General features: G+C 60.4%; 56 protein-coding genes (2 of these 56 running past the window's edge). 27 read left to right on the top strand and 29 right to left on the bottom strand.

Features of this window, described 5'->3' with window-relative positions:
- Positions 1-274: the 3' portion of an RBBP9/YdeN family alpha/beta hydrolase gene (locus C5750_RS03520; RefSeq protein WP_105732454.1), read on the top strand. Its footprint begins 275 nt before the window's first position; 274 of the gene's 549 nt are visible here — the last part of the coding sequence; its start codon lies off the left edge, out of view; the stop codon is at positions 272-274.
- Here the strand turns inward: C5750_RS03520 and C5750_RS03515 are convergent.
- Complete coding sequence (locus C5750_RS03515; protein ID WP_105732453.1) at positions 269-1,033, bottom strand: HpcH/HpaI aldolase family protein; 765 nt, start codon at positions 1,031-1,033, stop codon at positions 269-271. The genes C5750_RS03520 and C5750_RS03515 overlap by 6 nt on opposite strands.
- 122 nt (positions 1,034-1,155) lie before the next feature.
- Positions 1,156-1,473 (bottom strand): DUF1476 domain-containing protein, encoded by a 318-nt coding sequence (locus C5750_RS03510; protein WP_105732452.1) that lies wholly within the window; start codon positions 1,471-1,473, stop codon positions 1,156-1,158.
- Positions 1,474-1,785: 312 nt separating this feature from the next.
- Here C5750_RS03510 and purC point away from each other — a divergent pair, with 312 nt between their 5' ends.
- From purC to C5750_RS03485, 5 genes are all read left to right on the top strand, one after another.
- Positions 1,786-2,550: a phosphoribosylaminoimidazolesuccinocarboxamide synthase gene (purC, locus tag C5750_RS03505; RefSeq protein WP_105732451.1), complete on the top strand. Its 765-nt coding sequence runs from the start codon at positions 1,786-1,788 to the stop codon at positions 2,548-2,550.
- Between the two features lie 33 nt (positions 2,551-2,583).
- Positions 2,584-2,823, top strand: coding sequence for a phosphoribosylformylglycinamidine synthase subunit PurS (gene purS, locus C5750_RS03500; protein WP_105732450.1), 240 nt, complete (start codon positions 2,584-2,586; stop codon positions 2,821-2,823).
- A gap of 273 nt (positions 2,824-3,096) precedes the next feature.
- Positions 3,097-3,765: a phosphoribosylformylglycinamidine synthase subunit PurQ gene (purQ, locus tag C5750_RS03495; protein WP_105732449.1), complete on the top strand. Its 669-nt coding sequence runs from the start codon at positions 3,097-3,099 to the stop codon at positions 3,763-3,765.
- Between the two features lie 77 nt (positions 3,766-3,842).
- A complete protein-coding gene (locus tag C5750_RS03490; protein WP_105732448.1) occupies positions 3,843-4,502 on the top strand; it encodes a glutathione S-transferase family protein in 660 nt (219 codons plus the stop codon).
- Between the two features lie 32 nt (positions 4,503-4,534).
- Positions 4,535-4,951, top strand: a complete 417-nt coding sequence (locus C5750_RS03485; RefSeq protein WP_105732447.1) for a hypothetical protein — start codon at positions 4,535-4,537, stop codon at positions 4,949-4,951.
- 45 nt (positions 4,952-4,996) lie between these two features.
- Here the strand turns inward: C5750_RS03485 and C5750_RS03480 are convergent, their stop codons facing one another.
- Positions 4,997-5,218 (bottom strand): DUF1127 domain-containing protein, encoded by a 222-nt coding sequence (locus C5750_RS03480; RefSeq protein WP_105732446.1) that lies wholly within the window; start codon positions 5,216-5,218, stop codon positions 4,997-4,999.
- 522 nt (positions 5,219-5,740) lie between these two features.
- Positions 5,741-5,986, bottom strand: coding sequence for a DUF1127 domain-containing protein (locus tag C5750_RS03475; RefSeq protein ID WP_158531238.1), 246 nt, complete (start codon positions 5,984-5,986; stop codon positions 5,741-5,743).
- Between the two features lie 93 nt (positions 5,987-6,079).
- Here C5750_RS03475 and C5750_RS03470 point away from each other — a divergent pair, with 93 nt between their 5' ends.
- From C5750_RS03470 to C5750_RS03460, 3 genes are all read left to right on the top strand, one after another.
- Positions 6,080-7,501 carry an aminotransferase-like domain-containing protein gene (locus tag C5750_RS03470; protein ID WP_105732444.1) on the top strand — a complete coding sequence of 474 codons (1,422 nt, stop codon included), beginning with the start codon at positions 6,080-6,082 and terminating at the stop codon, positions 7,499-7,501.
- Between the two features lie 149 nt (positions 7,502-7,650).
- A complete protein-coding gene (gene purL / locus C5750_RS03465; protein WP_105732443.1) occupies positions 7,651-9,882 on the top strand; it encodes a phosphoribosylformylglycinamidine synthase subunit PurL in 2,232 nt (743 codons plus the stop codon).
- A gap of 43 nt (positions 9,883-9,925) precedes the next feature.
- Entirely contained in the window at positions 9,926-10,159 is a 234-nt protein-coding gene (locus C5750_RS03460) for a BolA/IbaG family iron-sulfur metabolism protein (RefSeq protein ID WP_091877529.1), read from the top strand.
- 13 nt (positions 10,160-10,172) lie between these two features.
- On the opposite strand, the gene C5750_RS03455 is transcribed toward C5750_RS03460, so the two are convergent.
- Complete coding sequence (locus C5750_RS03455; RefSeq protein WP_245420963.1) at positions 10,173-10,916, bottom strand: phosphodiester glycosidase family protein; 744 nt, start codon at positions 10,914-10,916, stop codon at positions 10,173-10,175.
- Between the two features lie 175 nt (positions 10,917-11,091).
- Here C5750_RS03455 and grxD point away from each other — a divergent pair, with 175 nt between their 5' ends.
- Together grxD and C5750_RS03445 are read left to right on the top strand one after the other, a co-directional pair.
- Complete coding sequence (gene grxD / locus C5750_RS03450; RefSeq protein ID WP_105732441.1) at positions 11,092-11,424, top strand: Grx4 family monothiol glutaredoxin; 333 nt, start codon at positions 11,092-11,094, stop codon at positions 11,422-11,424.
- Between the two features lie 140 nt (positions 11,425-11,564).
- Positions 11,565-12,770 (top strand): multidrug effflux MFS transporter, encoded by a 1,206-nt coding sequence (locus C5750_RS03445; protein ID WP_105733094.1) that lies wholly within the window; start codon positions 11,565-11,567, stop codon positions 12,768-12,770.
- A gap of 9 nt (positions 12,771-12,779) precedes the next feature.
- Here C5750_RS03445 and C5750_RS03440 read toward each other — a convergent pair whose 3' ends face one another.
- From C5750_RS03440 to rpsD, 4 genes are all read right to left on the bottom strand, one after another.
- Positions 12,780-13,607 (bottom strand): inositol monophosphatase family protein, encoded by an 828-nt coding sequence (locus tag C5750_RS03440; RefSeq protein ID WP_105732440.1) that lies wholly within the window; start codon positions 13,605-13,607, stop codon positions 12,780-12,782.
- Positions 13,597-14,460, bottom strand: a complete 864-nt coding sequence (gene ttcA / locus C5750_RS03435; RefSeq protein WP_105732439.1) for a tRNA 2-thiocytidine(32) synthetase TtcA — start codon at positions 14,458-14,460, stop codon at positions 13,597-13,599. Before ttcA ends, C5750_RS03440 begins: the two co-directional genes overlap by 11 nt.
- Positions 14,461-14,695: 235 nt before the next feature.
- The gene (locus tag C5750_RS03425) at positions 14,696-15,625 is read right to left on the bottom strand and encodes a glutaminase (protein ID WP_105732438.1); all 930 of its coding nucleotides are present in this window, start codon (positions 15,623-15,625) and stop codon (positions 14,696-14,698) included.
- A gap of 76 nt (positions 15,626-15,701) precedes the next feature.
- Positions 15,702-16,319, bottom strand: coding sequence for a 30S ribosomal protein S4 (gene rpsD, locus C5750_RS03420; RefSeq protein ID WP_105732437.1), 618 nt, complete (start codon positions 16,317-16,319; stop codon positions 15,702-15,704).
- A 294-nt stretch (positions 16,320-16,613) separates the two neighbouring features.
- Between rpsD and C5750_RS03415 the strand changes: the two genes are divergently transcribed.
- Positions 16,614-17,510, top strand: coding sequence for an extensin-like domain-containing protein (locus tag C5750_RS03415; RefSeq protein ID WP_105732436.1), 897 nt, complete (start codon positions 16,614-16,616; stop codon positions 17,508-17,510).
- 20 nt (positions 17,511-17,530) lie between these two features.
- On the opposite strand, the gene C5750_RS03410 is transcribed toward C5750_RS03415, so the two are convergent.
- A complete protein-coding gene (locus tag C5750_RS03410; RefSeq protein WP_105732435.1) occupies positions 17,531-17,722 on the bottom strand; it encodes a DUF3008 family protein in 192 nt (63 codons plus the stop codon).
- A gap of 66 nt (positions 17,723-17,788) precedes the next feature.
- Positions 17,789-18,205 (bottom strand): winged helix-turn-helix transcriptional regulator, encoded by a 417-nt coding sequence (locus tag C5750_RS03405; protein WP_105732434.1) that lies wholly within the window; start codon positions 18,203-18,205, stop codon positions 17,789-17,791.
- A 150-nt stretch (positions 18,206-18,355) separates the two neighbouring features.
- Here C5750_RS03405 and C5750_RS03400 point away from each other — a divergent pair, with 150 nt between their 5' ends.
- Positions 18,356-18,997, top strand: coding sequence for an NAD(P)-dependent oxidoreductase (locus C5750_RS03400; protein ID WP_105732433.1), 642 nt, complete (start codon positions 18,356-18,358; stop codon positions 18,995-18,997).
- Positions 18,998-19,135: 138 nt separating this feature from the next.
- On the top strand, positions 19,136-20,200 hold the full coding sequence (locus tag C5750_RS03395) for an LLM class flavin-dependent oxidoreductase (RefSeq protein WP_105733093.1): 1,065 nt from the start codon (positions 19,136-19,138) through the stop codon (positions 20,198-20,200).
- Between the two features lie 39 nt (positions 20,201-20,239).
- Here C5750_RS03395 and murI read toward each other — a convergent pair whose 3' ends face one another.
- Positions 20,240-21,040: a glutamate racemase gene (gene murI, locus C5750_RS03390; protein WP_105732432.1), complete on the bottom strand. Its 801-nt coding sequence runs from the start codon at positions 21,038-21,040 to the stop codon at positions 20,240-20,242.
- Positions 21,033-21,902 carry an RNA methyltransferase gene (locus tag C5750_RS03385; protein WP_105733092.1) on the bottom strand — a complete coding sequence of 290 codons (870 nt, stop codon included), beginning with the start codon at positions 21,900-21,902 and terminating at the stop codon, positions 21,033-21,035. The genes murI and C5750_RS03385 overlap by 8 nt, the downstream gene beginning before the upstream one ends.
- Positions 21,903-22,116: 214 nt before the next feature.
- Here C5750_RS03385 and C5750_RS03380 point away from each other — a divergent pair, with 214 nt between their 5' ends.
- Positions 22,117-23,331 carry an NADP-dependent isocitrate dehydrogenase gene (locus C5750_RS03380; RefSeq protein ID WP_105732431.1) on the top strand — a complete coding sequence of 405 codons (1,215 nt, stop codon included), beginning with the start codon at positions 22,117-22,119 and terminating at the stop codon, positions 23,329-23,331.
- A 165-nt stretch (positions 23,332-23,496) separates the two neighbouring features.
- Here C5750_RS03380 and C5750_RS03375 read toward each other — a convergent pair whose 3' ends face one another.
- From C5750_RS03375 to recA, 3 genes are all read right to left on the bottom strand, one after another.
- Positions 23,497-24,051 carry a hypothetical protein gene (locus tag C5750_RS03375; RefSeq protein ID WP_105732430.1) on the bottom strand — a complete coding sequence of 185 codons (555 nt, stop codon included), beginning with the start codon at positions 24,049-24,051 and terminating at the stop codon, positions 23,497-23,499.
- Positions 24,052-24,209: 158 nt separating this feature from the next.
- Entirely contained in the window at positions 24,210-26,867 is a 2,658-nt protein-coding gene (gene alaS, locus C5750_RS03370) for an alanine--tRNA ligase (RefSeq protein ID WP_105733091.1), read from the bottom strand.
- A 351-nt stretch (positions 26,868-27,218) separates the two neighbouring features.
- On the bottom strand, positions 27,219-28,313 hold the full coding sequence (gene recA, locus C5750_RS03365; RefSeq protein ID WP_105732429.1) for a recombinase RecA: 1,095 nt from the start codon (positions 28,311-28,313) through the stop codon (positions 27,219-27,221).
- 318 nt (positions 28,314-28,631) lie between these two features.
- Between recA and C5750_RS03355 the strand changes: the two genes are divergently transcribed.
- Positions 28,632-29,582 carry a carbohydrate kinase family protein gene (locus tag C5750_RS03355; RefSeq protein ID WP_105732427.1) on the top strand — a complete coding sequence of 317 codons (951 nt, stop codon included), beginning with the start codon at positions 28,632-28,634 and terminating at the stop codon, positions 29,580-29,582.
- A gap of 32 nt (positions 29,583-29,614) precedes the next feature.
- The gene (locus tag C5750_RS03350; RefSeq protein ID WP_105732426.1) at positions 29,615-30,544 is read left to right on the top strand and encodes a pseudouridine-5'-phosphate glycosidase; all 930 of its coding nucleotides are present in this window, start codon (positions 29,615-29,617) and stop codon (positions 30,542-30,544) included.
- Here the strand turns inward: C5750_RS03350 and C5750_RS03345 are convergent.
- Entirely contained in the window at positions 30,537-31,196 is a 660-nt protein-coding gene (locus C5750_RS03345; protein ID WP_105732425.1) for a YiaD family glycine zipper/OmpA-like lipoprotein, read from the bottom strand. The two genes, C5750_RS03350 and C5750_RS03345, sit on opposite strands and share 8 nt — an antisense overlap.
- Positions 31,197-31,266: 70 nt before the next feature.
- Positions 31,267-31,791: a GNAT family N-acetyltransferase gene (locus C5750_RS03340; protein WP_245420962.1), complete on the bottom strand. Its 525-nt coding sequence runs from the start codon at positions 31,789-31,791 to the stop codon at positions 31,267-31,269.
- Positions 31,792-32,112: 321 nt separating this feature from the next.
- Here C5750_RS03340 and C5750_RS03335 point away from each other — a divergent pair, with 321 nt between their 5' ends.
- Positions 32,113-32,826, top strand: coding sequence for an SDR family oxidoreductase (locus C5750_RS03335; protein WP_105732423.1), 714 nt, complete (start codon positions 32,113-32,115; stop codon positions 32,824-32,826).
- Between the two features lie 8 nt (positions 32,827-32,834).
- Here C5750_RS03335 and C5750_RS03330 read toward each other — a convergent pair whose 3' ends face one another.
- Positions 32,835-33,530, bottom strand: a complete 696-nt coding sequence (locus tag C5750_RS03330; protein WP_105732422.1) for an ArsR/SmtB family transcription factor — start codon at positions 33,528-33,530, stop codon at positions 32,835-32,837.
- An 86-nt stretch (positions 33,531-33,616) separates the two neighbouring features.
- On the bottom strand, positions 33,617-36,205 hold the full coding sequence (cckA, locus tag C5750_RS03325; protein WP_105732421.1) for a cell cycle histidine kinase CckA: 2,589 nt from the start codon (positions 36,203-36,205) through the stop codon (positions 33,617-33,619).
- Positions 36,206-36,533: 328 nt separating this feature from the next.
- Here cckA and C5750_RS03320 point away from each other — a divergent pair, with 328 nt between their 5' ends.
- Positions 36,534-37,613 carry a flagellar biosynthetic protein FliO gene (locus tag C5750_RS03320; RefSeq protein WP_105732420.1) on the top strand — a complete coding sequence of 360 codons (1,080 nt, stop codon included), beginning with the start codon at positions 36,534-36,536 and terminating at the stop codon, positions 37,611-37,613.
- A gap of 74 nt (positions 37,614-37,687) precedes the next feature.
- Here C5750_RS03320 and dksA read toward each other — a convergent pair whose 3' ends face one another.
- Positions 37,688-38,104, bottom strand: a complete 417-nt coding sequence (gene dksA, locus C5750_RS03315; protein ID WP_105732419.1) for an RNA polymerase-binding protein DksA — start codon at positions 38,102-38,104, stop codon at positions 37,688-37,690.
- Between the two features lie 372 nt (positions 38,105-38,476).
- Between dksA and C5750_RS03310 the strand changes: the two genes are divergently transcribed.
- From C5750_RS03310 to C5750_RS03295, 4 genes are all read left to right on the top strand, one after another.
- Complete coding sequence (locus C5750_RS03310; RefSeq protein WP_105732418.1) at positions 38,477-38,992, top strand: SixA phosphatase family protein; 516 nt, start codon at positions 38,477-38,479, stop codon at positions 38,990-38,992.
- Between the two features lie 113 nt (positions 38,993-39,105).
- Complete coding sequence (locus C5750_RS03305) at positions 39,106-40,569, top strand: YcjX family GTP-binding protein (protein WP_105732417.1); 1,464 nt, start codon at positions 39,106-39,108, stop codon at positions 40,567-40,569.
- On the top strand, positions 40,566-41,651 hold the full coding sequence (locus tag C5750_RS03300; protein WP_105732416.1) for a YcjF family protein: 1,086 nt from the start codon (positions 40,566-40,568) through the stop codon (positions 41,649-41,651). The genes C5750_RS03305 and C5750_RS03300 overlap by 4 nt, the downstream gene beginning before the upstream one ends.
- Positions 41,652-41,757: 106 nt before the next feature.
- Entirely contained in the window at positions 41,758-42,300 is a 543-nt protein-coding gene (locus tag C5750_RS03295) for a hypothetical protein (protein ID WP_105732415.1), read from the top strand.
- On the opposite strand, the gene folK is transcribed toward C5750_RS03295, so the two are convergent.
- Both folK and folP read right to left on the bottom strand, forming a co-directional pair.
- Positions 42,301-42,825 carry a 2-amino-4-hydroxy-6-hydroxymethyldihydropteridine diphosphokinase gene (gene folK / locus C5750_RS03290; RefSeq protein ID WP_105732414.1) on the bottom strand — a complete coding sequence of 175 codons (525 nt, stop codon included), beginning with the start codon at positions 42,823-42,825 and terminating at the stop codon, positions 42,301-42,303. It abuts the gene before it with no gap.
- Positions 42,822-43,661, bottom strand: a complete 840-nt coding sequence (folP, locus tag C5750_RS03285) for a dihydropteroate synthase (RefSeq protein WP_105732413.1) — start codon at positions 43,659-43,661, stop codon at positions 42,822-42,824. The genes folK and folP overlap by 4 nt, the downstream gene beginning before the upstream one ends.
- Before the next feature lie 139 nt (positions 43,662-43,800).
- On the opposite strand from folP, the gene C5750_RS03280 reads away from it, so the two are divergent.
- Positions 43,801-44,421, top strand: coding sequence for a DUF922 domain-containing Zn-dependent protease (locus C5750_RS03280; RefSeq protein ID WP_105732412.1), 621 nt, complete (start codon positions 43,801-43,803; stop codon positions 44,419-44,421).
- Positions 44,422-44,460: 39 nt separating this feature from the next.
- On the opposite strand, the gene C5750_RS03275 is transcribed toward C5750_RS03280, so the two are convergent.
- From C5750_RS03275 to C5750_RS03265, 3 genes are all read right to left on the bottom strand, one after another.
- Entirely contained in the window at positions 44,461-45,486 is a 1,026-nt protein-coding gene (locus C5750_RS03275; RefSeq protein WP_105732411.1) for an NAD(P)/FAD-dependent oxidoreductase, read from the bottom strand.
- A gap of 100 nt (positions 45,487-45,586) precedes the next feature.
- On the bottom strand, positions 45,587-45,907 hold the full coding sequence (locus tag C5750_RS03270; protein ID WP_105733090.1) for a 2Fe-2S iron-sulfur cluster-binding protein: 321 nt from the start codon (positions 45,905-45,907) through the stop codon (positions 45,587-45,589).
- A 107-nt stretch (positions 45,908-46,014) separates the two neighbouring features.
- Entirely contained in the window at positions 46,015-46,389 is a 375-nt protein-coding gene (locus C5750_RS03265) for an Hpt domain-containing protein (RefSeq protein ID WP_245420961.1), read from the bottom strand.
- A gap of 301 nt (positions 46,390-46,690) precedes the next feature.
- Between C5750_RS03265 and C5750_RS03260 the strand changes: the two genes are divergently transcribed.
- Both C5750_RS03260 and C5750_RS03255 read left to right on the top strand, forming a co-directional pair.
- Positions 46,691-51,922: an apolipoprotein A-IV repeat region-like domain-containing protein gene (locus C5750_RS03260; RefSeq protein WP_158531237.1), complete on the top strand. Its 5,232-nt coding sequence runs from the start codon at positions 46,691-46,693 to the stop codon at positions 51,920-51,922.
- A 300-nt stretch (positions 51,923-52,222) separates the two neighbouring features.
- Positions 52,223-53,764: an FAD-dependent monooxygenase gene (locus C5750_RS03255; RefSeq protein ID WP_105732409.1), complete on the top strand. Its 1,542-nt coding sequence runs from the start codon at positions 52,223-52,225 to the stop codon at positions 53,762-53,764.
- A gap of 29 nt (positions 53,765-53,793) precedes the next feature.
- Here C5750_RS03255 and ftrA read toward each other — a convergent pair whose 3' ends face one another.
- Complete coding sequence (gene ftrA, locus C5750_RS03250; RefSeq protein WP_105733088.1) at positions 53,794-54,795, bottom strand: transcriptional regulator FtrA; 1,002 nt, start codon at positions 54,793-54,795, stop codon at positions 53,794-53,796.
- A gap of 85 nt (positions 54,796-54,880) precedes the next feature.
- On the opposite strand from ftrA, the gene C5750_RS03245 reads away from it, so the two are divergent.
- Positions 54,881-55,306, top strand: coding sequence for a rhodanese-like domain-containing protein (locus C5750_RS03245; RefSeq protein ID WP_105732408.1), 426 nt, complete (start codon positions 54,881-54,883; stop codon positions 55,304-55,306).
- A 9-nt stretch (positions 55,307-55,315) separates the two neighbouring features.
- Here C5750_RS03245 and C5750_RS03240 read toward each other — a convergent pair whose 3' ends face one another.
- Complete coding sequence (locus C5750_RS03240; RefSeq protein WP_105732407.1) at positions 55,316-55,915, bottom strand: ABC-type transport auxiliary lipoprotein family protein; 600 nt, start codon at positions 55,913-55,915, stop codon at positions 55,316-55,318.
- 58 nt (positions 55,916-55,973) lie between these two features.
- Positions 55,974-56,271, bottom strand: the 3' end of a protein-coding gene (locus C5750_RS03235; protein WP_105732406.1) for an MlaD family protein. The gene runs 695 nt beyond the window's last position; the window shows 298 of its 993 coding nt (coding positions 696-993); its start codon lies beyond the right edge, outside the window — the gene reads right to left on this strand; it ends in the stop codon at positions 55,974-55,976.

Raw genomic sequence — 56,271 nt, 5'->3', positions numbered from 1 at the left:
GGTCACGCCGCCTGATGTGTCGAACCCGAAAATCCGGCCAAAGCACCTGATGACATTCGGCCCCTACCCGCGTGAGCCGTTCACATTTCCATCCATCGTCGTTGCCAGCCGCAATGATCACTATTGTGAATATGCTGTCGCAGAAGACCTGGCCGCTGCCTGGGGATCCCTGTTCATCGACGCCGGTGAATCGGGCCACCTCAATTCCGAATCCGGCCATGGACCCTGGCCGGAAGGCACGATGGTGTTTGCAAAGTTCCTTTCGCAACTATGATTGAATAGCTGCCAGCAATGTCTGCACACCGAGCTGCAGATAGGCCGTGTCGACGGAAACGGGAACATAGGTGAAACCGAGACCGGTGAACCGCTTTGCAAGCTCCGCATTGGGCGCGTAGATGCCGCAGAGCTTGCCTGCGGCGTGCGCCTTGGCCGCGATTTCCCGCAGCGGTTCGATGATCGCCTGCGTTCCGGCATCCACCTCAGCCCCGTTGCTCCAGCCGATGGAAAAATCCGCGGGGCCGACAAAGACGCCGTCAATGCCGTCGACAGCCAGAATGCCGTCCAGCGCGGTAAAGGCGGCACGGGTCTCGATCATCGCGAAAGCCAGCGTCTTGGCATTGACTTCGGTCAGATACCCGCCGGAACCGCCCGCGCCATAGCTTGCCGGACGGCCGCGCAACTGCCCCCACGACCGCTCGCCAACAGGCGGATATTTCATCGACGCTGCAAACCGCCGCGCATCCTCCACTGAATTGATCATCGGCGCGATAATGCCCTCGGCGCCAAAATCCAGCGCCCGGCTTGCCATGTCGAACCGGTCGACGGGAATGCGCACCACCGTGTGCTTGCCTGCGCTCTGGATGATACCGACGCTCTGCAGAACCGATTGCGTATCGAACGGGCCATGCTGCATGTCGAGCATGAAGGCGGTGAAATCCGTCCGGCACAGGGTTTCCATGACCAGCGTATGAGGCAGGTTGCACCAGGCGGAAAAAACCGTTTCTCCCGCCTTCAGACGTGACGCTAGCGACATGATCTCTCCCGGAAATTGTTGCTGATGGCCGACTCAGCTCTGAGTGAAGCAAAAACGGCCAGGATGCACCAACAAAAAACCGCCCCGGAAGGGCGGTTTTTACGAAGACCGATCAGGACAGATCAGGATCCCTGGATCTGGCGGATGGCTTCTTCCAGCATTTCATCCATGGTCCGGCGGATGCGGTGGTCGGATTTATCGACACCTGCCGCATCGAAATCGGCGCGGATCTTGCGGAAAACGTCGTCGTCACCGGCTTCCTGGAAATCCGCCTTGATGACTTCAAGCGCATAGGCTTCCGCATCTTCGCCGGTCTTGCCCAGCTTTTCCGCTGCCCAAAGGCCAATCAGCTTGTTGCGCCGTGCCTCTGCCCGAAAGCGAACTTCCGCGTCGTGCGCATATTTGCTTTCAAAGGCATTTTCGCGATCTTCCATTGTCATCCTCTCTTGCTCCCGCAAAATGAATTGGTCATTCCGGTGAACGATGCCCCCCGGGTCTTGGCAATTTTAGGGCAAGCCCCTGATTGGCATGGCTTCTTAGGTTCATATAACCATTCTGCACGAAATCGGAAGTCTGAAATGAACCACTTCAGTCAAACATGGGTCACATTGTCGTAAAAAGCCCATATAACCCATAATTCCGGGGACCTACATAAAGTATCATTGTAGAATGCTTGCTTTTACGATAGTTAGCGCGCCAACATGATGGCTGTGACCAAGGCCGACCGATAACTCCAATACCAGAGACCTGCAATGAACCGTCGCCGCCGTGTCTACGAAGGCAAAGCCAAAATCCTTTACGAAGGACCCGAGCCAGGAACACTTGTCCAACATTTCAAAGACGACACCACCGTGCTGCATCCAAAGAAGCACGAAGTCATTGATGGCAAAGGTGTTTTGAACAACCGGATTTCCGAGTACATTTTCACCCAGCTCAACCGCATGGGTATTCCGACGCACTTCATCCGCCGCCTCAACATGCGTGAGCAGCTGATCAAGGAAGTCGAAATCATTCCCCTGCAGGTGGTCGTCCGCAACATTGCGGCGGGTTCGCTGGCAAAACGTCTTGGAATCGAAGAGGGCACGGTTCTGCCGCGCTCGATCATCGAATTTTACTACAAAAACGACGTTCTGGACGATCCGATGGTCTCTGAAGAGCACATCACGGCCTTTGGCTGGGCTGCGCCGCAGGAAATCGATGACATCATGGCGCTGGCCATCCGCGTCAACGACTTCCTCAGCGGCCTGTTCCTCGGCGTCGGTATCCAGCTCGTCGATTTCAAGATCGAATGCGGCCGTTTGTGGGAAGGCGACATGATGCGCATTGTCGTCGCCGACGAGTTTTCCCCTGATTCCGCCCGCCTGTGGGACAGCCAGACCAGCGAAAAACTTGATAAGGACCGTTTCCGCCGCGATATGGGCGGTCTGATCGAGGCCTATCAGGAAGTCGCCCGCCGTCTGGGCATCATGAATGAAAATGAACAGTTGCGGCCGACCGGGCCGGTTCTCGTTAAATAATCGCTGATTGAACAATCTCGGAGAAGACGATCGATGAAGGCACGTGTCACTGTAACCTTGAAGAATGGCGTTCTTGACCCGCAGGGCAAGGCAATTGTCGGCGCGCTGGGCAGTCTTGGTTTCGATGGCGTTGCATCCGTACGCCAGGGCAAGATCTTTGATGTGGAGATCGACACCAAGGACCGCGCCGTTGCCGAAGCCAACGTCAAGGCGATGTGCGAAAAGCTGCTCGCCAATACCGTCATCGAAGATTACGCGGTGGAGCTTGTATAGAGCCCTTTCTGACCATATTGGCCTATTCTGACGGAGGCATGTTGCGACAAGATCAAGCAAAGACAGGAAGACCCGCACTCTGCGTGCGGGCGAGTGGCTTTGCGCAGGAATTGGCGCAACAGGCCCCGTCCCTTCGGGTTTCCGGCTGGCGGACACCCGCTTTGTCAGGCGCCTTCGTCCGATGAACCACATCGGCCTCACCACCTTCCGCGCGGATTGCCGCGCCATCCGAGAAACAGAATACGGCCAATATGGCCAGAAAGGGCTCTATCGATGAAATCAGCTGTCGTTCTTCTCCCGGGCCTCAACCGCGACCGTGACATGATTGCGGCGCTGACGAAAATCTCCGGCCAGGCGCCCCAAACGGTCTGGCAGACGGATACGGAAATCCCCGATGTCGACCTGATCGTCATTCCCGGCGGGTTCTCCTATGGCGACTATCTGCGGTGCGGCGCCATTGCCGCGCGCATGCCCGTCATGCAGGCGATCCGCGAAAAGGCCGACAAGGGCGTCGTGGTCATGGGCGTGTGCAACGGCTTCCAGATCTTGCAGGAAGCGGGCCTCCTGCCCGGTGCCCTGATGCGCAATGCGTCGCTGAAATTTGTCTGCCGCGAAGTGAAGCTGGAAGTGACCAATGCCAATACCGCCTTCACCCGCGGTTATTCGCATGGCCAGATCGTCCGCTGCCCGGTTGCGCACCATGACGGCAATTTCTTCGCTGACGAAACGACTTTGGCCCGCATCGAGGGCGAAGGCCAGGTGGTTTTCCGCTATGCGGAAGGCACAAATCCGAACGGCGCCATGAATGACATCGCCGGTATCATCAGCGAAAAAGGCAATGTTCTCGGTATGATGCCGCATCCGGAGAACCTGATTGAAGCGGCCCATGGCGGCTCGGATGGCCGCGCCCTGTTTGCGGGCATTCTTGGGATTGCCGCCTGAGTAAAATTCTATACGCTTGAGCCATGCTGTTCCGGCCCGCCATGGGCTGGAACAGCACTCAAACGGAGGAATTGAGAATGAAACTGTATTCGCGGCCGCTCTCCCCCTACTCCTCGATTGTTCGTTGCATCGCCTACTACAAGAAGGCCCCCATCAAGGTCGTAGCGCCGCCGCCGGGTTTTCCGATACCCGAAGAGTTCCGCAGCATTTCCCCGTTCAACCGTATTCCGGTGCTGATTACAGGCTCGGGCCTGACCATCATCGAAGCGACGGTGATCTCCGAATATCTCGAAGAGCATTTTCCCGAGCCGGTCCTGTTGCCGGCAGATTCGCGTGACCGCGCCGTGGTGCGCATGGCCGCCCGTATCGCCGAACTGGAAATCCTCGTTCCCGTCATGGAGCTTTTCGAGCTCGTTCACACCAAATCCAAGGACGACGCACGGATCACCAAACTGTTTGCCAAGCTGGAAGCCGGTTTGCGTGAAATCGAACACCGCATGGGAGATGGCCCCTATGCGCTGGGCAAGCAGATGACCATGGCCGATGCCTGGCTGACGCCCATCCGCTTCCTGTTCAACCATTTCCGGGTGATGACGCGCCGCTCGCGCCTGCTCGAACCTTTTCCGAAATTCGACGCCTATGAGCAACTCATTGTTCAGGATCCGGTGCTATCGCTGGTCTGGTTCGAGATGACGGATGCCTTGAAAGTGTTCCTCGGGGAACTTGAGGCAAGCTGATCAACCGCCCTTGTATCATTGGAGATAGCTGGATGAAAAAGCAGACGATTGGCATGGCCATGATGATTTCGCTCGTGGCGCTTGCCGGATGCCAATCACCCAGCAAACCGGGGCCCGGTTCCCTGGCCTTCGGTTCGGACAAGGCTGCCCTCGCCACCATGGAGAGGGTGGCCCTTGCCGCCAACAATTGCTGGTTCAAGTCGAAGGATTCGGCTTTCAAGCCCTATCATCTCGCGCCGGAGCTGAATTCCTATTCCGGCCGGCCGCGCATCCTCGTCGTTCCAGCCGGCAATCCCGGCGGCCGTCCGCTGCTGGTCGTTCATGCGGAAGGCAACCCGGCCAAGGTCGAGGCCTTTGGCCCGCTGATGGGACATTCCATGGGAAATCGCATTGAATCCGACATACGCCGCTGGGCGGCAGGACAACCATCCTGCACCGCGCGCGGCTGAAGAATGACAACGGAAGCCGGTGCGGTATGCACCGGCTTGCAGCCGTCACAGTGACAGATAGCGGTCGAGATCGGCCTCAACATGGTCGCGGGTCAAGGCAAGATCCTTGAGCCCTTCGTCGCTCAGCTTGCCGAGCTGAAGCCGCGTGCGCCGTTTCATCAGGGCGCTTTCCACCCACCCGGCAAATTGTGACAGGAAGTCCGGCTGTGAAGCATAGGTCAGCCCCCGGATAGCGGGACGGTTAGGTTCTACAAAAGTCGTACCCATATGCGCCTCCCTGAAACGATTGAATATGTAATATATATGTAAATTACAAAAAATTCATTCAATTTTACTGAGGGCGGGTATCAGCGGACCTGATCGCGGCGGGCAAGGCCGTTCGCACCGGCCTGCCATTGTCCGCGGCGCTGCCGCTGAGCGCTTCGGTCCTGCCCTAGAGCGGTTTGCGGCCATATTGGATCAGTTCTGTTTCCCGGATGGCGAGACAATCCACGCGGAAGGTAGCGAGGCCAATGTTTACCCATCGGACGAAGCTGCCTGACAAAGTGGGTGTCCGCCAGCCGGAAACCCAGCCGTTGGTTTGCTGCGCAAACCAACAAGCTTTCATACTTGCCGGTCGAATTATCCGCATTTCGGCAGAAATGCGGTTCGACCGGAGGGCCGGGTGAATTTGGCCCAATGCCATCGGGCTTCGGCTTCGCCCGATGGAAAGGCATCGGTCTCGCCAAACCCCTCGACCTTGAACCAAATTCCCTCCGGCAGAACGATTCAATATGGTCGCAAACCGCTCTAATCCCAGAAGAAACGGCGTGACTCACGCAACGCGTCAAACGGCGTCATTCCGATGTCCTTCAGCTGTTCAGCGGAAAGCTCACTCAGATGAATGCGCGTGTTGTGCTTTCGCGCAGCCACGGACAACCATTCCATCATGCGGCGGAACGCCGTCGGATTGTGACCCAATACGCCTGTTGGCACGTCGCGGCGTGCGCGCACTACATCGGAGCATTCTCTTTCAATTGCATCAATTGTACCCATAACATCCATCCTATCGAGCCGAATTGACTCGAATTGCACTGCCAATTGTCTTGGATTGACTCAATTGGAATCGCAATATACATAATTGTCACCATGACAAATTGGCTTCCAGAACTGAAACACGGCAAAGGCCCGCTTTATCTGCAGCTGGCGGAGCGGATTGAATCGGATATTGCGCAAGGCGTGCTTGCACCCGGCACCAAATTGCCTCCGCAGCGCAATCTCGCCTTCGATATCGGGGTGACAATCGGTACGGTCGGCAGGGCGTACAATCTCATCCGCGAGCGCGGGCTTGTCAGCGGCGAAGTGGGCCGCGGCACCTATGTGATTGATCACAAGGAGACGAAGCTGATCGAGCTTCCGCCCGCCCAGCATTCCGAACCCTTCGGCGGCACGCGCAGCGCCATCATTGCGCCCGGCAATATCCGTCTCGACAGCACGGCGGCGATTGATGTCGAGCAATCGGCCATGATGGACCGTTTCCTGCGGGATATCACCCAGTCCTATCCCGGCGAAATTGCCAGCTATTCCCGCACCCTGCCCCCGTCATGGCAATTGGCGGGAAGCCGCTGGCTCGGTTCGGCGGAATGGCGGCCCGACGCCGCCTCGATCGTACCGACGCTCGGCGCCCATTCCGCCATTCTGGCCATTATCGCCGCGGTTACCACGCCGGGCGACCGCATTGCCTTCGAGGATTTGACCTATTGCTCCGCCGCGCGCAGCGTCAATCTGATGGGGCGGCGCAGCATCATCATGAACACCGAGAACGGCAGCGCAACACCGGACGATTTTGAACGGCTCTGCGCCCAGCAGCACCCCAAACTCGTATTTCTGATGCCGTCGCTGCAGAATCCGACGGCGACGACCATGTCCGAGGAACATCGCCGCGCCATTGTCGAGATTGCCCGGCGCTACAATGTCTGGATCATCGAGGACGAGATTTACGGCTCGCTCCTCTGTCTTGACCACGTCAAGTTTGCCGAACTGGCGCCGGAGCGGACCTTCCACATTGGCGGCCTGTCGAAATCCGTCGCTGCCGGCGTGCGCGGCGGCTGGGCCGCCTGCCCGCCGCATCTGGCATCGCGCGTGCTGACGGCCCATAAGATGGTCACCGGCGGCATGCCGTTCCTCATGGCGGAACTCGGCGCGCAACTGGTCAATTCCGGCGAGGCCGACGCCATCCGGGTCAAGGTGCGGGAGGAAACCGCCCGGCGGGAAACACTGGCGCGATCGATCTTTGCCGGTTTCGACCTCAATTCGCATCCCTATTCACCATTCATCTGGGTAAAACTGCCGGAACCATGGCTGTCCGCCACCTTCAAGAGCGCCGCGCTCAATGAGGGCGTCCTCATTGACGACGAGGACGAATTCAAGCCGGGACGGACGGAAAAGACCTTTCACCGGGTGCGGTTCGGCTATTCGGTGCCCGGAACGCTACGTGAAGTGGAAAATGGCCTGTCCATCCTGCGCCGGTTGATGGAAACCGACAATGCGAGCTATGACAGCTATTCCTGAGGAGCAGCAGCACCCATACCGTTTCACCGCTGGACACCACCTGTTGACGAAACGCGGCAAGCGACAATTTTTCCGCGTTAGATGGTGTATTCCCCGTGCAAATTGCTCTAAGAGAACCCAAGAAAAGCGCAATGGAATTGGTATTACCGATGGCTCTCTCCAACACAATCCAGATCACGCCGGAACTCGTTGCTTCGCACGGGCTCAAGCCGGACGAATATCAACGCATTCTCGACCTGATCGGACGTGAACCCAGCTTTACCGAGCTCGGCATCTTCTCGGCCATGTGGAACGAGCATTGCTCCTACAAATCCTCGAAGAAGTGGCTGCGTACCCTGCCGACAACAGGACCGCAGGTCATTCAGGGTCCCGGCGAAAATGCCGGTGTTGTCGATATCGGCGATGGCGACTGCGTTGTCTTCAAGATGGAGAGCCACAACCACCCGTCCTATATCGAGCCCTATCAGGGTGCGGCGACCGGTGTCGGCGGCATTCTGCGCGATGTGTTCACCATGGGCGCCCGGCCGATTGCAGCCATGAATGCACTGCGCTTCGGCGCGCCGTCGCATCCGAAGACGCGCCACCTCGTATCGGGTGTGGTTGAAGGTGTCGGCGGCTACGGCAATTCCTTCGGCGTTCCCACCGTCGGCGGGGAAGTCAATTTCGACGCCCGCTACAATGGCAATATTCTCGTCAATGCTTTTGCCGCCGGCCTTGCCAAGACCAATGCGATCTTCCTGTCCGAAGCCAAGGGCGTCGGCCTTCCCGTTGTCTATCTCGGCGCCAAGACCGGCCGCGATGGCGTCGGCGGCGCCACGATGGCATCGGCTGAATTCGACGAATCGATCGAAGAGAAGCGCCCGACCGTTCAGGTCGGCGATCCCTTCACGGAAAAATGCCTGCTTGAAGCCTCGCTGGAACTGATGGCATCGGGTGCCGTCATCGCCATTCAGGACATGGGCGCCGCAGGCCTCACCTGCTCCGCCGTGGAAATGGGCGCCAAGGGCAATCTCGGCATCCGGCTGAACCTTGATGACGTGCCGGTGCGCGAAGAGCGCATGACCGCCTATGAAATGATGCTGTCGGAAAGCCAGGAGCGCATGCTCATGGTTCTGCGCCCGGAAAAGGAAGCGGAAGCCCAGGCGATCTTCAAGAAATGGGGCCTGGATTTTGCTATCGTCGGTTACACAACCGATGATCTGCGCTTCCGCGTCATCCATCAGGGCGAGGAAGTCGCCAATCTGCCGATCAAGGACCTTGGTGACCAGGCGCCGGAATATGACCGACCGTGGATGGAACCCGGCAAGCATGCACCGCTACCCGCTGCCAGCGTTCCCGATGTCGATGATTACGGCGCCGCACTGCTGAAGCTGATCGGTTCGCCCGATCTGTCGTCGCGCCGCTGGGTCTACGAACAATATGACACGCTGATTCAGGGCAATTCGCTGCAGGTTCCCGGCGGCGATGCCGGTGTCGTGCGTGTCGAAGGCCACCGCAGCAAGGCGCTTGCCTTCTCGTCCGACGTCACGCCGCGCTACTGCGAAGCCGACCCCTATGAGGGCGGCAAGCAGGCTGTTGCCGAATGCTGGCGCAACCTGACGGCTGTGGGCGCAGAACCGCTCGCCGCCACCGACAATCTCAATTTCGGCAATCCGGAGCGTCCTGAAATCATGGGACAGCTGGTGAAGGCCATTGGCGGCATCGGCGATGCCTGCCGCGCGCTTGCCTTCCCCATCGTTTCCGGCAACGTATCGCTCTACAATGAGACCAACGGCCAGGCCATCCTGCCCACACCCACCATTGCCGGTGTCGGCCTCATTCCTGACTGGTCGAAGACAGCCAAGATCGGCGGCATGCATGAGCGTGACGTGCTGATCCTCATCGGCGGTGACGGCACCCATCTCGGCCAGTCGGTCTACTTGCGCGACCTGCATGGCCGTGCCGATGGCCCGCCCCCGCCGGTTGACCTCAACATCGAAAAGCGCAACGGCAATTTTGTCCGCTCGGCCATCCGCAATGGTCAGGTCACCGCCTGCCATGATTTGTCTGACGGCGGCCTTGGCATTGCACTCGCGGAGATGTGCATGGCTGCGGCCAAGGGCGCCAACGTCAATATTGGCGAAGGCCCGGCCCATGCGGTGCTTTTCGGCGAGGATCAGGCGCGTTATCTCATTGCCGTTGCCCCGGATATGGCCAACTTCGTCACGCTCAACGCTGAAGGATCGGGCGTTCCGTTCCGCAAGCTGGGCACTGTCGGCGGCAACACGTTGACGATCGAGGGCCTCGCCTCCATATCAGTAGCAGACCTGACAAAAGCACACGAATCGTGGTTCCCTGACTATATGAGCGGTCAGGACGGCGAAGAAACACAGGCTGCATGATCCTGTCCCGGTAAAGGACAGGCGAAAGTTTGGGAGACAGAACATGGCTATGGACGCGCACGACATCGAGAAAATGATCAAGGACGCCATTCCTGACGCGCAGGTGACCATTCGTGACCTGGCCGGCGATGGTGATCATTATGCCGCGGAAGTCGTCGCCGAGAGTTTTCGCGGCAAGTCGCGCGTTCAGCAGCACCAGATGGTCTATGATGCACTCAAGGGCAATATGGGCGGCGTCCTGCACGCCCTTGCCCTGCAGACCAGCGCCCCAGAGTAATCACTTCCAGTAATCACTTCTTTGCGAACACGGCGAGAATCGGCCCCACGGGGTCGACCCCGCCAATCAGGGTCTTGCGGTTGTTGGCAAGTGCCGAGATCGTCCCGTCGAGAAAGAGCGCGTTGGCGCAATTCAGCCCGTCCCTGAACAGGCGGGCAAAACTTCCCAAGCTCACCGGCTCGATGGATATGGCCAGGACGACCGTATGGGCGTCGCGCACGCCGACGGCATTGCGGATCAGGCGTGATGTTCCGTTCGGCTCGAACCGCGGATGAACCTGGCCGTTGATGACCAGCATTGGCCCCGATTGGGTGGCGATGCGGACGTCGGGCTTGGCAGCATCAAACGCCGCTGTTTCCAGAATCCCGGCGGAACCGTCCTTCCCGATAAAGAAAACCCCATTCGGCTTCATGTAGAAATTGCCTTCGCCGTCATCGGTCTGCAGTTCCGACGTCTCCTTGCCGTCCTCGACATAGAGGCCGACCGGAGAAAGGTCCTTTTCATACATGCCCGCATTCATCGCCAGGATCGGGCGTATGTCCAGGAGCCGGGATTCCATGAACGTCTTCAGCGATCCATAGGGCTCGCCATCCTTGCCCGTACGCACCAGATCGATGCGGTGCGAGCGCAGATCGATCTCGCAGACGATGGAATCGACATCCTCGAATGTCATCTTCCGGCAGACATCGGGCAGATCGCCATCGGAGATGTTGACCGGCGGATTGGGTGCAGGCTTGGGTGGGGGTGCCGGGCGCATGAACCAGAAAATTCCTCCCAAAATTGCCAGAACGACGACGCTGACCGCTATAATGATACGAGATGACACAGTGACCAGCCTTGTTTTGCCAGATTTGAAGCGCTATTTGTTTAAACGAGATCAATTTGGACCATTGATGACGATTCGTTGTCATCTGGTATGAAAGGTTGCCGAAATGAGCGGTATCAATGAATTTATCGACAATGAGGTCAAGAGCAACGACGTCGTCCTTTTCATGAAGGGTACGCCGGGCTTTCCGCAGTGCGGCTTTTCAGGCCAGGTCGTGCAAATTCTTGACTACATCGGCGTCGACTACAAGGGCGTGAATATTCTGACATCCAATGAACTGCGTCAGGGTATCAAGGATTATTCCAACTGGCCGACCATCCCTCAGCTTTATGTGAAGGGCGAATTCGTCGGCGGTTGCGACATCATCCGCGAAATGTTCCAGGCAGGCGAGTTGCAAACCCTGCTCAGCGAAAAGGGCATCGCCACCAAGGCGGCCTGACTACGCAACAGTTTCAATCGGTTCCGGGGCAATCCGGAATCATTTTCTCAAGGCGCTGGCTGTTCCAGCGCCTTTGTCTTTGTTTTGCAGGTCTCACAATGGATACCACCACACAAACGTCCGCACCACGCCTCATGGGCATGGGCAAGGTCGAATTCATCGGCATGATGGCCATGCTCATGGCGATCAACGCGCTTGCCATCGACATCATGCTGCCCGGCTTGCAGCAGATCGGCGCGAGCCTTGGTGTGACGAATGAAAACCACCGGCAATATGTGATTTCAGCCTATCTGCTCGGCTTCTCGGTATCGCAGCTGTTCTATGGCCCGCTTTCCGATCGCTTCGGCCGGCGCAAGCCGCTTCTGTTCGGCCTGGTTGTCTACGTCATCGCCGCAGCCAGCGCAGCCTTCGTGCCAAGCTTTGCCTCCCTGCTCCTCTTCCGCCTGATTCAGGGCATCGGTTCGGCCGCCACCCGCGTCATCACCATTTCCATCGTCCGCGACGTCTATGGCGGGCGGCAGATGGCGGAAGTCATGTCGCTTATCATGATGGTCTTCATGATCGTACCCGTCATCGCACCGGGCACGGGCCAGGCCGTGATGCTGTTCGGCGACTGGCACCTGATCTTCATGTTCATGGCCGTCGTGGCGGCGGCTGTGACCGTCTGGATGTATTTCCGCCTGCCGGAAACCTTCGATCCCGCCGACCGGCGTCCGTTTACGCTGGCATCGGTAGCGCAAGGCTTCAAGATCGTTCTGACCAACCGGGTGGCGCTTTGCTATACGCTGGCCAGCGCCTTCCTGTTTGGATCACTGTTCGGCTTCATCAATTCGGCCCAGCAGATCTATATCGGCATCTATGATCTCGGCATCTGGTTCCCGGTGGCGTTTTCATCCATCGCGATCATGATGGCGTTTTCGTCCTTCGTGAACTCGCGTTTCGTTGGCCGGTTCGGCATGCGCCGCCTGTCGCATGGCGCGCTCATGGGCTTCCTGACGATCAATACGGCCTGGCTGCTCTTGACCATATTCGGTCCGCATCCGACACCGTTCCCGATCTACCTCCTGCTCTTCGCCATGGCGATGTTCCAGTTCGGCTGGATCGGTTCGAACTTCAATGCGCTTGCCATGGAGCCGCTCGGCCATGTCGCCGGCACGGCGTCTTCGGTGCTGGGTTTCATGGGGACGGCGGGCGGCGGCGCCATCGGCGCCATCATCGGCCAGTCCTATGACGGGACGACCCTGCCGCTGGTCATGGGCTTCTTCGTCGTTTCGGTGATCGGACTGATGTTCGTGCTGATTGCCGAGAAGGGCAAGCTCTTCCATCCCCATAATCCGCGGGTTTAAGCCCGCGGATTATTCAGACCAAAGCGTCCGGCGCAAATCCTGCCAGTTCGCCTTATCAGGCGCAATCAGCAGGCCACCGTCCAGATGCCTGGGAAGATAGGCAGAACCATCGAAGCGGGCCGCATGGCCGCCCGCTTCCCGGTGGATGAGAACGCCGGCCAGATGATCCCATGGCATCAGCTTGTTGAAGACGGCGAAGTGCGCATTGCCCGAGGCAATCAGGCGGTATTCATGCGCGGCGCAGCGGAAACCGAACGATGCCTTGCACTTGGCGTGGTTGCGCGCAAGGGTCGAGCGCAGGGGATCGGCCAAAAACTGCCATGAAATCGCCCCCAGCATCTCGCTGACCGCTGCAGGCGGTGCGACAGATACTTTCTGCCTGACGTTGAAGGCCGAGCGGATGTGGCTTCCCGCCCCTTTGACGCCGATGATCCAGTCCTTGCCGACGGGATCGTGAATGATCCCGGCCACCGTCTCGCCATTGACCACGACCGCAAGCATCACGCCGAACAGCGGCACGCCCGTGGCAAAATTATAGGTGCCATCCACCGGGTCGATGATAAAAGCCAGCGGCGCGTCCTTCAGCTTGCCGAGCAGCGATGCATCGAGTTCGCAGGCTTCCTCCCCCAGCACGAATGCATCGGGATAGCGCTCGCGCAGCCGCGCCGTGATCACCCGTTCAGCGCTGGTGTCGGCTTCCGTCACCAGATCGAGCGCCGAGGTCTTCTGCTTGATATCGCCTGTGCCAAGCTGGCGAAAGCGCGGCATGATTTCCTGAACCGCAACGGCAGCAAGCAGATCACTCAACCAATCGATGTCGTTGTCATTAAACTGCACTGGCTTCGGCTCCGTGTGTGACAAGACCGGTGAAATCAAAAATATTCCGGTCGAGAAGATGGCTTGGACGCGTATTGGCAAGCGCGCGGATCATGATTTCCTTGCGGCCCGGCATGCGCTTTTCGATATCGGTCAGCATCGCCTTCATCATGTTGCGCTGCAGCCCGTCCTGACTGCCGCAGAGATCGCAGGGGATGATGGGAAACCGCATCGCGGCGGCAAATTTTTCCAGATCGTCCTCGGCGCAGTAGCTGAGCGGCCGCAGCACCATAACATCCCCCTCATCGTTCAGGAGCTTGGGCGGCATCGCTGCCAGCCTGCCGCCGTGGAACAGGTTCATGAAGAAGGTTTCGAGAATATCCTCGCGGTGATGGCCAAGCACCAGCGCCGAACAGCCCTCTTCCCGCGCCACGCGGTAGAGATGGCCGCGCCGCAGCCGCGAACAAAGCGAGCAATAGGTCTGGTTTTCCTGCACCTTGTCCGTGACGATCGAATAGGTGTCCTTGTATTCGATGCGGTGCTCAATGCCGTTCTTTTTCAGGAAATCCGGCAGGATATGCTTGGGAAAGTTCGGCTGCCCCTGATCAAGATTGCAGGCCAGCAATTCCACCGGCAGCAGGCCGCGCCATTTCAGATCGAGCAGCAGCGCCAGGAGCCCATAGGAGTCCTTGCCGCCGGAAAGCCCGATCAACCAGCGCTCGCCGGGCTTGACCATGGCAAAATCGTCGATGGCCTGCCGCGTATTACGCAACAGGCGCTTGCGCAGCTTGTTGAACTCGACATTGGACGGCACCCCGAGAAACATCGGGTGGCAACCGGCGGCATCGGTCAATTCCTGATCGTGAATGGTCATGGTAACACCTCTGGCGCCTTCATTGCCTTGGCTTGAAAGCGAAGGCAAGGGATGATTGCGACTCAACCACCCCCCTCTGGGTTGCCACCCATCTCCCCCACAAGGGGGAGATCAGCTTTCACAATTGTTTCAGTTAATCTTCAACGCTGAAAATAACGCGATATCCCCAATGCCGATGTGATCTCCCCCCTTGTGGGGGAGATGTCCGGCAGGACAGAGGGGGGTGAAAACCATCCTACTGCCCGAACACCGACCAGCCCGTCCTTTGCGCCAGCAGTTCCAGCGCAGCCGAACCGAGCAGCGAATTGCCGTTTTCGTTCAGACCAGGCGACCAGGCGGCAATAGACGCCTTGCCGGGAGCGATGGCGAGAATACCGCCGCCAACGCCGCTTTTGCCCGGCAGGCCGACACGATAGGCGAAATCGCCCGAGCCATCGTAGTGGCCGCACATCAGCATCAACGCGTTAATGCGCCGTGCCCGGCCGGATGACACCACACTGCCGCCGCTCAGCGGATTGCGGCCCGCCGAGGCCAGATAAAGTCCCGCATGTGCCAGTTGCCGGCAGGACATGGCGATGGCGCAGTGGTGGAAGTAGACGCCAAGCACGTGTTCGGCCGGGTGGTTGAGATTGCCGAAGGAGCGCATGAAATTGGCCAGCGCCACATTGCGATAACCCGTATTGGTCTCCGACCGCGCCACGTCGTGGTCGATGGCGATGGTTTCATCATCGGCGAGATACCGGATGAACTGAACGATTTCGCCGATTGCCTCCTTCGGCAGGTGCCCGGCCAGCACGACATCGGCCACCGCAATCGCTCCGGCATTGATGAACGGGTTACGCGGCTTGCCCTTCTCCTGTTCGAGCTGGACAATGGAATTAAAGGCATTGCCGGAGGGCTCACGGCCAACGCGCTTCCACAACCCGTCGCCGATCTTGCCGAGCGCCAGCGTCAGCGTGAAAACCTTCGAAATGCTCTGGATGGAAAAGGACGTGTCCGCATCGCCTGATGTATGCACCTGTCCATCGACGGTGCACAGGGCGAGCCCGAACTGTTTCGGATCGACCGTGGCCAGCTCAGGGATATAGTCCGCCAGCTTGCCCTCGCCGATGCGGCTGGCTAGATCCTGATAGACACTGTCGACGACATCCTGAAGATCGGTCATGTGCGCTCCGGCAAGGGATAAGACAAAAAAAGCCGCCCGGATTTCTCGGGGCGGCTTTTCCTGTACTCAGAACTGATTAACGCGAATAGAATTCGACAACCAGGTTCGGTTCCATCTGTACGGCGTAAGGCACATCGGAGAAGGCCGGAACGCGGGTGTACTTGGCAACCATCTTGTTGTGATCCACTTCGAGATATTCAGGAACATCGCGCTCAGCAAGCTGAACGGCTTCCAGAACGATCACGAGCTGCTTCGACTTTTCGCGCACTTCAATCACGTCACCTGCCTTGCAGATGTAGGACTGGATGTTGACGCGGCGGCCGTTGACGTTGACGTGGCCATGGTTGACGAACTGGCGCGCAGCAAAGATCGTCGGAACGAACTTGGCGCGGTACACCACTGCATCCAGGCGCGACTCGAGCAGGCCGATCAGCTGTTCGCCGGTATCGCCCTTGCGGCGGGCGGCTTCTTCATAGGTCTTGCGGAACTGCTTTTCCGAGATGTCGCCGTAGAAGCCCTTGAGCTTCTGCTTGGCGCGCAGCTGTACGCCGAAATCGGAAAGCTTGCTCTTGCGGCGCTGACCGTGCTGGCCAGGACCATATTCACGACGGTTCACCGGGGACTTCGGACGGCCCCAGATGTTTTCGCCCATACGGCGATCAATTTTATACTTGGACGATTCGCGCTTGCTCATCGCATTTCCTTTCAACCAAACACAAATCGAAGCTTGCGCCTCGATTCAAGGAAACGCGCCCTCCTCTGCCTCCTGTTTTTGAAGACTGACAGAATGATTCACGCACGCTTTGCGAAATCACTCACGGGACACGTCAAATGAAACGCAGAGCTGTTGAGCCCTGCGCTGGGTGGCTTCTAGTGTGAAGGTTTCGTGATGTCAAGCGAGACGGCGCATTTCACGGGTTCATAAAGTTTGAAACCGATCCGGCGCATCAGGCGTTAGGCTAGACGCTTAACAGGAGTAGAGCCGGAAATGACCCTATCCTTACAGCAGTCGCGCTGCTCGACATTCGTCCTTTTATCCCTCACCGCATGTTTTGCAACAACAGCTTTGCTCGGATCGGCTGACAGTGCCGATGCACGCCAGCGGCGGCATCACAATGCGGCCAGCCGCCCCGCACTTCCAATCACACCGCCCATTCCACTTGCCAAGCCCGATGGTGAAGCTGCACCGGAAACGCCCAAGCCGGAGGAAAAACCCGCGGTGAAACCTGCGGAACAGTTTGGCCCGGATCGTCCAGCGGACGCGAAAACGGATTCAAAGCCGGATGATGAGGACACGGCGGAGAAAGCCGATCCCGCAACATCGCCCAACCGGGTGTACCAGAATGCCTGTCCGGCGCTGATGAACGGCGATGTCCAGGGTGAAATCGTCCCGCCGCTTGCCGAAGGCACCTGCGGCGAACGCTCGCCCCTCAAGATCACTGCGATCGGCAAGGAGAATCCTGTAAAATTTGCCGCGCCCATCACCACCAATTGCACCATGGCCGGAACGCTCGCCGAATGGATCGGCGATGTGGAGAAAGCCGCGCAAAAATCCTTTGGCGCCGGGATCGAAACCATTGCAACGGGATCCGACTATCAGTGCCGCAAGGTCAACAACGGCAATAAGGGCCGCGTATCGGAACACGCTTTTGCCAATGCGCTGGATATCATGTCATTCAAATTCACCAACGGCAAAACCACGCAGCTCGGCTCCGGCTGGAATGGCACGCCGGAAGAACGGGACTTCTGGCGCTCCATTCACAAGACCAGCTGCGAGCGGTTCATGACCGTCATCGGACCGGAGGGCGATGCCGCGCATCAGGGCAATATGCATCTTGATCTTGGCTGCCACGGCAAGGCATGCAAGGCGCGCATCTGCCAGTAATGGCGTGCACGCCTTGCGGTTTACTTCTTTGGCTGGACCTTCTGCGGCAGGCCTTTGCGGTCCGTCTCGGCAAAGTCTTCGAGCTGCTTTTCGCTCATCGATTCATACATGCTCTTCGATGCGCCCTTGAGCTGGCTTTTCCGGGTTTTGCCGCGCTTGGCCGACAAGGCGGCCCCTGCAGCCTTCTGCTGCGCCTGGGATTTTGCAGGCATTGTCTGTCTCCCTGTCAATTTCCTACAGGGAAACAACGCGTGTGATGCGGGAGTGTTCCGGAATGCTCAGCTCTGCTGCGCCTCGTCGAAAACCGTGCGGGCTTGCCGCAAATGATCGCGGTTCTTCACCGCCCACTCGCCCAAGGCACCGATGGGAACGGCAATCGAATGGCCAATCGGGGTCAGCGCATAGGTGACTTCCGGCGGCGATGCCGGCTTGACGGTACGCGATACCAGACCGTCACGCTCCAGCGAACGCAGCGTGACCGTCAGCATGCGCTGCGAAATCCCCTCCACCATGCGGCGCAGCACGTTGAAGCGGCGCGGACCGCCCTGAAGGTTGATGATCACCAGAAGGCTCCAGCTGTCGCCGACAATATCGAGCACTTCCCGCATCGGGCAACTGCCTGCACCGTCAGTGACCATCGCGGCCGAGGTTGACAGCAGCGGCACGTCGCCATCGGGTTTGGCATGTATACTCATCGGATAGATCTCCAGTGTTTCCGGGCCGGTTACCTCAGTGTTCCCTGAAACGGAAAAAGTGCGTTCTTCACAGGACGCCACTTCTAGCATAGATGGTTATTAATAGTAACTAGAAAACAAACCGTGCCCAAGCATATAGGAAATCGAAAAATGAAAATCGCACTGATCGGCGCCACCGGCTTCGTTGGCAAGGAACTTCTGCAGGAAGCCGTCTCACGCGGCCATAGCGTGACAGCTCTCGTTCGCAATCCCGGCAAGGTGGAACAGCGCGAAGGCGTCAAGGCAGTCAAGGCGGATGTGCTCGATGCCGCCGACCTCACTGAAAAGCTGAAAGGTCATGACATTGTACTCTCTGCCTATAATCCGGGCTGGGGCGAACCTGATATTCAGGCCATTCATGTCAAGGCGAGCAAGGCAATCACGGAGGCGGCCAAGCAGGCAGGCGTCAAGCGCCTGATCGTCATTGGCGGCGCCGGCAGCCTGTTGAATCAGGAAGGCAAGCAATTTGTCGATGGCCCTGATTTTCCTGCCGAATATCGCGAAGGTGCCCTCGGCGCCCGTCAGGCGCTCAACGACCTGAAGACGGAAAATAGTCTGGACTGGAGCTTTGTCTCTCCGCCGTTCGCCCTCGTGCCGGGCGCGCGCACCGGCACCTACCGGCTTGGCAAGGACAATCCCATATTCAACGCCGAGGGCCACAGCACCATCAGCGTGGCTGATCTTGCCGTCGCCATTCTTGATGAAGCCGAAGCAGGCAAGCACATCCGGCAGCGCTTCACCGTCGGATACTGATATCCGATGGCCTGACGACACAGCCGCCCCATCCGGGGCGGTTTCCTTTTGGTGCCTCGGCAACCCGAATGTGCGTTCTTCACAAGCCGCCAGCCCGCGCTTACCTAGACAGCAACACAGGACATGAAGGTGAAGATCATGGAACTCGGCATCTACACATTTGCGGGCATGAGCCCAGACCCGGCGAGCGGCGTTGCCATCGACGCGCACCAGCGCATGCAGAACCTTCTGGAAGAGATGGAACTGGCCGATCAGGTTGGCCTCGATGTGTTTGGCATCGGCGAGCATCACCGCCCGGATTTCGTCATTTCCACGCCGGCCGTGGTTCTTGCCGCCGGGGCGGCGCGCACCAAAAACATCCGGCTGACCAGCGCGGTCACGGTTTTGAGCTCGGAGGATCCGGTTCGCGTGTTCCAGGAATATGCGACGCTCGACCTGATTTCCTCGGGCCGTGCGGAAATCATGGCGGGACGCGGCTCATTCATCGAGTCCTTTCCCCTGTTCGGTTATGACCTGAATGATTACGACGCGCTGTTCACCGAAAAGCTCGATCTCCTGTTGAAACTGCGCGCCAGCGAACGCGTGACCTGGAAAGGCAATCTGCGTGCGCCGATCAACAATCTCGGCGTTTATCCGCGGCCGCTGCAGAATCCGCTGCCCGTATGGATTGCCGTCGGCGGCACCCCTGCCTCGGTCATCCGCGCCGGTACGCTCGGCCTGCCGCTCGCTGTAGCCATTATCGGCGGCGAACCGCATCGCTTTGCACCGCTGGTCGATCTTTACCGCGAAGCCGGGGCCAAGGCCGGTCATGCGCCTGAAACGCTGAAAGTCAGCATCAACTCGCATGGCTATGTCGCCGAGACATCGCAGGCCGCAGCGGACGGTTACTGGCCGTCCTATGAGGTGGTGATGAACAAGATCGGCCGTGAGCGCGGCTGGCCGCCAAGCAACCGGGCGCAGTTCGAAGCGGGCCGCACCCCGCGCGGTGCCCTTCTGGTCGGCTCGCCGCAGGAGGTCATCGACAAGATCATGCTGCAGCACAGCTACTTCAAGCATGACCGTTTTCTGCTGCAGATCGATCTGGGCAGCCTGCCGCACAAAAACACGCTGAAAGCCATCGAACTGTTCGGCACAAAGGTTGCCCCGATCATCCGCAAGGAACTTGGCCAGCCCGTGAAGGCGGAAGAAACGGCATTGGCATAGTCACGACGGCGGGGCTTCGGTCCCGCCGGTCACTGAAGATCAAACGGTGGCCAGCCCGAAACCCTGCATCAGGCGCCGGGTGGAAAAGTCGGGATTGCCCGAAGTGAACACGGCAATGTCATCGCCATGTTCCGGCTCGCTGCCCGCTCCGTTGGGCTTGAGCAGCGACAGGGCGCGGCGGGCAATCGCTTCGGCCGGATCGAGCCAGTCCACCGGCCACGGGGCAAGACGGCGGAACACATTGGCCAGAAACGGATAATGCGTGCAGGCCAGAACAACGATATCGGTGCGCTTGCCATCCATTTCGACAAAGCAGGGCGCAATTTCCGCCGCGATCGCCGCATCGTCCAAGTGGTCGCCGCGGATATGCGCTTCCGCCATGCGCGCCAGGTTCTGGCTGCCGACGAGCCGCACATGGCATTTCGTGGCAAAAGACTGGATGAGATCGCGCGTATAGGCACGCTTGACGGTGCCCGGCGTTGCCAAAACGGTGATGAGGCCCGACGACGTGCGCTCTGCCGCCGGTTTGATGGCGGGAACAGTGCCGACAAAGGGCACCGCCGGAAAGGCCCGGCGCAGATCGTCCAGCACCAGCGTCGACGCCGTATTGCAGGGAATAATGACAATCTCCGGATCATATGTGGCAATGAAGCCCTCGAACAGGCCGAGAATGCGGGCGCGCAACGGCTCTTCGTCCCAGTCGCCATAGGGAAAACCGGCATCGTCGGCGATATAGACAAAACGCCGGTCCGGGATGAGGACCCGCGCCTCGCGCAGGACGGTCAAGCCGCCAATGCCGCTGTCAAACGCAATGATCGGCCGGTCCGCTGCGTCATTCATCGCCTGGTATGTCCTCGCGTCCCGCTGGCTTGGCCGCCGTTTTGTCAGGCGCCGGTTTTTCCCGCTTGCGCCCTTCCGGTGCACCGGAGCCGCGCGGCGTCTTCGGGCTGAAATAGTCCAGCGAAACAACCACGCCGCGCAACAGCCTCAGTTCAGAGTCGGAAAAGCCCGCGCGGGTCAGAACGCCGCGCAGATTGTTGACCATGATCTCTTTGCGCGCCATGGGGCGGAAATAGCCGCGCGCCTGCAAGGCATCCTCCAGATGATTGAAAAAGCCCTGCAGCTGTTCCTTCGGCGCGGGTTCCAGTTCGGGACCGCGGAAAGCCGTGTCCGTCTCCTTCTCCAACCCGGACTTCATCCACTCATAGGACATGAGCAAAACCGCCTGTGCGATGTTCAGCGACGAGAATGCCGGATTGACCGGAAATGTCACCAGCTCATCGGCGAGGCTGACTTCGTCATTATTGAGGCCGAAACGCTCGCGGCCGAAAAGAATCCCGGTTTTCTCGCCCCGGTTGAAGCGCTGGCGCAGCGTCTGGCCCGCTTCGACGGGTCCGCGCACCTGCTTGAACGCATCGCGTTCCCGCGCCGTCGTCGCGTAGACGAAATGCAGATCCTCGATAGCCGACGGCAGATCGTCGTAGACCTTTGCCGCATCGATGATGTGATCGGCCCGGCTTGCGGCGGAGCGCGCCTTGTCGTTGGGAAATTCCTCGCGCGGCTTGACGAGGCGCAGTTCCGCCAGCCCGAAATTGGCCATGGCCCGCGCCACCATGCCGATATTCTCCGGCAATTGCGGCTCGACCAGAATGATCGCCGGCCCTTCGGCAATGAGTGTGCGCTGTCTGTCTGTACCTGCCATGATCAATCCATTGTGAATGCCGCCCTCATACAACGCGTTTTTTCAGCGGGCAATCGTGCATCGGGCCTGTGCCCGGTTCATATTCCGCCAAGATTGCGATTAAACACTTAAAGCCAGTCTTTGCGTTCTGGTTTGCGAGTGCTATAGGGGCGCGAACCCTCAATGAAAACCGATGCTGGCATTCCCAGACCAGTAATAAAGAGGCTGATTATTCATGGCAAAGATCAAGGTTGCAAACCCGGTTGTCGAACTTGACGGCGACGAGATGACCCGCATCATCTGGCAGCACATCAAAGACAAGCTGATCCATCCCTATCTCGACATCGACCTGAAATATTACGATCTGGGCATCGAACATCGCGATGCGACCGACGATCAGGTGACCATCGACGCGGCCAATGCAATCAAGCAGTATGGCGTTGGCGTCAAATGCGCGACCATCACCCCGGACGAGCAGCGCGTTGAGGAATTCGGCCTCAAGAAGATGTGGAAGTCGCCCAACGGCACCATCCGCAACATTCTCGGCGGCGTCATCTTCCGCGAACCGATCATTGCCAAGAACGTTCCCCGTCTGGTTCCAGGCTGGACCCAGCCGATCATCGTCGGCCGCCATGCCTTCGGCGACCAGTACCGCGCCACCGATTTCCGCTTCCCCGGCAAGGGCAAACTGTCGATCAAGTTTGTCGGCGAAGACGGCAAGACCATCGAACATGACGTCTATGATGCGCCGAGCGCCGGCGTGGCCATGGCCATGTACAATCTGGATGATTCCATCCGCGACTTTGCCCGCGCCTCGCTCAACTATGCCTATAACCGCGGCGTTCCCTGCTATCTCTCAACCAAGAACACCATCCTCAAGGCCTATGACGGCCGCTTCAAGGACATCTTCCAGGAAGTATTCGACGCCGAATTCAAGGACAAGTTCGCCGAGAAGAAGATCACCTACGAACATCGCCTGATCGACGACATGGTCGCCTCGGCGCTGAAATGGTCCGGCGGCTATGTCTGGGCCTGCAAGAACTATGACGGCGACGTGCAGTCCGATATCGTGGCGCAGGGCTTTGGCTCGCTCGGCCTGATGACCTCTGTGCTGATGACCCCGGATGGCCAGACGGTGGAAGCGGAAGCCGCCCACGGCACGGTGACACGCCACTACCGCCAGCACCAGAAGGGCGAGGAAACCTCGACCAACTCCATCGCCTCGATCTTTGCCTGGACGCGTGGCCTTGCCCATCGCGCCAAGCTGGACGGCAACACCGAACTCGACCGCTTTGCCAACACGCTGGAAAAGGTCTGCGTCGACACGGTCGAAGCCGGTTACATGACCAAGGATCTGGCACTGCTGATCGGTCCCGACCAGCCCTGGCTGTCCACCACGGGTTTCCTCGACAAGATCGACGAAAACCTGAGCAAGGCCATGGGCGCCTGATCAGGGCCACCTGATCGCGGGACTGCCTGATCGGGCATCGCCCCACCGTATAAGACAAGCCCCGGTTCGCCGGGGCTTTTCTTTGACCGGCTGGCTTTCACGCCGGTCCCTCCTCATTGACCCGGCTTATGCTCCGGCGATACCGCAAGCCGGGGTCTGCGGGCACTATTCGTCGTCTGCAATGCCGTCGTCTTCGGCAGGCGCCGGCGCTTTTACCACTGGCGCTTTGTTTGCGGCAGCGGGCGGCAGTTTCATGCTCGATTTGAGATCCAACACCCTGCGAAAGGCATGGGCCGGAATCCTGCCGACAATTTTCCCCGCCTTGCCCGCGAGTTCGAAGTCGAGCCCTTTCGTCGCAGCGGCAACAAAATCCGCCTCATCCATGGCCACCACGCCGGTTTCCTCGCGGGTGGGCAGGCAGGGCCGAAAGAAACAGGCTCCCCGTCTGCTGACCCCCTTTTCGAACTGCATCTGCCGGCCATAGCTCCAGGCCTCGGAAAAATGGCTCTTGCGCGGGCCGGTATAAAACGTCTTGAAACCGTATCCCACGGTGGTCGAATAGTAGGGCTGCGCGTTCAGCGACATGAACAAATCCAGATAGGCCAGGACATCAGGCCCAAAGGCCGTGTCGCTGCGCATATGAACATCCTTGACGACCGTCGAGGTCTGGCAGGAAACAAGCAGCATCGCGGCGAACAGAAGAACCGGTATTGTCTTCACGATAGTTCTCGAAATGAATGACTAAAAACAACTTTTGAAAATGAAAACCAAAACGTAGCAAAAATACCGGAAAATCAATCTCTTGCCCACTCCGCAATTAGTATGAGCAGGCGGCATTTCCGGCCGCATCACCCGCGGCCGGAAATACAATGCTTATCTTAGCCGGCGAGCGCGTCGCGCACGGCTGCCACGGCAGCCTCGGCCCTGGAGCCGTCGGGTCCGCCGGCCTGCGCCATGTCGGGACGGCCGCCGCCACCGGCACCGCCAAGCGCCGCGGAGGCGACCTTGACCAGATCGACGGCGCTGAACCTGCCGACGAGATCATCGGTAACGCCAACGACCGCGCTGGCCTTGCCATCTCCCGAAACGCCAATGAACGTCACGATGCCGGATCCGATGGTTTTTTTGGCATCGTCGGCCAGCGGCTTCAGATCGCGCGGATTGACGCCGGTGACCACCTTGCCGATGAAGCCGACACCATTGACCGTTTCGGACGGTGCTGCGCCATTGCCGGAGCCGCCAAGCGCCAATTGCTTGCGCGCCTCGGTGAGCTCGCGTTCCAGCTTGCGGCGCTCATCCAGCAATGCGGTCACACGCGCCAGCGCGTCGGCAGGCGTGGACTTCAACACGCCGGCAATCGCCTTGACCCGGTCGTCCTGCTCTTCGAGGTAGCGGCGCGCGGCTTCGCCAGTCAGCGCCTCCATGCGGCGCACGCCCGCCGCCACGGCGCTTTCCGACACGATGCGGATCAGGCCGATATCGCCGGTGGCGCGCACATGCGTGCCGCCGCACAATTCCGTCGAATAGCTCTTGCCCGATTTCTCGCCATGCAGCGCCGTGCCCATGGAAACCACGCGCACTTCATCGCCATATTTCTCGCCGAACAACGCCATGGCGCCTTCCGCGATGGCATCGTCGACCGCCATCAGGCGGGTGCTGACCGGTGCGTTCTGCAGGACGATTTCGTTGGCAAGGTCTTCGATGACGGCCAGTTCCTTGTCCGAAATCGGCTTCGGATGGGAAAAATCGAAACGCAGGCGATCCGGCGCAACGAGCGAGCCTTTTTGCGCCACGTGGGTGCCGAGGGTTTCGCGCAGCGCCTCATGCAGCAGGTGCGTCGCCGAGTGGTTGGAGCGGATGCGCGTGCGGCGGGCGCTGTCGACGGTCAGCTCCACCGGCGCGCCGAGCTTCACCGTGCCCTTGAGCACCTTGCCCAGATGCACGAACACGCCGTCATTCTTCTTCTGCGTGTCGGTGACAACAACGGTAAAGCCGTCACCGGAGATGATGCCGGTATCGCCCTGCTGGCCGCCGGACTCGCCATAGAACGGCGTCTGGTTGACCACGAGGGCAACGGCCTCGCCTTCCCCGGCGCTGTCCACCTGCGCACCGTCCCGCACCAGCGCGGTGATGACGCCTTCGGCCTTCTCCGTCTCATAACCGAGGAATTCGGTCGCGCCGACCTTGTCGCGCACCGCAAACCAGACCGTTTCGGTCGCCGCATCGCCGGAGCCGGACCAATGGGCGCGGGCTTCCGCTTTCTGCCGCTCCATGGCCGCGGCAAAGGCATCCGTGTCAACAGCAATCCCGCGCTGGCGCAGCGCATCCTGGGTCAGATCCAGCGGGAAACCGAAGGTGTCATAGAGTTTGAACGCGGTTTCGCCATCGAGACGGTCGCCTTCGCCAAGACCTTCCGTGGCATCGCTGAGCAGGCCAAGGCCGCGATCCAGCGTCTTGCGGAAGCGGGTTTCCTCGAGCTTCAGCGTTTCAGAAATCAGCGATTCCGCCCGGATCAGCTCCGGATAGGCCTGGCCCATCTCGCGGATAAGCGCCGGCAGCAGGCGCCACATCAGCGGCTCCCTGGCACCCAGCAGCTGCGCATGGCGCATGGCGCGGCGCATGATGCGGCGCAGCACATAGCCGCGGCCTTCATTCGACGGCAGCACGCCATCGGCAATGAGGAAACTGGACGAACGCAGGTGATCGGCGATCACCCGGTGGCTGGCGCGGAACTTTCCTTCCGCCTTGACGCCGGTCGCGTCTTCCGACGCGCGGATGAGCGCCCGGAACAGGTCGATATCATAATTGTCATGCTCGCCCTGCAGCACGGCTGCCAGGCGTTCCAGCCCCATGCCCGTATCGATCGACGGGCGCGGCAACTCGATGCGCTCTTCCTTGGTGATCTGCTCGAACTGCATGAAGACGAGGTTCCAGATCTCGATGAAGCGGTCGCCGTCCTCATTGGCGCTGCCGGGAGGGCCGCCCCAGATGTCTTCGCCATGATCGTAGAAAATTTCCGAGCACGGACCGCATGGGCCGGTATCGCCCATCGCCCAGAAATTGTCGCTGGTGGCGATGCGGATGATGCGGTCATCGGACAGACCGGCAATCTTCTTCCAGAATCCGGCAGCCGCATCGTCCGTATGGTAGACGGTGACGAGCAGCTTGTTCTTGTCGAGACCATACTCCTTGGTGATCAGGTTCCAGGCGAGGCTGATCGCCTCCTCCTTGAAATAATCACCGAAGGAGAAATTGCCGAGCATTTCAAAGAAGGTGTGATGGCGTGCGGTATAGCCGACATTGTCGAGGTCATTGTGCTTGCCGCCGGCGCGCACGCATTTCTGCGATGTGGTCGCGCGGCTGTAGGGCCGCTGCTCCAGACCGGTGAAAACGTTCTTGAACTGTACCATGCCGGCATTGGTGAACATCAGCGTCGGGTCGTTGCGCGGCACGAGCGGGCTCGACGCCACGATCTCATGGCCGTTCTTCTTGAAATAGTTCAGAAATGTCGACCGGATTTCGTTGACGCCACTCATGTGCATTGCCTTCTGACTTGTCTCTAACCAAAGCGAAATAGGCCCTTTCTGCAACAAAGGGCGGAACGCAACGCTTGTAGCGATGCGACCGCGGCCTGTCCAGAAAATCCCTGTGATAATGGGCCTTGCTTATGAACAGCACAGCCTTCGAATACGCGCACTCTCCCTCATACCGAGCTTGTCGAAGCACGCAGAGCGGTTGTGCGTGCTTCGACAAGCTCAGCATGAGGGAAGTTAGCCCCAATATGAAAGACGGTCTTACAGCGTGAGAGCATTTTAAAAGAAAAACCCGCATCCGGCAGCCGGATGCGGGTGATGAAGCGCAGACCGGAACGGTCCGCCCTTAGGAGATCAGCCTTCGGCGGCCTCGGGTCCGTCATTGTCCTCGATATCGTCCGGGCCCTTGTCCAGCATCTGCTCGGCAATCAGACCGGCATTCTGGCGCAGAACCAGCTCAATTTCATTGGCGACTTCCGGATTGTCCCTGAGGAACAGTTTCGCGTTGTCGCGGCCCTGCCCCAGACGCTGGGAGTTGTAGGAGAACCACGAACCGGACTTTTCGACGATACCCGCCTTGACGCCCAGATCGACCAGCTCGCCCGTCTTGGAAACGCCTTCGCCATACATGATGTCGAATTCGACCTGCTTGAAGGGCGGCGCCAGCTTGTTCTTGACCACCTTGACGCGGGTCTGGTTACCGACCACCTCGTCACGCTCCTTCAGCGCACCGATGCGGCGGATGTCGAGGCGCACCGAAGCATAGAATTTCAGCGCATTGCCGCCCGTCGTGGTTTCAGGTGAACCGAACATCACGCCGATCTTCATGCGGATCTGGTTGATGAAGATGACCATGCAATTGGAGCGGGAGATGGATGCGGTCAGCTTGCGCAGCGCCTGGCTCATCAAGCGGGCCTGCAGGCCGGGGAGAGAATCGCCCATCTCGCCTTCGATTTCCGCACGCGGGGTCAAGGCAGCAACGGAATCGACCACCAGAACATCGATCGCACCGGACCGGACCAGCGTATCGGTGATCTCCAGCGCCTGTTCGCCGGTATCGGGCTGCGAGATCAGAAGGTTCTCCAGATCCACGCCCAGCTTGCGGGCATAGACCGGGTCCAGCGCATGCTCGGCGTCGACAAAGGCGCAGATGCCGCCCTTCTTCTGGGCTTCGGCAATCGTATGCAGCGCCAGGGTTGTCTTACCGGAGCTTTCCGGCCCGTAAATCTCGACAATACGGCCTTTCGGCAGACCGCCGACGCCGAGGGCTATATCCAGGGAAAGCGAGCCGGTCGACACCGTCTCAATTTCCACCACCTGCTCATTGCGTCCAAGCCGCATGATCGAACCCTTACCAAAGGCTCTCTCGATCTGTGACAATGCCGCATCCAGCGCTTTCGTTTTATCCACCGAATTACCCTCAACTAACCGCAAAGAATTTTGAGCCATGTTACACTACCCCTGTGCTATCCATGAAGCCCGGATGCTCCGGCCTTTGAAGATATTTGTATCTGTTTTGTTCTCATTTGGCAATATGCACAAGCCATTGAAAAGCAACAATAACACAAAAATGTTCTTAAAATGTTCCGGAGTTGACCCGTTTGCGCTTGTCCACATGTTCCTCGTGCCTGGACAGCGGGAACGGGAAAACGGCGGCCGCCGGATTCGAATCGTTGCGGCGATTGCGTCAGGGCCGCAGGCAATCTAGAGAAGAAAAAGACCAAGTGTCTTGCAACCGATCATTTTGTTCAGCAAAAGCCACCAACCATGACTCAGGATTACACACCGCTGCTGTTTGCTGTCGGCGGCGCCCATATGGACCGGCGCGGCCAGAGCAGCGTTCCCTTCATTCCCGGCGCGTCCAACCCCGGCATCATGCGCGAAGAGCCCGGCGGCGGCGTCTTCAATGCACTGCGCCTTGCCGTGCGGCGCGGCGTACGGGCTGAAATGCTGTCGGTGCGCGGCGGCGACCGGGTTGGCGATGTCATCGGCGCGGCCTTTGAGGCCGCCGGAATCACGGACAGTTCCGCCGTGTTCATCGACCGGGCAACGCCGAGCTATACGGCGATTCTCGATGAACAGGGTGACGTGGTTGCGGCCATTGCCGACATGGCGCTGTATGAACTCGCCCTGCCCCGGCAGCTCAGGCGGCGCAAGGTGCGCGATTCGATTGAAGCGGCCGATGCGGTTTTCGGCGATGCCAACCTGCCATCCGAAGCGTTGCAAAAACTGGCGGAGCTGGCTGGCGGCAAGCCGCTCTATGCGCTGGCGATTTCCCCGGCCAAGGCCGTGCGTCTGCGGCCGGTGCTCGGCAATCTCGCCTGCCTGTTCCTCAACCGGCGCGAAGCCTTCGCGCTGACGGGGCTCGGCGCCGATGCCAGCCTGCCCGCTCTGCACCGCGCATTGATGGCGGAGGGGCTGCAGGCGGCCGTTGTCAGCAATGGCGGCCAGGCTGCGCTGGCCTATTCGAGCGCAGGCGCATTTTCCCTTTTGCCGCCCGAACTGAGCGGCATTGCCGACGTCACCGGTGCGGGTGATGCGCTGGCGGGCGGCACCATATCGGCGCTGATGCGCGGCCTGCCCCTCACGGACGCCGTGCGCGAAGGCTTTGCCGCCTCGGCGCTGACGCTGCAAACCCATTCGGCAACGCCGGTCTTCACATCCAGGATTTTCGACGCGGCACTTGCGGCCATACCGGCAGCCATGCCGCTCGCCTGAGCCAACGGCCAGACATGACAAAGGAAAGAACCATGACCACAACAGCCCTCAACCCGTTCACCGACATTGCACCGGAGGTGCAGAAAGCGCTTGCCGCCGGGCAGCCGGTGGTGGCTCTGGAAAGCACGATCATCACCCACGGCATGCCCTATCCGGACAACAGCCGCATGGCCGCCGATGTCGAGACGATCATCCGCGATGGCGGCGCCGTCCCGGCGACCATCGCCATCATCGATGGCCGCCTGAAGATCGGCATTTCGGCTGAAGAACGCGAGGCGCTGGCGCAGGTCAAGGGCGCCATGAAGCTGTCGCGCGCCGATCTGGCGTTTGCGCTGTCGGAAGGCCGCACCGGCGGCACCACCGTTGCCGCCACCATGCTGGCCGCGCACATGGCAGGCATCAAGGTGTTTGCCACGGGTGGCATTGGCGGCGTGCACATGGGCGCGGAGACCAGTTTCGACATATCCGCCGATCTGGAAGAACTGGGCCGCACCCCGGTCATCGTCGTTTCGGCGGGTGCCAAGGCGATTCTGGATATTGAAAAGACGCTGGAAGTGCTTGAAACCAAAGGCGTACCTGTCGTCGTGCATGGGGCGGATATTCTGCCGGCCTTCTGGTCGCGCCAGTCGCATCTCAAGGCCCCCTTGCGCCTCGACACGCCCGAAGCCATTGCCAAATTCCAGGCAACGCGCAGCGCCATCGGCGTCAATGGCGGCATGCTGATCGCCAACCCCATTCCGCTGGAAAGCGAAATTCCGGCCGGCATCATGGGCGGATACATCCGCGAAGCGCTGGCGCGCGCCACAAAAAATGGCATCACGGGCAAGGCCGTGACGCCATATCTTCTGTCGGAAATCCTCGACATTACCAAGGGTGAAAGCCTGAAGGCCAATATCGCCCTGGTGGAAAACAATGCACGCCTTGCGGCGCGCATTGCCGTTGCATTGGCCAATATCAGGTAAGCGGCGAAATCTGCAGTTCGACGCGGCGATTCTGCGACCGGCCGGCTTCCGAATTGTTGGAGGCAATCGGCCGGTCCATGCCGAGGCCGCGAACGGAGAAACGCCGGTTGTCGATGCCCTGCTGCGTCAGATAGTTCGAAACCGACAGCGCGCGGCGCTCGGACAGGAGCTGATTGTATTTTTGGCCGCCGACATTGTCCGTATGGCCATAGACATCGATAATGCTCCGGTCGAACTTGCGCAGCACCACTGCAACTGAATTCAACGTTGCGTAGAACTGCGGCTTCACCGCGTCCTGGTCCGTGGCGAACGTGATGTTCGACGGCATGTTCAGGATGATCTGATCGCCATTGCGCGTCACCGACACGCCCGTTCCCTGCAATTGGGCACGCAGTTCCGCTTCCTGCCGGTCCATGTAATTGCCGGCCATGCCACCGGCCAGCGCGCCGATACCGGCACCGATCAGCGCGGCATTGCGGCCGGATTTGCCGCCGCCGCCAACCGCAAGACCGCCCAGTGCGCCAACCGCTGCACCGATCGCCGCGCCACCTGCTGTATTCGATATTTTTTGCTCGCCCGTGTAAGGATCGGTCGTGGTGCAACCGGCCAAAAACGTCGCGGCAAGACAGCCGATGGCAAACTTCTTGATCATGGAATCAGGTCCCCGTTGGAAATGCTGCGAAATATAGCATCGAATACGGCAAAATATGGAAAAGAACCGGCTAAATCAGCTGTATCCTGGCCATTGTCAGCGCATCGACATACCGCCCGTTCTTGAAGGCATAATCCCGGTGCAGGCCTTCCCGCTCAAAGCCGCATTTTTCGTAGAGACCGATGGCTTTGACATTGTCGGCATGCACCATCAATTCCAGGCGCCGGATGTTGAGCCAGTTGTCCGCCGCATCGATCAGAGCAAGCAGCAGCGCCTTGCCGATGCCGCGCCCGGTGAAATCATCGTGCACGCCGAGCCCGAGATGCGCGCTATGGGCCCGCCTGCCATCGGCGCGATGCAGACCCGCATGGCCGACGACCTGTTGATCGATCTCGGCAACGATGCTTGTCGTCCCCGCACCCAGGTTCTCGAGCCATTTGCGGGTCTGCTCCGCACTCTGAAAGGGCAAGCGCAGCGTACCGGCGCGAAAGCCGGGTAAATTGGTCATTGCGTTGATCTGTTCAAAATCGGCAACGCGCGCCGCCCGGATCGAAAACGCGCCGTCGCGGGATGGTGATAAGGGCTGGTCTTGCATCTGGCTCTCCATTTGTTCGAGGAGAGCGAAGGTCAGACCCTGCTCGCCTCCTGGCAGGGTCTGGTGAAGGATCGCGTCGGCGTCAGCGCAATAGCTCTCCACCACCCCTGAGAAGGAGTGCGGTGTACAGCATCACGATATTCGAACGACGGGTCATGCCGCTATCTTTCACCACGCGATCAGTGATTTCAAGAGAGTTTTTGATTCAAAACCTGACCCTGTTCAAAAATTTTGACCGATATGCCGGGCGGAATTCGTTTGCGCCGCCGGTCTTATTCCAACATGCTCCGTCGCACCCGAACGACACCGACAGGATTTCGCATGACTGAGACCTCACAATCACCCGTAGCAATCATCACCGGCGGCGGACGCGGCATGGGCGCAGGCATCGCCCGCGAGCTGCATGCCAGAGGCTACAAGCTCGGGCTGATGTCACCTTCCGGCAGCGCCATCGAGCTGGCAGCGGAATTGGGCGCGATCGGCATCAAGGGTTCGGCTGGAGAGGCCAAGGACCTGGAAACGCTGGTCGCCAGGACAGCGGAAGCCTATGGGCGCATCGACGCCGTGGTCAACCACACCGGCCACCCGCCGAAGGGGGACCTCATCGACATCACCGACGAGAAGTGGGCGCTCGGCAATGACCTGATGGTCTTGAGTGTTGTGCGCATGGCGCGGCTCGTCACGCCCTATATGCTCAAACAAGGCAAAGGCGCCTGGGTGAATATCACCACCTTTGCCGCCTTCGAGCCAAGTCTCGTCTTTCCGGTGTCCTGCGCCTATCGCGCCGCCGTCGGCGCCTATACAAAACTCTACGCCGATCGCTACGCCGCCGACAATATCCGCATGAATGCGGTGCTGCCAGGCTTTATCGACAGCCTCGATCACAAGCCGGGCACCGAGAGCGGCATCCCGATGAAGCGCCTCGGCACCATGAACGAGATCGCCAAGACAACCGCGTTCCTGCTGTCGGACGATGCGGGCTACATCACCGGGCAGAACATTCGCGTGGATGGCGGGATCACCAAGCACGTCTAGACATTCTTCTACATCAGGTTGACGCCGAGGGACTCACGCAGATGCCTCCGGCCGTTCGGCGTCACGGATACGGCGCGCGTGCCTTCGACGCGCCGGATCCAGCCCTTGTCGAAGCAGTGGCTGCACAATGCGGCGCCGATGGCACCGGCCAGATGCGGGCGCCGTTCGCTCCAGTCAAGGCAGGGGCGGCACAGGACACGGCCCTTCTTCTGGTGGATCGCACCGACATCCATGCCCAGCCTGTCAAAGAGCGACAGGCCGCTATCCGTCAGTTCGCCCGCATCGAGTCCGAGTTCCAGATGCCCGGCCCCGACGAGCGCATCGGTGATCGACACGCCCAGCTTACCCGCCAGATGGTCATAGCAGGTGCGCCCCGCCCTTAATGCCGCGTCGCGCGGCCCGGTGCGCACCGTCTTGCCGCCCGCGGCAGGCGCGGCAATCTGCATGATGCTTTCGATCATCTGCGCAACTGCCGGCGATGCCAGCCGGTGATAGCGGTGCCTGCCCTGCTTTTCCACCTGCAGAAGTCCGGCCTCCGTCATGCGTGTGAGATGGCTGCTGGCCGTCTGGGCCGTAATCCCGGCAAGCTGTGCCAGTTCCCCCGCTGTCAGCGCCCGGCCATCCATCAGGCCGGTCAGCATGCTGGCGCGGCCGGGATCTCCGGCCAGCGCGGCGATTTCAGCAAATCTGGCAGTGTTCGACATGGCGCTCTTCCGTGGCTGTTCAGGGCCGATACTGGCCTATCCGCGGCAAGAATGCTTCGAAAACGCCCGAAGTATCAAGGGCGCTTCTATTCGCTTTCCAGCATGTCCTTGACCGATGTCGCCAACTGCTTCAGCGAGAAGGGTTTTGGCAGGAAGCCGAACTTGGCATCTTCCGGCAGGTTGCGGGCAAAGGCGTCTTCCGCATAGCCGGACACGAAGATGAACTTGATATCCCCGTATTCCTTGCGCAGTTCGCGCAGCAGCGTCGGGCCGTCCATCTCCGGCATGACAACGTCGGACACGATGATATCGACCTTGCCGTCCAGTTCCTTCATCACTTCAAGCGCTTCGACGCCGCTGGAAGCCTCGTGCACCGTGTAGCCGCGCGATTGCAGCGCCCGGACACCGCCCATGCGCACCGCGTCCTCGTCCTCGACGAGGAGAACCGTTGCGGAGCCGGAAAGATCGGTGGCCTTCTCGACCTTCTTTTCCTTCTTCGGCGCTTCAACCGCAACCACTTCGCCCGCCGCGTTGAGGACCGGTGCCTCCACATGGCGCGGCAGGAAGATACGGAATGTGGTGCCCTTGCCAAGCTCGGATTCGCAATGGATCGAACCGCCGGTCTGCTTGATGATGCCATAGACCATGGAGAGACCGAGACCGGTGCCCTTGCCGACTTCCTTGGTGGTGAAGAACGGTTCGAAAATCTTCTCGATGACCTCGGGCGGCATGCCGGTGCCGCTGTCCTGCACCTCGACCAGCACATAGTCGCCCGGCAGGAGATCGCGGTAGTTCAGCGCGGCGCTTTCGCTCTCGCCGATATTGCGGGTGCGGATGGTCAGATCGCCGCCTTCGGGCATGGCATCGCGCGCATTGACGGTGAGATTGACCACCACCTGCTCGAACTGGCCAAGATCGGCGCGCACCGGCCACAGGTCACGGCCGTGCTCGATCTTGAGGTTGACCTGCGTCCCCGCAAGCCGTGTCAGCAGCATGCGCACATCGGCAATGACATCGGTCAGGTCAAGCACTTCCGGCCGCAAAGTCTGGCGGCGCGAGAATGCCAGGAGCTGCCGCACCAGCGATGCCGCGCGGTTGGCGTTCTGCTTGATGTTCATGATGTCGGCAAAGGACGGGTCGGACGCCCGGTGATTGGTGAGCAGAAGGTCGGACGACATGATGATCGCCGTCAGCACATTGTTGAAGTCGTGGGCGATACCACCCGCAAGCTGGCCGACGGCCTGCATCTTCTGGCTCTGCGCCATGGTGGCTTCAAGCGCCTTCTGTTCGGTGGTCTCCACGACGGAAACGATGGCAGCCTCCTCGGCGCCCTCTTCCGAACCGGCATCGAAGACCGGACTGATATAGAAGCGCAGATGGCGCTCCTCATGGCCGGGAATGACCGTATCGACGGGCGAAATCTCCGCCTTGCCGGCAAAGGCTGCGGCCAGCGCCCGGTCGAAAGCTTCCCTGTCGCGCTCGTGCACGACGGTTTCGAGCGGCGCGCGCCGGTCGATGGCATCGCGGTCCACCACGGGCGAAAACAGGCCGAGGAAGCGCGCATTGGTGCGCAGGATCTTGCCTGAAGCATCGACGGCGGCAATCGCCATGGATGCCGAATTGAAAAAGCGGGTGAACCGCACTTCGGCGGCGCGCAGCGCGGCGGAATTGTCTTCGCCCTCGGCGCGGTTGAGCACGATTGTCCGGGTCGGGCCGCGCTTGCCGTCGCGCTGTGCCTGCACGCGGTGATAGAAGCGCACGGCGAGGCTCTGGCCATTCGCCTTGGCCAGATCGAGGTCGATCACCGTGTTGCGGCTGGTGCCCGGCTCTGTCTTCACCGCATTGATCAGCGCCATGCCATTGCCCGCAACGATATCGCGGACGGTCATGGAACCCGGCGTAAACTTGGTCAGGTCAATGCCGAGCCATTCGGCCAGCGTCGCATTGATATAGATGATGCGCCCGTCGGGATCAGCGGAGAAGAAACCCGCCGGAGCATGATCGAGATGATCGATGGCCTCCTGAATATCCTGGAAGTAGCGCTCCTGCTCGGCGCGCTCGGCGGAAATATCGGCGATCTGCCAGGCGAAAACCGGCGCTGTCTGCCCCGGAATACCCGCAACGGCGCGGGCTTTCACGCGGTACCAGGTCGGGATCGGCTCGCGGGCCGGATCGAGCGGGCGTGACAGACGCAGTTCTTCCTGGCCGGAAATCCCGTCCCGCACCGCATTGGCCAGGCGGTAGATCGGGTCGGAAGCGGCGCTTTCGCTGGAAAGGATGTGCTCGATCGCCCGCACATCGCTGGAATTGGTCACGCCCGTCAGCTGGGCATAGGCGCGATTGGCGTAGACAATGCGCCCTTTCTGATCGGCAACAACCGTACCCTCGGGAAACGTATCGACAAAGGCGCGCGTCAGCTCATCGCTGGTGCCACGCGGTGTGAACTGGATGACATTGATGGCTGAACCGAAGAGATAGAACACGCCGGTCATCGCCAGCGTGCCGAGCAATCCCAACAGGAACTGCTGCCCCAGCTGATCGCGGTAGATGAAATAAAGGATGGAAACGCCGACGAGCACAATGCCGAGAATGACAAGACGCAAGGCCGCCCTCGTCGACTTTGTGTTGGCAATGATCGGTTCTGGATAAAGATCGTTGTTCGTCTCTTGAGACATCCGTCTCAAACCCCTTCTTTTCATCGCGGATTCTGCCCGGGCAGGCCACAATATTTTGAACCGGCTGAGGTCCGTATGACCAATGCTGGTTCCGAATCGTTTGGATCATATCTTTGATGCCGTATAAACCCCAAGCGTGCAGAACCAGCCATTATTCCACGGTTTCGCACGGCAATTGCGGCACAAGATCGGCAGGACCAGCCGATAGCCACAGGCCAGACCATGCATCAGGGTTGCAGCAGGCAAAAGCTCGCACTAGTGTCGCATCTCCGGGTTCCATGTCGGGGGACGTGCGTTTTCGCCCGGAGAATGTAAAGGAGAGTTCGTCATGCATAATTGGCTGGTCGCTGTCGTCGGCGAAACCGCTGCCCCGATTGTCGGGTTCATCCTTCTTTTCGCACTGGTCATTGTCCTTCTGCTGCTCGTCTTTGCCGTCCTGCGCCGTGTCACCGGCGGCACCTTCGTCGCGGGCGGGCGCAACCGCCAGGTCCGCCTGTCGGTGACCGATGCTGCCGCTGTCGACAACCGCCGCCGCCTGGTTCTGGTGCGGCGCGACGATGTGGAACATCTGATCCTGATCGGCGGTCCCAGCGATCTGGTGATCGAGCAGAACATCCGGCAGTTTGCCAAGCCGCAGTCGCGCGTCGAACCCGCTGCCACCATCGCTCCGGCCGATACCGAGCCACGGCCGGTCGAGGCACCCCGCCCGCAAACCGTCGCTCCCGCCCGCGTTTCACCGCCCATCACGCCACTCAGCCGGCCCGCCGCTCCGGCGCAGCCTGCAACACCGCCCGTCCAGGTTCGCCCGGCCGCTCCGGTTCAAGCCGCTGCGCCGCAGCGCGAGACGGTGCAGCCCGAACCACAGCGCCCCGTTGCGGCGGCAACCCCGCTGCCACCCATTCCGCCCATGGCACCCATCCCGCCGATTACCAGCACGCCCGATGCCGTTGCCACGCCGCCCGCCGCCGCGCAGCCGCAGGCCGATGCACCCAGTCTCGATGCGCCGCACCGCGACAATGGCTGGCAGCGGACAGCCTCTCCCTCCTTTGGCTCGACCCAGCGCAGTGAACCGCACATAGACGCCCTGCCCCACTTCGAGGACCCGCGCCCTGAAACCAGGGCGCCCGTGGAAACCAGAACCACGACGGCAGCGGCGTTCCCGTTCGCCGTACAGAGTGAAGGCCTAAAACCCGCTCACGAAGAATCCTCTCTGGACATACTCGGGCCAGCCAAGCCAGCCGAAGCGGAGATCAATCTGGCGGATCTTGATTTCGGCGATGCTTTCGAAACCGATCTGGAAGGCGAACTCCACATCACGCCCGATAAGGAAGTGCGCAAGGAGGCCGGCAGCATCGAGGATGAAATGGAGCGCCTGCTCGGCGATCTTTCAAAGCCGGAGAAACGCTGACCCCGCGGTCAATGCACCCTCAAACAAAAAGCCCGGATTGATCCGGGCTTTTTATTGGTTTCATCAAGATCGCATCAATCGTCCTTATAGACTTTCTCGCGGCGCTCGTGACGTTCCTGCGCTTCGATGGAAAGTGTAGCAATCGGCCGTGCGTCCAGACGCTTCAAGCTGATCGGATCACCGGTCTCCTCGCAAAACCCGTATGTTCCGTCATCGATGCGCTGCAAGGCTGCATCGATCTTTGAAATCAGCTTGCGCTGCCGGTCACGCGCACGCAACTCGATCGCACGGTCCGTTTCCGACGATGCACGATCAGCGATATCTGGCAGGTTCGCATTCTCCTGCTGCAGGACTTCAAGCGTTTCACGCGCCTCCCGCAGAATGTCGTTCTTCCAGTTGATTAGTTTTTCACGAAAATAGGATTTCTGCCGATCACTCATGAAAGGCTCGTCATCCGTGGGCTTATAGTCAAGATCGATAAGTTTATTCATCTTTGAATCACCCTGCACCTAAGAGACGCGAGGAGGCCTATATAGGTCGTGTCACAAAGCCGCACAACTGCAAAACGACAGGCCATTCAGGGATTCGAACAAAGCGATTTTGCTTAAATAATCGGCAAACAATCCGTCAAATACCGGCCGGCATTCCACAAAATGCGATATTCCAGCCCAAAAAGCGGCAAAATTTCAATTTTGGCCGCCCGTCCCCACGGAGGCTGTTTATCCAATGCCTCACAGAAATGCAGGCCGCTCATAAATAGGACAGGCCGGTTTTGCACAATTATTTGAGAATTGCGTCATTTGCCGCAGAGGTTTATCCATTCATTGTGTCCTGAAAGAACCAAAACGTGTTGGAGTTTAGATATGAGCCAGGTCTATTTACTCCGCCATGCCAAAGCAGTCTGGCCGTCTCCGGGGCAGAAAGACTTTGACCGGACACTGGATTCCGCCGGGATTCAATCGGCAACCGTTCTGGGCGAGGAGATGAAGCGGTTCGGGCTGCGGCCGGACATCATCCTCTGTTCAACCGCGGTTCGGGCGCGCCAAACGCTGGAGCATATCGCCCTGCAGCCTCCCTTCATTCAGGAAGATCTGGAAAAACTCTATTCCGGCAGCGCCGACAACTATCTCACGGCCATCCGCATGGCGGGTCTTGAGCATGAAAATGCCCATTCCGTCATGCTGGTCGGCCACAACCCGATGATGGAGGATGTGGCCATTGCCCTCGCCGGGCGCGGCGACCCGCCCGCTCACCCCACCTTTGCAGCCGGTTTTCCCACCGCCGGGCTCGCCGTCATTGATTTTGCCGGCCCTCTGGCGGAAATCCGCCATGGAACCGGGACGCTGAGCACGTTCCTCTCGCCTTCCGAGCATCTCTGAAAAAAGCCAACTTCTTGTCATTAGACGTGTCACCCCTATATCCGGGCCTATATCCGGGCCAATATCCGGCTTGATTCAGGCCGTGAACGGGGCGAAAGCGCAGGACGATTGACTTGGGAACACTGACAACACTGACGGACGAAGCAAAGATCGCCCTCGATACCCTGGCGGATCGTACTGCAGGACTGGTCTCGCCCTCGCTCAGGCTCGGGGTGACCGGTCTTTCCCGGGCAGGCAAAACCGTTTTCATCACTGCGCTGGTGCACAACCTCATCCATGGCGGCAGACTGCCGATGTTCGAGGCGCAGAAATCAGGCCGCATCGCCAAGGCCTATCTGGAGGAACAGCCGGACGATGCCGTGCCGCGTTTCCAGTATGAGGATCACCTCAAGGCACTCATCGAGGACCGCATCTGGCCGGATTCCACCCGGGCCATTTCGGAGCTGCGGCTGACCATCGAGTATGAATCCGCGTCCATGTGGAACCGCATGTTTTCCGGCGGCAAGCTTTCCCTCGATATTGTCGACTATCCCGGCGAATGGCTGCTCGATCTGCCGCTCCTCAACAAATCCTATGCCGAGTTCTCCAGCGATTCCTTCGAGCTGGCGCGCCTCGAGAGCCGCCGCGAGCTGGCTGGCGAATGGCTTGCCGCGGCCGATGGCATTGATGCCGATGTGCAGGCCGATGAGGTCACGGCGCAGCGGCTCGCCCGGATTTTCACCGGCTATCTCAGGGCCGGCAAGGCGGATGAACGGGCGCTCTCGACGCTGCCGCCGGGCCGTTTTCTCATGCCCGGCGACCTCGACGGCTCACCCGCCCTCACCTTCGCGCCCCTGCCCAATCTCACATCCGGCAAATTCCGCCCCGGCTCGCTGGCCGCCATGATGGAGCGCCGCTACGAGGCCTACAAGACCCACGTGGTCAAACCGTTTTTCCGCGAGCACATCGCCCGGCTCGACCGGCAGATCGTGCTGGTCGACGCCATGCAGGCGATGAATGCCGGGCCGTCCGCCATTGCCGATCTTGAGCGCGCCCTGACGGAAATCCTCTCCTGCTTTCGTCCCGGCAGCACCAATTTCCTCACCGGCCTCGTCCAGCGGCGCATCAGCCGCATCCTGATTGCCGCAACCAAGGCCGATCACCTGCACCATGAAAGCCATGACCGGCTGCAGGCCATCGTCCGCCGCCTGGTGGATCGCGCGGTGAGCCGCGCCGATTTTTCCGGCGCAAACGTGGACGTCCTAGCCATGGCGGCGGTGCGCACCACGCGCGAGGCAACCGTCACCCAGGGCAAGGAAGTCCTGCCCGTGATCGTCGGAACGCCGCTCAAGGGCGAAACGATCGATGGCGAACGCTTCGACGGCAAGACCGAAACAGCCATATTTCCCGGGGACTTGCCGGCAAAAACGGATTCTATTTTTGAAGGCCCGGAATCAGTTTCTGAGGATCCGGCCATTCGCTTCGTCCGCTTCCGCCCGCCCGCACTCGAAAAGACTGCGGAAGGGTTTACACTCTCGCTGCCGCATATCCGGCTTGACCGTGCGCTTCAGTTCCTGATCGGAGACCGCCTCGCATGACCGACAGCAACCCTCGCAAACCCGCAGCCTTCCGCATGACCCCGCCCGAGACAGCCGTGCGCGCCGGGGCAGAAACGGCGCGCAAATCTGCCGAACCCCGCAGGCCCACGGCAATCAGGGATGCCGCGGTGATCACACCGGCACCGGTTGATGTGTTCGACCTCGATGCTTCAACGGCAGGCGAACTCGACGCCTTGACCCCGCCGCCCGCCCAACCGCGCAAAAAGCGCTTCTCCTTTGCGTCCGTGCTGACCGGCGCCCTCGGCGTACTGGTGTCGCTCGCCATTGGACTATGGGCCGACAATCTCATCCGCACCTTGTTCGAGCGTGCGCCCTGGCTTGGCTGGGTAGCACTTGCCGTCGGCATCGTTGCCGCTCTCTCGCTTCTGGCCATTATCATTCGTGAAACTCTCGCCCTGCGCCGCCTTACATCGGTGCAATCGCTGCGCGATGAAGCCGCCAAGGCAGTGGCCGACAATGATGCGCGGCAGGCCAAGGCCGCCGTGGCGAGGCTCGTCACCATCGCCGAAACCATGCCGGCGACCGCCAAGGGCCGTGCCCTGCTGCATGATCTGCGCGACGACGTGATCGACGGGCGCGATCTCATCCGCCTGACCGAAACCGAATTGCTGCGCCCACTCGACCGGCAGGCGCGCGAGCTCATCCTTGCCGCTGCAAAGCGCGTTTCGGTCGTCACCGCCGTCAGTCCGCGCGCCCTCGTCGATATCGGCTACGTGATTTTCGAGTCGGCCCGGCTGATCCGCCGCCTGTCGGAGCTTTATGGCGGGCGGCCCGGCACATTGGGTTTCCTCAAACTGACCCGCAATGTGATCGCCCATCTCGCCGTCACCGGCACCGTCGCCATGGGCGACAGCATCGTCCAGCAGCTTGTCGGCCATGGGCTCGCGGCAAAACTCTCCGCGCGTCTGGGCGAAGGCGTCATCAACGGCCTGATGACCGCGCGCATCGGTATTTCCGCGATGGATCTGGTTCGCCCGTTTCCCTTCAATGCGGAAAAACGGCCGGGCATCGGTGATTTTATTGGGGATCTTGCCCGTATCGGCGGCGGGAAAAAAGAATAATCCTGTGGACAGGGTTGCAATTTCGGCAGGAATGGCAACCATCCGTTAACCATTCCAACCGATGATCGGTCATCGTCATTTCAATGATTTGTGTTGAGTAATCCGAATGAAAACACGCGCAGCTGCCGCTACCATATCTTTGTTCGCCTGCGCGCTCTTCGCGTTTTCCGCACAAGCCAAGGATAAAGACAAGGACGCCGAGTTCTTTCAGACCGTCGAAGGCCAATGGGTTGGCCCCGGCGAGATTGTGGCCGGCAAGTACAAGGGTACGAAGTTCACCTGCACGCTTGACGGCTCAACCCCCGATGAAACCGCAGGGATGACACTGGACGGCAGTTGCCGCGTCGGTATTTTCAACCAGCCGATGAAGGCAACCATTGCCCGCAACGGCGGCACCTATAAGGGCACATTCCTTGACGGTGCAGCAGGCAAGGGTCTTGATATCACCGGCGGCAGCGTTGCCGGTGACCGGGTCGTCCTCAATATCACGCGCAAACAGCTGACCGGCGCAATGCTGGCCAAGTTCACCGGCGACAACACGCTGAACGTCACCATATCGGTGCGGCTGGAAGATACGCTGATTCCGGTTGTCGGCATGACCCTGAAGCGCGTGGACAACACCGCCGTCGGCAGCATCGCCAAGAACTGATCAATCCGGCCGGTTCTCGCGCCACCAGCCCGCCTCCGCGCGGGCTTTTTCTATGCCGGAACGGTCACACAAGGCAGCCCACCCGGCAATGCTTTTTCCGTTCACCACAAGGTCCGGTGCGATATCGCTGAGCGGCACCAGCACAAAGGCCCGCTCCGTCATGCGCGGATGCGGCAATGTCAGCGTCTGGCTTTCAAACCGCTCCCTGCCCTCATAGGCCAAAAGGTCGATATCGATGATGCGCGGTCCCCAGCGTTCGATGCGCTCACGTTTCATCAGGCGCTCGATATCCAGCGTGGCCGCCAGCAAAGCTTCCGGTTCAAGCGATGTTTCGACTTGCGCACAGGCATTGTGAAACCACGCCTGATCGGTTTTGCCCCAGGGCGGCGTCCGGTAAACCGGCGAAACGGCAATGACCTGCGTATCATCGCGGCGGCCGAGAGCCTGCAGGGCCTCCGCCATCGACTGCACGGGATCGCCAATATTGCCGCCGAGTCCGAGCCACGCTTTGCGCATGAGGCTCATGCCTTCGCACCCCGGGTTTCGAGCATGGCATCGGCAATGGCCAGCGCATCCCGGTTCATCCCGATGTCGTGCACGCGAAACACGTCCGCGCCGGCCAGCCGCAGGATCGCCGATGTTGCGGCCGTGACCACATCGCGCTGATCCGCATCGCGCCCTGTCACCGCGCCGAGGAACCGCTTGCGTGACGTTCCCGCCAGGAAAGGATAGCCAAAAGCCTGCAGCTCGGCGAACCGGCGCATCAGGGCTAGGTTTTCTTCGGTTTCCTTGGCAAAGCCGAATCCCGGATCGAGCACGATCTGCTCGCGCGCCACGCCCGCCAGCCTGGCGATCTCCAGTGACCGGTTGAGGAAAGCAAATTGATCGACGATGACATCGGGATCGCGCTCACGCTCGCGGCCCGTGTGCATGATGACAAGCCCGGCCCCGGTCTGCGCCGCAAGATCGGCGATCGCCGGTTCGCGCTGCACCCCCCAGACGTCATTGACGATATGCGCTCCGGCGGCAACGGCAAGCCGCGCCGTTTCCTCGCGGTAGGTATCGACGGAAATGAGCACATCGGTTTGCCCGGCCAGGGCTTCAATCACCGGAAGCACCCGCGCCTGTTCGGTCCTGGCATCGACCCGGGTTGCGCCGGGCCGGGTCGACTCGCCGCCGACATCGATGATGTGAGCCCCCTCGGCGATCATCGCCCGCGCCCCCTCGATTGCCTTGTCCGGCGCCAGATGTACGCCGCCATCGGAAAACGAATCCGGCGTGACGTTGAGGACACCCATGATGACGGCCTCCGGTCCGAGGATCAGGGATCGCCCATGCGCCAGACGCCACTCTCTTTGCATAGGGATGCTCCTTTCAATGCCGGAATGCTGCCGTTGTTTTTGAACAGAACGCTCGCCGCGTCAATTCATCCGCAACGTTTTTGGCGCTAGAGTGTTCGTACTGCAGGCAGGCTTTGGCCGAAATGAAGGATCAGTCCCCATGAAAACGATCGTCAGAACGGCGGCTCTCGCACTCGCATGTCTGCTCGCAACCGAAAGCGCCAATGCGGCCGTCGTCCTGCGCAATTATGAGTATTTCACCCTGAACGGCAGAACGGCCGCCGATCTTGATCGCGAATTGAGCCGGCGCGGGCCGCAGCTGCACAAGACCGGGCCCCGCCATCCCGGCGCAACGCAGATGCGGTTCAACACCAAGGTCAAATACGGGTCCGACGGCAAGAGCTGCCGGGTTGTCGAGGCAAATATCACCATTCACGCCCGGGTCCATCTGCCGCGCTGGAAACAGCGCGCGTCGGCCAAGCCCGATCTCGCCCTGATCTGGGACACGCTGTCGGCCGATATCAAACGTCATGAGGAAAGCCATATCGTCATTGCCCGCACCGCCGCATTCGAGATGGAGCGGGCGATGAAAGCCCTGCCATGGCGCAGCAATTGCGAGGAAATGAAAGCCGATGCGGCCAAGCTCATGGTCAAGCTGATGAAAGAGCAGGACGCCGCGCAGATTCAGTTTGACCGCGTGGAGGGAAAGAATTTTGAGCGCCGCTTCGAACGGCTGCTCATATTCCGCATCCAGCGCGAGATGGAGAACAAAAAGGGATAGTGTGACCGGCGCGGATGCGCCGGTTCACCCATTCATTGTTCAAGCGACGCCCAGCTTCTTCTGCAGGCTGGTCGATGAGGTCGTATACTGGAAAACCACCCGCTCGCCGGGGCTGACGATGCGCTTGGCCGCCTGGGTCATCAGCGCCGCCTCGTGGAAACCGGACAGGATCAGCTTGAGCTTGCCGGGATACCAGTTGATGTCGCCAATGGCGAAAATCCCCGGCTGTGACGTTTCGAAGGTCTCGACATTCACCGGTATGAGGTTTTCATGCAGGTTTAGCCCCCAATCGGCGATCGGGCCGAGTTTCATGGTCAAGCCGAAGAATGGCAGCAGGCGGGTAACTGGAATCTCGGTCTCGCCCTCCGCCGCCTTGATGGTGGCGCTGGAAAGCTGCCCGCCCGCGCCCGTCAGGCCGGAAACCTGTCCCAGCTCGAAACGCACGCTGCCGCGCTCGACCAGTTCGAACATCTTCTTGACGCTGTCGGGCGCCGCGCGGAATTCGGCACGGCGGTGCACCACCGTCAAACTGCGGGCGATGGGCTGCAGGTTCAGCGCCCAGTCCAGGGCCGAATCACCACCCCCGACAATCAGCACGTCTTCGTCACGGAATTCTTCCATGCGGCGCACCGAATAAAAGACGCTCTTGCCCTCGAAGGCTTCGATGCCGGGAACCGGCGGACGTTTTGGCTGGAATGAGCCGCCACCGGCGGCAATCACCACCACCTTGGTCTCGAAAACCTCGCCTTCATCGGTTTCCACGTGGAACTGGCCATCGGGCTGGCGCTCCAGCCGGGTGACCATGCGGTTGAAATGAAACTGCGGTGCGAACGGCTTGATCTGCTCCATCAGCTTGTCCGTCAGCCCCTGCCCGCTGATTTCGGGCCAGGCGGGAATGTCATAGATGGGCTTTTCCGGGTAGAGTTCCGCACATTGGCCGCCGGGACGGTCGAGAATATCGATCAGATGGCATTTGAGATCGTAGAGGCCGAGTTCGAACACGGCAAAGAGACCGACAGGCCCGGCGCCAATGATCACGACATCCGTTTTGGTTATTTCACTCATCGATAATTCCTCATGACAAACCAATATACTATTTCACACCGGCAAGCGGTCTGGAATGGAGCATTTCTAATCGGTCGGTGAGAAAATATCAGGCTAAATCTTACGCCTGGCGCTCCGGAACATGGACGACAAGGCCGTCCAGCTCATCGGAAACGCGAATCTGGCAGGACAGGCGCGAGCTCGGACGCACATCATAGGCGAAGTCGAGCATGTCTTCTTCCATGGCTTCCGGCTCGCCAGCCGCGTCCTTCCAGGCATCATCGACATAGACATGGCAGGTTGCGCAGGCACAGGCACCGCCGCATTCCGCGTCGATGCCCGGCACGGCATTGCGGATGGCGCTCTCCATCACGGTCGAGCCGTTCTCGGCTTCCGTATCCATCCGGACGCCATCGAAAGTGACAAACGTGATCTTTGCCATGAAAAAAAGCCCCAAGCAGAAAAGTTACCGCTGAGATAGGGATTTGGACAGGGAAGTCAATTGCACTCCCTGACGCAGCCTGGTGGGCCTGTCCCCAGGCCGAGGCCCTAACGCGTGATCGCGGCTATATAGTCGCGCACATCGTCGATTTCGGGATGAAGTTCGCTGAGCAGCTTCGTGTTGCCGGGCGACCGTTCGATCGATTCGGCCAGATCAGCGACGCGGAAGGCACCGACGGCGCGCGCCGAACCCTTGAGCGATTTGGCGAGACGGACCCGTTCATCGGCATTGGCCTGGCTCAGCCGGTTGACGATTCCCGAAATCTGGCGGGAGAACAGGCTGAGGATTTCGGTCTCGAGTGCGCGGTTGCCGAATGTCTCGCGGGTAAGATGCACAAGATCGATCGGCCGTTTGCGCGATGGTTTGGACGTTTCGCCGCCCGGCAGCGCAAAAGCCATTGACGCTTGTTGTGGCAGTGCCATGATACTCTCCTGAACTCAGACTCGAATGAATGCACAAGTTTAATCAAATGCCGGGCATTCTGGGTTAAAGCATGGCCGCTACCCCCCGAATTGGCCGGATGTGGTGAACGAAGGGTTAATTCAGGCATTCCGGCAAAATTTGGTTCGGGCCAAAAAAATTAACCTTGTGTTTAAACTTTTAAGCATTTCCCGAATCCATTGTTTCTTTCCAATCCATGTGCCAGTACGATAGACTTAAGGCGTAAAGAGTATGGCGCGGTCGACTCCACATGTGGTCACTGCCCAATATTGCGAGGTAAACATGGCCACAGCCCCGAAGAACAAAGTAGCGAAAGCCGAGGATGAACTTGGTGAAGCTCTTGAAAAGGCTCTAGAAATTGATTTCGATGAGTCGACACTCGGCATGGATATGGATCTTTCGCCAGTCGATGACGATCTGATCTCTTTCAACGATCTCGAAGCGCAGATTTCCCAGGCAGCGCAGGAACTGGCGGCAGAAAAGCACAATGCGCCGGTTGTTCCGGAACCCGTAAAGCCCGTGGAAATCAAGGAAAGCCTTGCCGCGGAGAACACGATTCCGCTGCCGGCACCCAAGCCGCAGATTCAGGCTGCCAACCCGATTCCCGCCGCACCGCCCGCGCCGCCAAAGGCGCCCGCCGTGCCGCCGCAGACATTCAAGCCGGCAAATGACGATTTGCTGCAGAGCACCAAATCGGCCCGCTCGACGGCTTCCAACCAGGCGCCGCGCTCCTACGGGCTGGTCACCGCCATTGTCAGCGTGCTCTGGGCCGCCGGTGTTCTTGCACTTGGTCAGGCACTCTACGGCTCGTCCCTGTGGTCGATTCGCTCCTTCGCAGATTTTGCCGCTGCGCCCTATGCGATTGCCCTCGCCGTGGCGATCATCGTTCCGGTCATGCTGTTCTGGGCCTTTGCCCTGATGGTACGCCGCGCGCAAGAAATGCAGTATGCCGCCCGCTCCATGGCCGAAGCCGCCATGCGCCTTTCCGAGCCGGAAATGCTGTCGTCCGACCGCGTGGCCTCGCTGGGCCAGGCCGTTCGCCGTGAAGTCGCCGCGATGAGCGAAGGTGTTGAACGCACGCTCGCCCGTGCCGTCGAACTGGAAACGCTTGTTCAGACCGAGGTCAATCAGCTCGAACGCGTCTATACGGACAATGAACACCGCATCCGCACGCTGGTCGACCGCCTCGGCGGCGAACGCGAATCGGTCATCGGCCATGCCGAACGGGTTCGCGCATCGATCTCCAGCGCGCATGAACAGCTGAAGGATGAATTGTCCCTGGCTGGCGATTCGCTGCGTGACAACCTGCTCAGCGCCTCGACCAACTTGACCATGTCAATCAGCCAGTCCGGCGATACACTCATCGATCGCCTGACCCAGAGCGGCCAGACCATCGCCGACTCGATCGGCTCGCGCTCCGACGACATCTCGGCCAAGATCACCACGTCGGGCGAAGCCTTTGCAAATCTTCTGGAAATGCGGATTGCAGCACTCTCGGAACAGACCGATTCGGTAACGATGAAGCTGGCCGATACGCTCGATGGCCGCACCAACAGCATGCTGTCGCTGCTGGGCAACGCCACCCAGACCCTGGTCGGCGAATTCGATACGCGTCTCGCCGGGCTCGACACGACAATCAACGAGCGCGGCCGTTCCCTGCTTGCTGAATTCGAAACCCGCGCCCAGTCGCTGGATGCCAGCACCGAACGCCTGAATTCGGCGCTTGAAGCCCGCGCCCGCCAGATCAATGAACAGTTGATCGAGCGTACCCGCGACATCGCCAAGACCTTTACTGACGGCCGCGCTTCGATTGACGGCATCGTCGACGAGACGAAGGCGAAGATCGGCAACGACCTGTCGAGCCTTTCCGAATCGGTCGGAAGCCTTCTGTCCACCAATACGGCGCTCTTTGCCGACAAGCTGGCCGAAAGCCGCGAAGCCCTCGCTGCAACCCTTTCCGGTGAAACGGAACGGGCCGCCTCGATCATTCGCGATCAGGCCGGACAGCTTGGCGATCATACGTCGAACCTGCGCTCCGTTCTTGAAACGAGCACGGCAGCCATTGGCCAGATCATTGACGGTCATGCCGCATCGCTCGATGACCGCACCTCCGGTCTGCGTGTGGCACTGGCTGACAATGATGCCCGCATCGGCGCGACGCTCGATTCCCATGCCAAGGCCATCGAGGACCGTACATCGGGCATGCACGCCGCGTTCTCCGATACGGATGAGAAGATCCGCCAGACCCTGGACGAACATGTGCGCAGCATCGATGCCCGCAGTGCCGGCGTCGAGGCGGCTATCCTGGCTGGCGATGCCCGCATCGGCCAGACACTCGAAGCCCATGCCAAGATCATGGATGACCGCACATCCGGTATGCGCGCCGCCTTTGTCGACACGCATGCCAAGATTGCCCAGACTCTGGACCATCATGCCAAGAGCCTCGATGAACGCAATCAGGACATCCAGCTGGCTCTGGCTGGCAGCGATGCCAAGCTTGGCGACACGCTGGCCGCCCACACGCAGGCTATCGACGCCCGCAACGCGGAAATCCAGTCGACGCTGCTCAACAGCGGTGCGCGCATCGACGGCACGCTCAGCGGCTTCATTGAATCCGTTGATGGCCGCACAAGCCGCATTGAAAGCGCCCTGACCAGCAGTGACGAGCGCATCAGCAATGTTCTGGCGTCCCATGCCAGCGCCATTGAGGACCGCACGGCCGGCATCGAACAGGCGCTTGCCAACAGCGATACACGCATCGGCAACACGCTTTCCTCCCATGCCTCGGCATTGGATGAACGCACGGCGGCCATCCAGGCAGCGCTTGAGAACACCCATGCGCAGATCGGCCGGACCCTCGCCGACCATGCAACGGTGATCGACGACCGCACCGCAGGCATCCGCTCCGTTCTCGACAGCAGCAATGCCCAGATCGGCAATGTGCTCACCTCGCATGTGACGGCCATCGACGAACGCGCTGCCGGAATCCGGGCAACGCTCAACGACAGCAACGCCCAGTTCGGCGACACGCTTGCCTCGCACGTCAATGCGATTGACGAACGGGCAGCCGCGATCACGGCAGCGCTTTCGAACAGCAATGCGCAGATCGGTGACACACTCGCCTCGCATGCCGGCGCGATTGATGAACGGGCTGCGACGATCACATCGACGCTTGCCAACAGCACAGCCAAGATCGGCAGCACGCTTGCCTCGCATGTCAACACGCTCGACGAGCGCGCCGCAGCCATCCAGGCAACGCTTGCCAACAGCAATGCCGGCATCAGCGATACGCTCGCCGCCCATGTCAGCACCATTGACGAGCGGGCTGCGGCCATCGCAGCCAGCCTCGCCGACAGTGATGCCCGCATTGGCGAAACCCTCAACACCCATGCCAGCGTACTCGACGACCGCATCAGCGGCATTCGGGCAGCGATGGAACATGGCAATGCAACGCTTGGCCAGACCCTTGACGGTCAGGCGAGTGCCATCAGCGACCGCACCGTCGCCCTGCAGGCCGTTCTGCAGGACAGCGCCGAAGTTCTCGCCAAGGCGTTTGAAACCCATGGCGGTACCATCGACGAACGCACGACCACCATGCAGAGCGCCCTTGCCATGGGTGTCGACAATGTCCGCAAGTCGCTTGAACAGAGCGCCTCGGTCGTTGCCCGCACCCTGCGCGACAAGATCACCGAGGCCGCTTCCACCCTTACCGGTGAAGCGCAGAAGGCCGGTGAAGCGCTCGACGGTCATGGCGAGGCATTCAGCCAGCGCATGAATGAAAGCCTGGCCGAAACCGAAAAGCGTCTTGGTCAGCGGGCAACGGAAGCTGCCGCCAATCTGGAAGCACTGGAAGCCCGCTTCACCGCGGCCACGGATTCCACCGCCTCCAAACTGGCCGAAAGCACCCGCGAACTCAACGAAGTGCTGGCAGCCCGCTCGCAGGAGATCATCAGCATCCTCGACAACACGGCGCAGCCGCTCGTCGAGAGCCTTGCCGATAATGGGCGTACGCTCGCCTCGCAGCTCGTCGAAGCCACCACGGCGGCGACGGAACGCCTGCGCGTTGAAAATGCGGCCCTGATCAATGCCATCGCCAGCCGCACCGCGGAAACCATCACCGCGGTTCAGGAAGCCAAGGCAGGCCTCACCGACGACGTCAGCAACCTGATCGACCGCCTCTCCTCTTCCAATGCGAAGCTGGGCGAGCTGATCGACATGGCCACCAAGAACCTTGGCGACATCGACGGCCGCCTGCTGGATACGACAACCGCCTTTGCCGAAAACGCGACGCGCGCTGCCGAATCCTTCGAGTCCTCCACGCGCCTGATCGACGGCAATATCGGCAAGCTCTCGCAGCTGTCGAACACGACACTTGTCGACATTGCCTCCATCGCCAAGCGTTTTGACGACCATGGCAAGATGCTGGGCGCCGCATCCGAACTGATCAATTCGTCGCAGTCGAACCTTGCTTCGACCTTCGATGAACGTCAGGCGGCCCTGCAGAACCTGGCAACCGGCCTGGTGGAGAAATCCGAGAGCATCGAAAAGACCATGCGGTCGTTCGAATCCCTCGTCTCCTCCGCCTTTGACCGGGCCGAAGGCCGCGCCACGCAGACAACCGAACAGATCCGCAATTCCATCGCGGAAGTTGTCGAACAGGCATCGCAGAAGTTCGCCAATGCGACGGACGAAATCCGCCGCTCCTCGGCTGCCATCCGCGCGGAACTCGAAGAGACCCGTTCGGAACTGCAGCGCGGCGTCATGGACATGCCGGAAGAAGCCAAGCAGTCGACTGCGCAGATGCGCAAGGCTGTCTCCGAGCAGATCAATGCGCTGAAGGAACTGTCTGAGATCGTGCAGAAATCCGGACGCCTGACCGATGTCGGCGAAGCCCGCGCGGCCCGTGCCCCTGCTCCTGCTGCCCGTGCGGCAGCAGCCGTTGCACCGGCCCCGCAGCCACAGCGCAGCGAACCGGTTGCAGCACCGCGCGCCGTTGCTCCGGCACCCGCCGCCCCGGCTCCGGCCATGCGCGGCAGCCTCGACGTGCGCGGTAACCCGGAACAGCCCAAGCAGGGCAATGGCTGGGTTTCGGATCTGCTCCGCCGCGCGTCCAGCGACGAGACTCCAGCCGCCCCCAAGGCCAAGGCGCCGGAAGCCCGCTCGCCCGGTCAGGTGGTTGAATCGCTGAACTCGCTTTCGGTCGATATCACCCGTGCCATCGACCACGAGGCTTCGGTTGAACTGTGGCAGCGCTACCGCGCCGGCGAACGCAATGTGTTCACCCGCCGTCTCTACACGCTGAAGGGTCAGCAGACATTTGACGAGATCAAGCGCAAATATCAGGCAGACAGCGAATTCCGCCGTGCCGTCGACCGCTACATGGACGACTTCGAACGCCTGCTGGAAGACGTTGCCCGCAATGATCGCGACAATGTCCTGACCCAGAATTACCTGACGTCGGATACCGGCAAGGTCTACACCATGCTGGCCCATGCGAGTAACCGCCTGCGCTAAAGGTGGTGTCTTGAGAACTGAAAAACGCGGCCTCGGGCCGCGTTTTTTGTTGCCGGTATATCAGCGGCAGATGGGTTATCTCCCGTTGCGTGCTGGCGGCTCCAGCGCTATAGTTCCCGCGTCGGAAAAGGCAGACTTGGTTTGGTAAGCCCAAGTCCTTTCGGAAACGGAAGCTCTGTCCCTGCCTCGCGCATGTGTTCCCCTCGACGAACAGCCAACGCTGTCCAAGCGTTTATGTTCGTCCGTGTGGTTCGCAAAACGATGAACCGCTCCGGTCGAACGACCACAAAGGAGTAGTTCATGCCCCCCAGGATTTATGATGTTGTGATTGCCGGTGCAGGCCCAGTCGGCCTGCTTCTCGCCTGCGAGCTGCGCCTCGCCGGTCTCTCCGTGCTGGTGCTGGAGCAAGCCGAAAACCCGCACTCCCCCTTGAAGGGGCTGCCGTTCGGCATGCGTGGCCTTTCCGCCCCCACCGTCGAAGCCTTCTATCGTCGCGGGCTGCTGGATGATGTCTCGGCCCCGCAAAAAGTTCAATCGGACGGCAACAGGACACCGGCTGCAGCGCATTGGATGCAACAGCCCCGCCGGCCGGGCGGCCATTTCGCCGGCATCCAGTTTTTCCAGGACGCTATCGACGCCTCAAAATGGCCCTATCGCCTGCCCGGCCCAGCCGCCACCAATTTGGCCACCACCATGCAGCAGGTGGAATCCGTCCTTGCCGCCCGTGCTGACGCGATGGGCGCCGAGATCAGGCGCGGCCTCGGCGTGGAGCGTTTCGAGCAGTCGGATGATAGCGTGACCGTTCATGCCGGCGGTGCCGCCTTTCACGGACGCTGGCTCGTCGGCTGCGATGGCGGGCGCAGCACCGTGCGCAAGGCTGGAGGTTTTACATTTACCGGCACCGATCCGGAATTCACCGGCTATTCCGTTGAGGTCGAGCTGACCGATCCGGACATGCTCAGCCCCGGCCGGCACTATACGCCGGCGGGCATGTACACCTACCAGAAGCCCGGAACCATCGCGATGGTCGATTTCGACGGCGGCGCCTGCCACCGGACCCGGCCGATCACGCTCGACCATGTGCAGGCGGTGCTGCGCCGCATCTCCGGCACCAGCGTCACATTAACGGCACTCACGCTTGCCACCACGTGGACGGACCGCGCCTGTCAGGCCGCCGCCTACCGCAATGGACGGGTGCTGCTCGCCGGTGACGCCGCGCACATCCATTCCCCCCTCGGCGGACAGGGGCTGAATCTCGGGCTTGGCGATGCGATGAACCTGGGATGGAAGCTCGCATCAACAATCCGTGGTACCGCGCCATCCGGCCTGCTCGACACTTATGAGAGCGAACGGCATCCGGTTGGAGCGCAGGTGCTTGACTGGTCGCGCGCCCAGGTCGCGCTCATGCGGCCAAGCCGCAGTTCCCGTGCGCTCGAAGCCATTATCCGCGATCTCATCGACACGCGCGATGGTGCAACCTACTTCGCCGAACGCGTCTGGGGCGTGTCGCTCCGCTATGATCTTGGCGGCAGCCACCCGCTGGCCGGCCGCAGCGCACCCGACTTCGAGCTGGCCGACGGGACGTTCCTCGGCGGGCATCTTGGAAGCGGGAAAGGCCTTCTCCTGGACTTTGACGCCACGGCACCGCTTCAGGCGCTGGCACGCCGCTGGGGCGGCCGGATCGGCTATCTCGCACATGATGCCAGAAACAGGCTTGGCTTGCGCGCCGTGCTTGTCCGTCCCGACGGCATCGTCGCCTGGGCCGGTGAGACCGCTTCTGATTTGGAGGAACTTGCGCAGGCAGCGGCGCGATGGTTCGGCGAGCCTGAAATAGGTACGTGAACCACGCACGATGTTCCGTGCCGTGGTCCTCACGCCGTCCGCAACGCCTTCTCCCTGCCGAACATCTCGCGGTAGGCGGTGGGCGTCGTTGCCAGCTGCTGGCGGAAATGATGCCGCAGCGTGGCAGCCGTACCGAACCCGGTGGTCTCGGCGATGGTCTCGACTGAAAGCACCGACTGCTCAAGCAGTTCCCGTGCCTTGGCCAGCCGTTCCGACAGCAGCCATTTGGCCGGCGTCGTGCCAGTTGCGGCCTCGAAGCGGCGCAGAAACGTGCGCGAGCTCATGCCCGCCGCCTTGGCCAGCGTTGCAATGGAAAAATCATGCCTGAGCTCGGTGCGCATCCGCTCGAGCAGCGGCGACAGCCTTATCCCCTCATGTGGCGGCGGCACGGCCCGTTCGACGAACTGCGCCTGCCCGCCCTCGCGGTGCGGCGCCACCACCAGCCGGCGCGCCACCTTGTTGGCGGCCTCGGTACCAAAATCCCGGCGGATCAGATGCAGGCAGAGATCAATGCCCGCCGCGCTCCCGGCAGAGGTCAGCACACTGCCCTCATCCACGTAAAGCACGTTGGGCTCAACCGCGATATCCGGATAGCGCTCCGCCAGGAGATCGGCATAGCGCCAGTGCGTCGTCGCCCTGCGCCCAGCCAGGAGACCGGCGGCGGCCAGAACGAACACGCCGGAGCAGATGGAGAGAATCCGTGCGCCATTGGCATGCGCCCGCCGAAGGGCCTGTGCCAAAGCGTCCGGCACTGCATGCTCGACGCCGCGCCAGCCCGGCATGATGATGGTGCCCGCCTGTTCGAACAGGTCAAGCCCGCCATCCGCCAGAATGCGCACGCCGCCCGTAGCGCGCAGCTCGCCCACCTCGATGCTGGCCACGGCAAACCTGTACCAGTCATCGCCCATTTCCGGGCGCGGCAGCCCGAACATTTCGACGACCAGGCCGAACTCGAACGTACAGAGCCCGTCATAGGCAACGGCGACAACAAGCGGATTATCAAGGCGGGGGGTGAAGGATGCGTTTGACATGATATCGACGATATATGGCAATCTTGCCAACTACCAGTGCCTTGTCGCGTGTCTTACGAATTGCGCGTCAACACAGGAGAGCCCCATGAGCTATGTTACCGAAACCCCGGCTGCAGCACCACAGACTGTCATCGAGCATTTTTCCCGGCGTCTCGCGCTTGAGACCGATTGTGCCGACGTCGCCGCATCGCTGAAGGCGGGCGAACAGGACTTTGTGCTCCTGCACGTGGTGGGAACACCGGCGGCCTATGAACGCCGTCACGTGCCGGGAGCCATACATCTGCCGCATCGCGAGATCACCGCCGAGCGCATGGCCGCATGGCCCAACGATACGCTGTTCGTCGCCTATTGCGCCGGCCCCCACTGCAATGGCGCCGATCAGGCCGCGCTGAAACTTGCAAGGCTGGGACGTCCGGTCAAGATCATGATTGGCGGCATTACCGGCTGGGCCGACGAGGAACTCCCCTTCGCCACCGGTCCGGCAGCGGGCGAACTCAGAAAGGTCGCCTGAGTTTCTGGGTTAGATGACCGACAGCGTCCAGGTGACGATATCGCCTGCGGCGCTGTCAAACGCATGGTTCAGGGCGGTGACATAGGCCGCATTGCCCTGGCCGCTGACCGGTGATGTCGAGCGGAACACATGGGTCGCGCGCACCGTGCCGTTCTTGTCATTGAGGATCTTGATGGCGATCTCGACGACGGCCGTTTCCTTGCCCGAGGCATCGATATCGAACGTGCGGATATTGCTGATCACCTGATAATCGATGGCAAGGCCTTCGCCGGGACGGCCGACGCCGCCGAAGCGGCCCGAACTCTCAAATGCCTGCACCAGCCGCGTCTGCACGATGTTCGGCAGGCGGTCGGACCACTGCGCGCCCTTCAGGAACGAAATGGCATTCGGTCCGGAGCGGACAACAACATTCTCGCCGTCAAGCGCTTTGAGGGCCGATGGCGCGGCGATCAGAATCTGGCGGCTGCCATGTTTTCTGGATGAAGTCTCGGACAGGGACGGGCCGGAAAGATCGAATGTATCAAGCTTCTTGGTTCCGGCGCAGGCGGAAACGGACAAAGCCATCAGCAGAGCGGCAATTGTCGTTCTTGAATTCACCAATGCTCTCATCCCTGTCACGCAAAGCTTCACGATTCATTAACCTTCATGCGATGCAGCATCGCCAAAGTCAACGGCGCGTGCGGCCGTCATACTCCGGCACATTGCCGCTGCCGCCGAAAATCACCCGCTGCGGATTCTTTTCAAGATCGCTGATCGCCCGCTCGATGCGCTGGACCGACTGGCGGCTCTCGGTGACCAGCGCCTGCACATCGCGCAAGCCCTGCCCGGAAAAGCGGTTGAGGTTGTCCGTGATCGGGCCAAGCTTGGTGTTGAGATTGTCTGCAACCGCGCGATAGGATTTGAGCGTGTTGCGCGCTTCGGCCACAACGCTGCCATCACCATCGGACACCAGATTGTCGACCTTG

The sequence above is a fragment of the Phyllobacterium myrsinacearum genome (genome assembly GCF_002980555.1).
GTDB lineage: Bacteria > Pseudomonadota > Alphaproteobacteria > Rhizobiales > Rhizobiaceae > Phyllobacterium > Phyllobacterium myrsinacearum.
Note: the sequence above shows the minus strand (reverse complement) of the source record. Positions and strands in the feature narration are given on the sequence as shown.

Bases quoted from the DNA above. Each gene is read 5' to 3' on its own strand.
- C5750_RS03515 (WP_105732453.1), bottom strand. From the start codon at position 1,033: ATGTCGCTAGCGTCACGTCTGAAGGCGGGAGAAACGGTTTTTTCCGCC.
- C5750_RS03510 (WP_105732452.1), bottom strand. From the start codon at position 1,473: ATGACAATGGAAGATCGCGAAAATGCCTTTGAAAGCAAATATGCGCAC.
- purC (WP_105732451.1), top strand. From the start codon at position 1,786: ATGAACCGTCGCCGCCGTGTCTACGAAGGCAAAGCCAAAATCCTTTAC.
- purS (WP_105732450.1), top strand. From the start codon at position 2,584: ATGAAGGCACGTGTCACTGTAACCTTGAAGAATGGCGTTCTTGACCCG.
- purQ (WP_105732449.1), top strand. From the start codon at position 3,097: ATGAAATCAGCTGTCGTTCTTCTCCCGGGCCTCAACCGCGACCGTGAC.
- C5750_RS03490 (WP_105732448.1), top strand. From the start codon at position 3,843: ATGAAACTGTATTCGCGGCCGCTCTCCCCCTACTCCTCGATTGTTCGT.
- C5750_RS03485 (WP_105732447.1), top strand. From the start codon at position 4,535: ATGAAAAAGCAGACGATTGGCATGGCCATGATGATTTCGCTCGTGGCG.
- C5750_RS03480 (WP_105732446.1), bottom strand. From the start codon at position 5,218: ATGGGTACGACTTTTGTAGAACCTAACCGTCCCGCTATCCGGGGGCTG.
- C5750_RS03475 (WP_158531238.1), bottom strand. From the start codon at position 5,986: ATGGGTACAATTGATGCAATTGAAAGAGAATGCTCCGATGTAGTGCGC.
- C5750_RS03470 (WP_105732444.1), top strand. From the start codon at position 6,080: ATGACAAATTGGCTTCCAGAACTGAAACACGGCAAAGGCCCGCTTTAT.
- purL (WP_105732443.1), top strand. From the start codon at position 7,651: ATGGCTCTCTCCAACACAATCCAGATCACGCCGGAACTCGTTGCTTCG.
- C5750_RS03460 (WP_091877529.1), top strand. From the start codon at position 9,926: ATGGCTATGGACGCGCACGACATCGAGAAAATGATCAAGGACGCCATT.
- C5750_RS03455 (WP_245420963.1), bottom strand. From the start codon at position 10,916: ATGCGCCCGGCACCCCCACCCAAGCCTGCACCCAATCCGCCGGTCAAC.
- grxD (WP_105732441.1), top strand. From the start codon at position 11,092: ATGAGCGGTATCAATGAATTTATCGACAATGAGGTCAAGAGCAACGAC.
- C5750_RS03445 (WP_105733094.1), top strand. From the start codon at position 11,565: ATGGGCAAGGTCGAATTCATCGGCATGATGGCCATGCTCATGGCGATC.
- ttcA (WP_105732439.1), bottom strand. From the start codon at position 14,460: ATGACCATTCACGATCAGGAATTGACCGATGCCGCCGGTTGCCACCCG.
- C5750_RS03425 (WP_105732438.1), bottom strand. From the start codon at position 15,625: ATGACCGATCTTCAGGATGTCGTCGACAGTGTCTATCAGGATCTAGCC.
- rpsD (WP_105732437.1), bottom strand. From the start codon at position 16,319: ATGAGCAAGCGCGAATCGTCCAAGTATAAAATTGATCGCCGTATGGGC.
- C5750_RS03415 (WP_105732436.1), top strand. From the start codon at position 16,614: ATGACCCTATCCTTACAGCAGTCGCGCTGCTCGACATTCGTCCTTTTA.
- C5750_RS03410 (WP_105732435.1), bottom strand. From the start codon at position 17,722: ATGCCTGCAAAATCCCAGGCGCAGCAGAAGGCTGCAGGGGCCGCCTTG.
- C5750_RS03405 (WP_105732434.1), bottom strand. From the start codon at position 18,205: ATGAGTATACATGCCAAACCCGATGGCGACGTGCCGCTGCTGTCAACC.
- C5750_RS03400 (WP_105732433.1), top strand. From the start codon at position 18,356: ATGAAAATCGCACTGATCGGCGCCACCGGCTTCGTTGGCAAGGAACTT.
- C5750_RS03395 (WP_105733093.1), top strand. From the start codon at position 19,136: ATGGAACTCGGCATCTACACATTTGCGGGCATGAGCCCAGACCCGGCG.
- murI (WP_105732432.1), bottom strand. From the start codon at position 21,040: ATGAATGACGCAGCGGACCGGCCGATCATTGCGTTTGACAGCGGCATT.
- C5750_RS03385 (WP_105733092.1), bottom strand. From the start codon at position 21,902: ATGGCAGGTACAGACAGACAGCGCACACTCATTGCCGAAGGGCCGGCG.
- C5750_RS03380 (WP_105732431.1), top strand. From the start codon at position 22,117: ATGGCAAAGATCAAGGTTGCAAACCCGGTTGTCGAACTTGACGGCGAC.
- alaS (WP_105733091.1), bottom strand. From the start codon at position 26,867: ATGAGTGGCGTCAACGAAATCCGGTCGACATTTCTGAACTATTTCAAG.
- recA (WP_105732429.1), bottom strand. From the start codon at position 28,313: ATGGCTCAAAATTCTTTGCGGTTAGTTGAGGGTAATTCGGTGGATAAA.
- C5750_RS03355 (WP_105732427.1), top strand. From the start codon at position 28,632: ATGACTCAGGATTACACACCGCTGCTGTTTGCTGTCGGCGGCGCCCAT.
- C5750_RS03350 (WP_105732426.1), top strand. From the start codon at position 29,615: ATGACCACAACAGCCCTCAACCCGTTCACCGACATTGCACCGGAGGTG.
- C5750_RS03345 (WP_105732425.1), bottom strand. From the start codon at position 31,196: ATGATCAAGAAGTTTGCCATCGGCTGTCTTGCCGCGACGTTTTTGGCC.
- C5750_RS03340 (WP_245420962.1), bottom strand. From the start codon at position 31,791: ATGCAAGACCAGCCCTTATCACCATCCCGCGACGGCGCGTTTTCGATC.
- C5750_RS03335 (WP_105732423.1), top strand. From the start codon at position 32,113: ATGACTGAGACCTCACAATCACCCGTAGCAATCATCACCGGCGGCGGA.
- C5750_RS03330 (WP_105732422.1), bottom strand. From the start codon at position 33,530: ATGTCGAACACTGCCAGATTTGCTGAAATCGCCGCGCTGGCCGGAGAT.
- cckA (WP_105732421.1), bottom strand. From the start codon at position 36,205: ATGTCTCAAGAGACGAACAACGATCTTTATCCAGAACCGATCATTGCC.
- C5750_RS03320 (WP_105732420.1), top strand. From the start codon at position 36,534: ATGCATAATTGGCTGGTCGCTGTCGTCGGCGAAACCGCTGCCCCGATT.
- dksA (WP_105732419.1), bottom strand. From the start codon at position 38,104: ATGAATAAACTTATCGATCTTGACTATAAGCCCACGGATGACGAGCCT.
- C5750_RS03310 (WP_105732418.1), top strand. From the start codon at position 38,477: ATGAGCCAGGTCTATTTACTCCGCCATGCCAAAGCAGTCTGGCCGTCT.
- C5750_RS03300 (WP_105732416.1), top strand. From the start codon at position 40,566: ATGACCGACAGCAACCCTCGCAAACCCGCAGCCTTCCGCATGACCCCG.
- C5750_RS03295 (WP_105732415.1), top strand. From the start codon at position 41,758: ATGAAAACACGCGCAGCTGCCGCTACCATATCTTTGTTCGCCTGCGCG.
- folK (WP_105732414.1), bottom strand. From the start codon at position 42,825: ATGAGCCTCATGCGCAAAGCGTGGCTCGGACTCGGCGGCAATATTGGC.
- folP (WP_105732413.1), bottom strand. From the start codon at position 43,661: ATGCAAAGAGAGTGGCGTCTGGCGCATGGGCGATCCCTGATCCTCGGA.
- C5750_RS03280 (WP_105732412.1), top strand. From the start codon at position 43,801: ATGAAAACGATCGTCAGAACGGCGGCTCTCGCACTCGCATGTCTGCTC.
- C5750_RS03275 (WP_105732411.1), bottom strand. From the start codon at position 45,486: ATGAGTGAAATAACCAAAACGGATGTCGTGATCATTGGCGCCGGGCCT.
- C5750_RS03270 (WP_105733090.1), bottom strand. From the start codon at position 45,907: ATGGCAAAGATCACGTTTGTCACTTTCGATGGCGTCCGGATGGATACG.
- C5750_RS03265 (WP_245420961.1), bottom strand. From the start codon at position 46,389: ATGGCACTGCCACAACAAGCGTCAATGGCTTTTGCGCTGCCGGGCGGC.
- C5750_RS03260 (WP_158531237.1), top strand. From the start codon at position 46,691: ATGGCCACAGCCCCGAAGAACAAAGTAGCGAAAGCCGAGGATGAACTT.
- C5750_RS03255 (WP_105732409.1), top strand. From the start codon at position 52,223: ATGCCCCCCAGGATTTATGATGTTGTGATTGCCGGTGCAGGCCCAGTC.
- ftrA (WP_105733088.1), bottom strand. From the start codon at position 54,795: ATGTCAAACGCATCCTTCACCCCCCGCCTTGATAATCCGCTTGTTGTC.
- C5750_RS03245 (WP_105732408.1), top strand. From the start codon at position 54,881: ATGAGCTATGTTACCGAAACCCCGGCTGCAGCACCACAGACTGTCATC.
- C5750_RS03240 (WP_105732407.1), bottom strand. From the start codon at position 55,915: ATGAGAGCATTGGTGAATTCAAGAACGACAATTGCCGCTCTGCTGATG.